This window comes from Microcoleus sp. FACHB-1515, assembly GCF_014696105.1.
Taxonomy (GTDB): Bacteria; Cyanobacteriota; Cyanobacteriia; order Elainellales; family Elainellaceae; genus JAAUTJ01.
The window spans coordinates 1-57,274 of record NZ_JACJPO010000037.1 but is presented as its reverse complement, the minus strand read 5'-3'; the positions used below and the strand labels follow the sequence as shown (position 1 = coordinate 57,274).

48 protein-coding genes and 2 CRISPR repeat arrays (1 of these 50 cut by a window edge) are annotated in these 57,274 nt (G+C 52.3%); of the genes, 17 read left to right on the top strand and 31 right to left on the bottom strand.

Translation table 11 applies throughout. The annotated features are described in order from the left end of the window. Window positions 1–857: the 3' portion of a YhcG family protein gene (locus tag H6F67_RS12440; protein WP_190766822.1), read on the top strand. The gene continues 211 nt to the left of window position 1, outside the view; 857 of the gene's 1,068 nt are visible here — the last part of the coding sequence; the start codon falls outside the window, past its left edge; its stop codon occupies window positions 855–857. A gap of 193 nt (window positions 858–1,050) precedes the next feature. On the opposite strand, the gene drmC is transcribed toward H6F67_RS12440, so the two are convergent. The 7 genes from drmC to H6F67_RS12405 all read right to left on the bottom strand — a co-directional run bounded on the left by drmC (window position 1,051) and on the right by H6F67_RS12405 (window position 15,964). After that, a complete protein-coding gene (gene drmC, locus H6F67_RS12435; protein WP_199304382.1) occupies window positions 1,051–1,848 on the bottom strand; it encodes a DISARM system phospholipase D-like protein DrmC in 798 nt (265 codons plus the stop codon). Further along, window positions 1,845–3,758: a DUF1998 domain-containing protein gene (gene drmB / locus H6F67_RS12430; protein ID WP_190766820.1), complete on the bottom strand. Its 1,914-nt coding sequence runs from the start codon at window positions 3,756–3,758 to the stop codon at window positions 1,845–1,847. Before drmB ends, drmC begins: the two co-directional genes overlap by 4 nt. Continuing rightward, a complete protein-coding gene (gene drmA / locus H6F67_RS12425; RefSeq protein WP_190766818.1) occupies window positions 3,755–7,135 on the bottom strand; it encodes a DISARM system helicase DrmA in 3,381 nt (1,126 codons plus the stop codon). Before drmA ends, drmB begins: the two co-directional genes overlap by 4 nt. Window positions 7,136–7,228: 93 nt before the next feature. Further along, window positions 7,229–11,248, bottom strand: a complete 4,020-nt coding sequence (locus H6F67_RS12420) for an Eco57I restriction-modification methylase domain-containing protein (RefSeq protein WP_190766816.1) — start codon at window positions 11,246–11,248, stop codon at window positions 7,229–7,231. An 8-nt stretch (window positions 11,249–11,256) separates the two neighbouring features. Beyond that, on the bottom strand, window positions 11,257–14,490 hold the full coding sequence (gene drmD / locus H6F67_RS12415) for a DISARM system SNF2-like helicase DrmD (protein ID WP_190766814.1): 3,234 nt from the start codon (window positions 14,488–14,490) through the stop codon (window positions 11,257–11,259). A gap of 264 nt (window positions 14,491–14,754) precedes the next feature. Next, the gene (locus H6F67_RS12410) at window positions 14,755–15,525 is read right to left on the bottom strand and encodes a Uma2 family endonuclease (protein ID WP_190766812.1); all 771 of its coding nucleotides are present in this window, start codon (window positions 15,523–15,525) and stop codon (window positions 14,755–14,757) included. Window positions 15,526–15,640: 115 nt separating this feature from the next. After that, window positions 15,641–15,964, bottom strand: a complete 324-nt coding sequence (locus H6F67_RS12405; protein WP_190766810.1) for a hypothetical protein — start codon at window positions 15,962–15,964, stop codon at window positions 15,641–15,643. A gap of 319 nt (window positions 15,965–16,283) precedes the next feature. Here H6F67_RS12405 and H6F67_RS12400 point away from each other — a divergent pair, with 319 nt between their 5' ends. Continuing rightward, entirely contained in the window at window positions 16,284–16,559 is a 276-nt protein-coding gene (locus H6F67_RS12400; protein ID WP_190766808.1) for a hypothetical protein, read from the top strand. Window positions 16,560–16,941: 382 nt separating this feature from the next. Here H6F67_RS12400 and H6F67_RS12395 read toward each other — a convergent pair whose 3' ends face one another. The 3 genes from H6F67_RS12395 to H6F67_RS12385 all read right to left on the bottom strand — a co-directional run bounded on the left by H6F67_RS12395 (window position 16,942) and on the right by H6F67_RS12385 (window position 18,794). Next, on the bottom strand, window positions 16,942–17,556 hold the full coding sequence (locus H6F67_RS12395) for a hypothetical protein (protein ID WP_190766806.1): 615 nt from the start codon (window positions 17,554–17,556) through the stop codon (window positions 16,942–16,944). Window positions 17,557–17,648: 92 nt separating this feature from the next. Next, window positions 17,649–18,557 carry a LysR family transcriptional regulator gene (locus H6F67_RS12390; RefSeq protein ID WP_190766804.1) on the bottom strand — a complete coding sequence of 303 codons (909 nt, stop codon included), beginning with the start codon at window positions 18,555–18,557 and terminating at the stop codon, window positions 17,649–17,651. Between the two features lie 39 nt (window positions 18,558–18,596). Beyond that, window positions 18,597–18,794, bottom strand: a complete 198-nt coding sequence (locus H6F67_RS12385; RefSeq protein WP_190766803.1) for a hypothetical protein — start codon at window positions 18,792–18,794, stop codon at window positions 18,597–18,599. 13 nt (window positions 18,795–18,807) lie between these two features. On the opposite strand from H6F67_RS12385, the gene H6F67_RS12380 reads away from it, so the two are divergent. The 4 genes from H6F67_RS12380 to H6F67_RS12365 all read left to right on the top strand — a co-directional run bounded on the left by H6F67_RS12380 (window position 18,808) and on the right by H6F67_RS12365 (window position 21,774). After that, window positions 18,808–19,428, top strand: coding sequence for a glutathione S-transferase family protein (locus H6F67_RS12380; protein WP_190766801.1), 621 nt, complete (start codon window positions 18,808–18,810; stop codon window positions 19,426–19,428). A gap of 72 nt (window positions 19,429–19,500) precedes the next feature. Further along, on the top strand, window positions 19,501–20,304 hold the full coding sequence (locus H6F67_RS12375; RefSeq protein ID WP_190766799.1) for an SDR family NAD(P)-dependent oxidoreductase: 804 nt from the start codon (window positions 19,501–19,503) through the stop codon (window positions 20,302–20,304). 9 nt (window positions 20,305–20,313) lie between these two features. Beyond that, window positions 20,314–21,222, top strand: a complete 909-nt coding sequence (locus H6F67_RS12370) for an alpha/beta fold hydrolase (protein WP_190766797.1) — start codon at window positions 20,314–20,316, stop codon at window positions 21,220–21,222. A 15-nt stretch (window positions 21,223–21,237) separates the two neighbouring features. Then, window positions 21,238–21,774: a VOC family protein gene (locus H6F67_RS12365; RefSeq protein WP_190766795.1), complete on the top strand. Its 537-nt coding sequence runs from the start codon at window positions 21,238–21,240 to the stop codon at window positions 21,772–21,774. Between the two features lie 99 nt (window positions 21,775–21,873). Here H6F67_RS12365 and H6F67_RS12360 read toward each other — a convergent pair whose 3' ends face one another. Continuing rightward, window positions 21,874–22,869: a tyrosine-type recombinase/integrase gene (locus H6F67_RS12360; RefSeq protein ID WP_190766793.1), complete on the bottom strand. Its 996-nt coding sequence runs from the start codon at window positions 22,867–22,869 to the stop codon at window positions 21,874–21,876. Window positions 22,870–22,882: 13 nt separating this feature from the next. Continuing rightward, on the bottom strand, window positions 22,883–23,761 hold the full coding sequence (locus H6F67_RS12355) for a Uma2 family endonuclease (protein ID WP_313926818.1): 879 nt from the start codon (window positions 23,759–23,761) through the stop codon (window positions 22,883–22,885). A gap of 33 nt (window positions 23,762–23,794) precedes the next feature. Here H6F67_RS12355 and H6F67_RS12350 point away from each other — a divergent pair, with 33 nt between their 5' ends. Then, a complete protein-coding gene (locus H6F67_RS12350; RefSeq protein WP_190766791.1) occupies window positions 23,795–24,154 on the top strand; it encodes an HNH endonuclease in 360 nt (119 codons plus the stop codon). A 95-nt stretch (window positions 24,155–24,249) separates the two neighbouring features. Here H6F67_RS12350 and H6F67_RS12345 read toward each other — a convergent pair whose 3' ends face one another. Further along, window positions 24,250–25,020 (bottom strand): Uma2 family endonuclease, encoded by a 771-nt coding sequence (locus H6F67_RS12345; RefSeq protein WP_190766789.1) that lies wholly within the window; start codon window positions 25,018–25,020, stop codon window positions 24,250–24,252. A 255-nt stretch (window positions 25,021–25,275) separates the two neighbouring features. Between H6F67_RS12345 and H6F67_RS12340 the strand changes: the two genes are divergently transcribed. The 3 genes from H6F67_RS12340 to H6F67_RS12330 are packed head-to-tail and all read left to right on the top strand — an operon-like array spanning window position 25,276 to window position 26,866. After that, window positions 25,276–25,665 (top strand): hypothetical protein, encoded by a 390-nt coding sequence (locus tag H6F67_RS12340; RefSeq protein ID WP_190766787.1) that lies wholly within the window; start codon window positions 25,276–25,278, stop codon window positions 25,663–25,665. A gap of 5 nt (window positions 25,666–25,670) precedes the next feature. Then, window positions 25,671–26,210 (top strand): hypothetical protein, encoded by a 540-nt coding sequence (locus H6F67_RS12335; protein WP_190766785.1) that lies wholly within the window; start codon window positions 25,671–25,673, stop codon window positions 26,208–26,210. After that, window positions 26,207–26,866, top strand: a complete 660-nt coding sequence (locus H6F67_RS12330) for a hypothetical protein (RefSeq protein WP_190766783.1) — start codon at window positions 26,207–26,209, stop codon at window positions 26,864–26,866. The genes H6F67_RS12335 and H6F67_RS12330 overlap by 4 nt, the downstream gene beginning before the upstream one ends. 42 nt (window positions 26,867–26,908) lie before the next feature. Here the strand turns inward: H6F67_RS12330 and H6F67_RS12325 are convergent, their stop codons facing one another. From H6F67_RS12325 to H6F67_RS12315, 3 genes are read right to left on the bottom strand one after another with little or no spacing between them, the layout of a single operon-like run. Continuing rightward, on the bottom strand, window positions 26,909–29,026 hold the full coding sequence (locus tag H6F67_RS12325; protein ID WP_190766781.1) for a WYL domain-containing protein: 2,118 nt from the start codon (window positions 29,024–29,026) through the stop codon (window positions 26,909–26,911). Between the two features lie 29 nt (window positions 29,027–29,055). After that, complete coding sequence (locus tag H6F67_RS12320) at window positions 29,056–30,837, bottom strand: hypothetical protein (protein WP_190766779.1); 1,782 nt, start codon at window positions 30,835–30,837, stop codon at window positions 29,056–29,058. 27 nt (window positions 30,838–30,864) lie between these two features. Further along, complete coding sequence (locus tag H6F67_RS12315) at window positions 30,865–32,421, bottom strand: RAMP superfamily CRISPR-associated protein (protein ID WP_242020612.1); 1,557 nt, start codon at window positions 32,419–32,421, stop codon at window positions 30,865–30,867. Between H6F67_RS12315 and H6F67_RS27695 the strand changes: the two genes are divergently transcribed. Beyond that, a complete protein-coding gene (locus H6F67_RS27695) occupies window positions 32,338–32,691 on the top strand; it encodes a hypothetical protein (RefSeq protein WP_242020616.1) in 354 nt (117 codons plus the stop codon). The two genes, H6F67_RS12315 and H6F67_RS27695, sit on opposite strands and share 84 nt — an antisense overlap. A gap of 38 nt (window positions 32,692–32,729) precedes the next feature. Here H6F67_RS27695 and H6F67_RS12310 read toward each other — a convergent pair whose 3' ends face one another. The 4 genes from H6F67_RS12310 to H6F67_RS12295 form a co-directional block, all read right to left on the bottom strand. Beyond that, the gene (locus H6F67_RS12310) at window positions 32,730–33,095 is read right to left on the bottom strand and encodes a hypothetical protein (protein WP_242020610.1); all 366 of its coding nucleotides are present in this window, start codon (window positions 33,093–33,095) and stop codon (window positions 32,730–32,732) included. A 68-nt stretch (window positions 33,096–33,163) separates the two neighbouring features. Then, complete coding sequence (cmr4, locus tag H6F67_RS12305; protein ID WP_190766775.1) at window positions 33,164–33,997, bottom strand: type III-B CRISPR module RAMP protein Cmr4; 834 nt, start codon at window positions 33,995–33,997, stop codon at window positions 33,164–33,166. A gap of 6 nt (window positions 33,998–34,003) precedes the next feature. After that, on the bottom strand, window positions 34,004–35,155 hold the full coding sequence (locus H6F67_RS12300; RefSeq protein ID WP_199304379.1) for a type III-B CRISPR module-associated Cmr3 family protein: 1,152 nt from the start codon (window positions 35,153–35,155) through the stop codon (window positions 34,004–34,006). Next, complete coding sequence (locus H6F67_RS12295; protein ID WP_190766773.1) at window positions 35,148–38,369, bottom strand: type III-B CRISPR-associated protein Cas10/Cmr2; 3,222 nt, start codon at window positions 38,367–38,369, stop codon at window positions 35,148–35,150. The genes H6F67_RS12300 and H6F67_RS12295 overlap by 8 nt, the downstream gene beginning before the upstream one ends. A gap of 460 nt (window positions 38,370–38,829) precedes the next feature. Continuing rightward, a CRISPR array of direct repeats spans window positions 38,830–41,205; the repeat unit is 34 nt; unit sequence TTTCCATTAGTTCAACTTCCGAAGAAGTTTCAAG. Between the two features lie 110 nt (window positions 41,206–41,315). On the opposite strand from H6F67_RS12295, the gene H6F67_RS12290 reads away from it, so the two are divergent. Continuing rightward, window positions 41,316–41,462, top strand: coding sequence for a hypothetical protein (locus H6F67_RS12290; RefSeq protein ID WP_190766772.1), 147 nt, complete (start codon window positions 41,316–41,318; stop codon window positions 41,460–41,462). Window positions 41,463–41,646: 184 nt separating this feature from the next. On the opposite strand, the gene H6F67_RS12285 is transcribed toward H6F67_RS12290, so the two are convergent. From H6F67_RS12285 to cas1, 6 genes are read right to left on the bottom strand one after another with little or no spacing between them, the layout of a single operon-like run. Then, entirely contained in the window at window positions 41,647–41,952 is a 306-nt protein-coding gene (locus tag H6F67_RS12285; RefSeq protein ID WP_190766770.1) for a type II toxin-antitoxin system RelE/ParE family toxin, read from the bottom strand. Continuing rightward, window positions 41,953–42,249, bottom strand: coding sequence for a type II toxin-antitoxin system ParD family antitoxin (locus H6F67_RS12280; protein WP_242020609.1), 297 nt, complete (start codon window positions 42,247–42,249; stop codon window positions 41,953–41,955). A gap of 13 nt (window positions 42,250–42,262) precedes the next feature. Next, a complete protein-coding gene (locus tag H6F67_RS12275) occupies window positions 42,263–42,766 on the bottom strand; it encodes a hypothetical protein (RefSeq protein WP_190766767.1) in 504 nt (167 codons plus the stop codon). A gap of 34 nt (window positions 42,767–42,800) precedes the next feature. Beyond that, window positions 42,801–43,205 carry a four helix bundle protein gene (locus tag H6F67_RS12270; RefSeq protein ID WP_190766765.1) on the bottom strand — a complete coding sequence of 135 codons (405 nt, stop codon included), beginning with the start codon at window positions 43,203–43,205 and terminating at the stop codon, window positions 42,801–42,803. A gap of 18 nt (window positions 43,206–43,223) precedes the next feature. After that, window positions 43,224–43,508 carry a CRISPR-associated endonuclease Cas2 gene (gene cas2, locus H6F67_RS12265; protein ID WP_190766763.1) on the bottom strand — a complete coding sequence of 95 codons (285 nt, stop codon included), beginning with the start codon at window positions 43,506–43,508 and terminating at the stop codon, window positions 43,224–43,226. Window positions 43,509–43,511: 3 nt separating this feature from the next. Next, window positions 43,512–45,506, bottom strand: a complete 1,995-nt coding sequence (gene cas1 / locus H6F67_RS12260; protein WP_190766761.1) for a CRISPR-associated endonuclease Cas1 — start codon at window positions 45,504–45,506, stop codon at window positions 43,512–43,514. A gap of 178 nt (window positions 45,507–45,684) precedes the next feature. On the opposite strand from cas1, the gene H6F67_RS12255 reads away from it, so the two are divergent. After that, complete coding sequence (locus tag H6F67_RS12255; protein WP_190766759.1) at window positions 45,685–47,109, top strand: AAA family ATPase; 1,425 nt, start codon at window positions 45,685–45,687, stop codon at window positions 47,107–47,109. After that, window positions 47,106–48,749: a tetratricopeptide repeat protein gene (locus tag H6F67_RS12250; protein WP_190766757.1), complete on the top strand. Its 1,644-nt coding sequence runs from the start codon at window positions 47,106–47,108 to the stop codon at window positions 48,747–48,749. The genes H6F67_RS12255 and H6F67_RS12250 overlap by 4 nt, the downstream gene beginning before the upstream one ends. 133 nt (window positions 48,750–48,882) lie before the next feature. Beyond that, window positions 48,883–49,707: direct repeats of the CRISPR family, unit length 35 nt; unit sequence GTTTCCATTAGTTCAACTTCCGAAGAAGTTTTGAG. A 325-nt stretch (window positions 49,708–50,032) separates the two neighbouring features. On the opposite strand, the gene H6F67_RS12245 is transcribed toward H6F67_RS12250, so the two are convergent. After that, window positions 50,033–50,176, bottom strand: coding sequence for a hypothetical protein (locus H6F67_RS12245; protein WP_190766755.1), 144 nt, complete (start codon window positions 50,174–50,176; stop codon window positions 50,033–50,035). Window positions 50,177–50,405: 229 nt separating this feature from the next. Here H6F67_RS12245 and H6F67_RS12240 point away from each other — a divergent pair, with 229 nt between their 5' ends. From H6F67_RS12240 to H6F67_RS12230, 3 genes are all read left to right on the top strand, one after another. After that, window positions 50,406–51,059, top strand: coding sequence for a hypothetical protein (locus H6F67_RS12240; RefSeq protein ID WP_190766753.1), 654 nt, complete (start codon window positions 50,406–50,408; stop codon window positions 51,057–51,059). A 195-nt stretch (window positions 51,060–51,254) separates the two neighbouring features. Continuing rightward, window positions 51,255–51,635, top strand: coding sequence for a hypothetical protein (locus H6F67_RS12235; RefSeq protein ID WP_190766752.1), 381 nt, complete (start codon window positions 51,255–51,257; stop codon window positions 51,633–51,635). A gap of 1,268 nt (window positions 51,636–52,903) precedes the next feature. Next, window positions 52,904–55,066, top strand: coding sequence for an ELWxxDGT repeat protein (locus tag H6F67_RS12230; RefSeq protein WP_190766750.1), 2,163 nt, complete (start codon window positions 52,904–52,906; stop codon window positions 55,064–55,066). A gap of 24 nt (window positions 55,067–55,090) precedes the next feature. On the opposite strand, the gene H6F67_RS12225 is transcribed toward H6F67_RS12230, so the two are convergent. The 4 genes from H6F67_RS12225 to H6F67_RS12205 form a co-directional block, all read right to left on the bottom strand. Continuing rightward, complete coding sequence (locus H6F67_RS12225; RefSeq protein ID WP_190766748.1) at window positions 55,091–55,285, bottom strand: hypothetical protein; 195 nt, start codon at window positions 55,283–55,285, stop codon at window positions 55,091–55,093. 385 nt (window positions 55,286–55,670) lie between these two features. Then, window positions 55,671–56,099, bottom strand: a complete 429-nt coding sequence (locus H6F67_RS12215; protein ID WP_190766746.1) for a hypothetical protein — start codon at window positions 56,097–56,099, stop codon at window positions 55,671–55,673. Beyond that, window positions 56,096–56,521, bottom strand: a complete 426-nt coding sequence (locus H6F67_RS12210) for a hypothetical protein (protein ID WP_190766744.1) — start codon at window positions 56,519–56,521, stop codon at window positions 56,096–56,098. Before H6F67_RS12210 ends, H6F67_RS12215 begins: the two co-directional genes overlap by 4 nt. Window positions 56,522–56,660: 139 nt before the next feature. Beyond that, the gene (locus H6F67_RS12205; RefSeq protein ID WP_190766742.1) at window positions 56,661–57,062 is read right to left on the bottom strand and encodes a hypothetical protein; all 402 of its coding nucleotides are present in this window, start codon (window positions 57,060–57,062) and stop codon (window positions 56,661–56,663) included. Window positions 57,063–57,274: the final 212 nt, after the last annotated feature.

Sequence of the window (57,274 nt, the reverse complement as noted above, 5' to 3'; positions counted from 1 at the left end):
GTTTGGAGTTTCCTGACATTGCTGGGTTCTCGCGCACCAACCTCCTCTATATGCGGGCGTTTGCGGAAGCTTATCCTGATGAGTCAATTGTCCACCAGCTTGGTGGACAAATTCCCTGGAAGCACAACTGCGCGATCATCGACAAGGTGAAAGACCCAGAGCAACGCATCTGGTACATCCAAAAGACGATCGAAAATAGCTGGAGTCGCAACGTTCTCATCCACCAGATTGACGGTGATCTCTACAGCCGTCAAGGTGGGGCACTCACAAATTTTGAGCAGACGCTTCCTGCGCCTCAGTCCGATTTAGCTCAGAGCTTGCTAAAGTCCGAGTACAATCTGGAATTTCTCAATCTGCGTGAAAAAGCACTTGAGCGCGATCTAGAGCGTGCCCTGCTTGAACACATGCAGAAGTTTTTGCTCGAACTGGGCGTGGGCTTCGCATTTGTGGGCAGTCAGTATCGGCTGGAGGTTGAAGGTGATGAGTTTTTTGTAGATCTGCTCTTCTACCACCTTGCCCTGAGTTGCTTCGTGGTCATCGAGCTAAAGACGACTGACTTCAAGCCTGAGTATTCTGGGCAAATCAACTTCTACGTCAATGTGATTGATGACAAACTACGTCGTTCAACAGACAACCCAACGATCGGAATCATCCTTTGTCGCTCCAAGAAGAAGTCGATCGTCGAATATGCCTTGCGTGGCATGAGTCAGCCGATTAGCGTTTCCACCTACCGCACGACAGCAATGCTGCCCGACGAGTTCAAGGCGAAATTGCCCTCGATCGAAGATTTGCAGCACGAGATTGAAGCGGTAGCAGCGATCGTTGAGGAAGTCGATCGCAAGGCAGATTCAGAGTGAGATGGAGAGCGAATCGCATCAACTTGGGCAAATAGTTCGGACGCCATTGTGCCAAACGCAACTTTGGGCAGCAAATCATCGGAATCGATTTGAGCGGTGATTGCTTCTAGCCCAGAGAACAAGCGCAGTTCTGGGACTGGAGCAAGAATGGCAAAGGCGTGAATTTTTTGCATCGCGATGTGTTTTGTTAAATCTAAAGTCCTGGTATTTTTTGCAGAATGTTTTGAGCGACCAGCATCTCAAACTGCGATCGAATCGCTCTAGCAGTGGGACGATTTGCAATCAAAACGCCCGCTTCGATGTTGCGCTGATGGGCGGCTTCTGTGAAATTGGCTGACGTAATCAGAACTTGCGCTTCATCAACAACGACACATTTGGCGTGGAGACAAGCGTTGCTCTGGGAAGACAGTTCCAGCGCTCTGGGATCGTGAAAGACTTCGGGCAGGCGCGATCCCGGCCAAACGTTTTTCCGAAAATTCTCCGCGAATTGCCGTAATAAAGTTACAGTCGGCGTTTTGTCGCTGTATTGGCGTTTAACGTTGAGAAACATTCGGACACTGAGGTCGGCATTTGCAGCCATTCGATCGGCCAGAGGGCGAAATATCTCGTGCCCTTTCGTACCCTGATCGACCGCAAAGCTAGAAATCAAAACGTTGTGCTGAGCGCTCTGAAACAGTTCGCGTACAACCACAGCAGTATCGCGGCTTTCGGTTCCCAACACTTCGGGGCCAGTCCACACCAAATCAAACAAATGCTGGTGAGCGATCGCCTGCTCTTGGGCTAACAGCTTGAGCATGTAGGCAATGTGGGTCGTGCTCATGCCTTGCTGACGGAGTTGATTAAGTTCTGCGGCGATCGCGGCGGCAAGTTTTTCTGGAGCGTAGCTGGTGAGAGAAAACGGGTGGATTGGGAACTTCAGCCACCTAGATTCCAAAGCGGTTGCCAGGTCAAGCAGCGCGAAACGGCTCAGGCTCAAAAATGGCGACATCATTGCAGCGCGTCCGGGAAGAATTCAGCACCGAATCGTTCCACTGTGCTGACGACTAGGGCGCGATCGAGCAGTTCGTTACGGCGTTCGCAAGAAGTTTCGGCAATCAGCAAGCAGCCGTGACAGGCCGCGCCATGCAGCAACCGATCTTCCTGTTCATCGCTGGGTTTGTGCTGAGCGCACACCGGATCGTTTGAACATAAGCGGCCATACTCCAGCGCTTTGCCCAAGTGATGCTCGATGCGTCTGCCCACTTCGACCAGTCCGCCCAATGTTCCTTCTGATCCTGACGTTCCAGTGTGAAGCAAAATGCCGTAGCCAATATCGTCGAAGGCGTAAATGCGTTCGCGAATGGCACTGGAGGCATAGCCGCAGTCGAGTGAGACAGCGGTAATCAACAGGTGAGAGAGTGAGTGCAGCATAATGTAGGCTGCGCCTGGAAATTTTGTTTTGTCGCGAGGAATGCCGCGGCTGTCCAGCCACTTGTAAAAGCCTTGCTCTAGTCGCTGGGATTGCGCTTTAACGCCTGGCCGATCGAGCCACTGCCCAATGGCTTCGAGTTTGAGGCTGATGAAAACGCCTTCGCCCAAATTTTCGATCGCAGGTACCCAGTTTGGTTCAAAGTCTAAACTGGCGCGGCGCAAGTTGATTGCCAGATCGTCAATTTCGCCTTCAATGTTGGGCATGGCTGCCTCAAATCGAGTAAAGCCAATCAGCGCAGAAACTTCGCGGAGGCGATGCACCAGGACGATTCGATCGATTGTCGATCGCCACTTAGGATCGAGCTTGTCCGGTTGGCGCGTGTAGCCTTGAAACGGTTTATCGGTTGGCGGTGCTTCTTTGCCCAGTTCGGGAGGACAGGCAAGTAAGGCTTCGAGTTCGACCTGCTTGATGCTTTTGTCAGGTGCGATCGAGCCGCTTTTGCGTCGCTGAATTTCTGCCCAAACTGCATCTGCACCAAACCTGACCAAGCTGGCGTACCTAGCTTTTTTGTGAAGGCTTTTTTGAATTTCATCTAAATCTTCAGCGCTGTCTAGCTCCCCAGTGTAGAAGCGATCGATCGCCTGCTTCAGTTCTGCATCTTGATCGGGCAGTGAGACGACGCTGAGAATCTGCGTGAAGTAGGCATTGCTGGCTGAACGAACCAGCAGGCGATTATATTCTTCGGTTTCTACAATCTCCCCTAAGCTGTTGATGTTGTGGCCTAGACAAAAGGTTTCTTTGCCTTTCGAGCCGAGCCAGGGGCGATGTCCCTGACATTTTCCAAGCACTTTGGAATCTTTCAGTTTGGCTTCTGAAAGCGGGCGGCGTTTTCTACAATTTGCATCACTACAGCGAACAAAGATTTGCTCAAAATCATTTCCAGATCCACCTTCATCTAACCAAAGTTGTCCGCGACAAGTAGACTGAGAATCGCGATGAACGAAAGTGTACCAGTCGATATCGCTGAGGTGGCCGTTGGTGCAGGCTTGAACGAATCGAACGGGGACGACTGGCGCTTTGTCGCCGTCAAACTTGACTAACCCGTTTGTGGCGGCTTTGACAGTACTCCAGGAAACGAGCGGACGAGTGCGGTAAGGTTTGCCATTGTCGAAGGTGCGATCGATCTGCACCAAAAACCAAGTTGGAAAGACAAACGCATCAATCCCGCTGACGGACGCTTGCGGATCGCTCGACTGCTGTGGGGGTGTGCGTAGTTCGATGTCTTGGGGATTGGGCAGTCCGAGACTCTTGGCAACTTTGTAGCGCAATCGATCTTCGCGCACCAGCAGGCGATCGCCCTTCCAGTAGGTTAATCCAGCAATCACAACCGATCGCTTCGGCAAATCAACCATCGATCCGGGGCCAAAGGTGGTGAGAACCTGGCTTTGACGCAGTTCACCGCTGGGCTTGGTTTTTCGTTTGTCGTTCATTCTTCGTCCTCGACGGTCATTCCGTATGGGTCGCGTACCCAGAGATTTACAGTGGCCTCGACATCGCGCAGGCTACGATGTGCCTTGAATTTTTCGTGTGGATGAGCGTTTGGGTCTAGGGCATCAACCAGCAGTGCGGGCGTCCCCTCAAGCTCTCTCGATTGGTATTGCAGCCGTTTATCGCGATCGGCAATTCGTTCCCAGGTGTCGATCAAGTCCAGCACTTGCGCTCGGATTTGCTGCCGTGATTGGGTGGAGTCTTCACTGTTTTGCTTTTGGAACTCGGCGCGATCGGCAATTGCCTCGATCACCGTTTCGATCGCCTGCCGCTGGCTGCGGACATAAGAAGCACCGATCGCCTCGGTCATTTCAGGAATCAGCAGTCGAGTCAGGCCGACGACGACGCCCGCTAAGCCGCGATCGAGGGCGCGGGATGAAAACGGCGTGACGCTGGTGGCTTCGACGGCGCGGTAGAAGCTGTTGTGCCAGCTTTGGAAGCGTTCGTAGTGCGATCGATCGCGGGGGCGGTGAATGTTGAGCAGGGTGACAACGAGGCCGGGTTTTGTCGCTTCTCGACCGACGCGACTGGTGGCCTGAATGTATTCGGCTGCGGTTTTGGGCTGTCCCAGGACGACCATCAAGCCGAGCCGCACGATGTCAAGACCAACGGAGATCATGTTGGTGGCAAGGGCGATGTCAACTTTTTCCTTTTCGTAGGCGGGCAGGGCTAAACGTCGCTTGGTGTTGGCAACTTTGCCAGTGCTGACGCGAGAGGTGAGTTCTTCGGGTTCGTCGTCAATTTTGCGATCGCGAAAAGCGCCGATCGATTCGCCATACCGTAAGCGCCGATCGCCGTATGTACTCAGTCGCGAACTCACTTCATCTTCCACAATCCGCCGACTGCCACCAAGTTCACGCAGCGAGTTGAAGTAGCCAAGCAGCGTCATGTAGGGATCAGCCGGATTATCTTTGTTGCGATCGCCGCCCTGCTCGATGTACTGCTTGTAGGCTGCGGCCATTAGCGCCAAATAGGTTCGCAGCAAAACGACTTTCAGGCTGCGGCCTTGAGCGGCAACGCCGAGGTAGAGTCGTCCGGGATCGTCGAAGTTCGTTGTGGCAAAGAAGGAATCGTGGCGATCGGGGCTGGGAGGCGGAAAGATGTGGACGTGGTTGCGCCCGAATAGAGCTTGAATCTGGTGGCTGGCTCGGCGCACGGTTGCCGTTGATGCGATGATTTTGGGGCGGATTTTGCGGTCTGTGGAAGAACAGAGGGTGTCGATCGCCGTCTCATACAGCCCGACCATCGTGCCCAGTGGCCCCGAAATTAAATGCAGTTCATCTTGAATGATCAGATCGGGTGGCGGCAGATAAGCACCGAGCGGCTTGCCTGCCTTTTTCTCGTCGGCAGGACTGTAGAAGCCTTCGCCGTCGTGGTAGTGAGTGACGCGCCCGAACAGTGCGCCTGTTTGTCCGATCCAAGGCAGGGCAGCAAACTTATCGACGGTGGCGATTATGAAGCAGGGCAGGCGACGGTAGATCGGTTCATCGACGGTAATAATAGGAAGCGGATTGCGGCTGCGGAAGTCGCAACCGCGATTGACGCAAATGATTCTGAGATTCTTTGGATCGTCTGAAGATGGATGGATCGAAAAGGAATTGACGGTGAATTTTTCGCCACACCAGGGACAGCGCTCTAAAGGGATGGGAGCGGGTCTGCTTTTGCTATCGCGCTTGAAAGCTTCAGTGCGGCTGAAAGCAGAATATTCGTCTTTATCGCCGCGCCTGCCCATTCGATTCGGTGTGGCGCTTTGACCGACCCACAGCCCAATTTCAAACGGCCAGTCACCCAGCTTGGCGGGGTCTTTTTGGCGTTCGAGTTCGAGAGCGCAGATCAGGCGGGCGGCTCGCTCTAGCTGATCGAGCGTTAGCAGGCGCAGGGTGTAGCGCATCAGAACGCTCAAGCCAGCCGATCGAATCCCCACATAACTCAACCGCCGCAGAACCAGCGTAAAAGCCGCCAGTCCCAAATAGGCTTCAGTTTTGCCGCCTCCGGTGGGGAAAAACAGCAAATCCACAACTTCGCGATCGCTGCAATTGGGCTGCGCGATGCTGACCAGATTCAGGAGAATAAAAGCAAGCTGGAACGGTCGCCACTGGGGAGGATCGAAGCTTTCGGGCGGGGCGTTGCGGTCTTGGCTAAGCTGGCGGCGACGGGCGATTGCCACGACGCGATTCGCGATCTGAAATGCCTCTAGCACGTTGGGATCGCTGAGTGCTTGCAGGCCGGATTCGATGCGATCGCAGGCAGTTTCGGCATTGTCGACCAGAACTTGGGCGGCGGCTTGCGCTTGCGGCGGATCGATCGACTGCGATCGCTGGGCGGCGATCCAGGTGCGGTATTCGGTGATGAGCGGGTCGAGCTTTTGCCGAATGGCGCTCGCATCGGTGGCATCGGCCAATGCTTCCATGCCAAGCTGCACGTTGGGAATGGCAGCAGCTTCGACTCTGGGGACGTTGGCAGTAGGAATCCAGGTCGTGCAAATTTCGGTGCAGCGGGATCGATCGACGCTATGAGCAAGGGCAGAAACGTTATGGCCGACGGCAAATTCGTAGTCGTGGCGATATTGCAGATTGGCGATCGCTTCGTCCCAATCGGTGCTGTCACCCCGCAGATCCGATCGCGGCACAAAGCCTTCAGCGCATCGAATTACAAGGCAGGTTTGAAAGGCAAAGGCTTTGTCTTTTTCTCCGGGCTGCTGGCGATAGTTGACCAAGAAAATTGAGGCGGATAGCGTTCCGACTGGAAAGCGCGAATCGAGGACGGGGCGACAGTTGACGACCAAGCTTAAGCCGCTGCTGTTGGGGATATCGATCGTAAAGGAATCTTCGATCGCCGTAATCGAAACGTTTAGCGTCACCGACTGGGGAATGCGCTGCCAGCCTTCGGGCTTGCGCTTCTTTGAGTCAGATTTGGAAGGTTCTGCTTCCGCTTCGGCGGATTCCTCCAGTTCGATCGCCACATAATCACCCCAGCTTGCCGTCACTTGCAGATCGATCGGATGACGATCGAGCAGAAAGCTTAGCCCCATTGAAGACGGAAAAAACGGCTTGCGGGCGGGAACGCCTTCGGGAGCTTGGCTGTCTTCGCTGGAATCGCTGCCTGCCACTTCGTCGGGAGTGTCGTCGGCATCATCGTCGCTGCGATCGTCTGGTTTCGTGCCAAACGGCGCTAAAAATCCGGTGAGATACCACTTGGAGGGCGGCTCGGTGAGAATTTCGGTTGCATAAGATCGATCGCTGGGTTTGGGGCCAACCAGATCGAGTTGCAGGGCATCTACGAGAGTCGATCGAATTTCGGCGGATGTGTTGGGCGGCATGGGCAAACGGTGTAGAAAGTTGAGGTCGCGATTAGCAAGGAAGCAAGTCGTCTAGTTGCAGTTGCAAATCGGACAGCAGGATCGAGGTGTAGGTCATGACCATCGCTCCCCATCAAAGTTCGCGGGTGAATGTTCGTCCGATTTGATCGAGGCGAGCAAATCAAGCTGTTGAGACGGTTCGGCTTCCTGTAAAACAACTGCGGTTCGCTGCTTTTTCGGTTTGCTTATCAAGCTTTCCTGCTGCGATCGCTGCAAATTCAGCTTCAGCAGTCGCGCCAGCACTTCGTCGTGAACGTCTTCCGGCCAGCGATAGCGCCAGGGTTTTTTGCGCTTGCTGCTGCCTTCGGGGTCTTCGTCTTCGTAATCGAGCAGAAATTCGCACTTCGTCGGAATATCGTGCCAACCGTAGGCATCCAAGACAGCCCGATCGATCTGCTCGTGCAGCGATCGCAGTTGCAAAATGTCGGGGTCGATTTCGTCGGGGTCATGAAAGCGATTGTAGGTCTCGGTTAATCCTTGATCGTTGCGAACCATCAGATCGGCGCGAAATTCGTAGTAAGTTTTGCCGATCGATTCAAGGGTGCGATCGAGTTCCCAGTCTTCAGGAAAGGGAAACGTTTCAAAGCAATCTGAGTTTGAGTAGTTCAAATCATCTTTCATAGTTGATGAAAAGAACCATGCCCAAATTCCATGAATGTTACTTTGTAGAATTGCAAAGCTAGAATAACTGTCTAAAGGAAATACTGCTAGCTTGTGAGAATAAACTATTTTGCTTGGCAGAAAGGCAAACGATAAATGTTTGCCAATAATGCCGCAGACTAACACTCGATCGCACTGGGCGATTGCTCTAAACAATGCTGGCGTGTATCTTCCCCAAAGCCACCATTTTTCTTTTCTACGTTTCGCATCTGCATTACCACCTAATCGATCTCGTTCCGGTTTAACCTTTTCTTCTACGATCGCCATCAAATCAGGATATTTTCTTGCCTCATCTTCTTTCATCTCGCCAAAATTGATGACGTAGCGGTGATGGGCGTGAGTCGGGCTGCTGTTAACTTCTTCGCCGCCGATGTAGGGAAAGATGCGATCGGCGTTGCGCGGATCTTTGGCGATCAGTTCGTGCATTTGGGCGATCGAAGTGGCGTTAGGATTTGTATCGTCAAAGGTGAAACCCATTCCTAAAACAATACTGCCCTGAAAGCTTTTGTTGGCATTGGCGCGGAGGGCGATCGGGTTTTCATGTCCGCCATCGTGGAAGAGAAAAGCAGTGATTTTTTCGAGCGATCGACCATTCAAAATTTTGATACCCGAATAATTGCCTTTGAAAATGTTTACGACACTGACCACGACTGCGGCTAATCCCGGCCATTTCACTCGCTTTTGAGCGTGATAGATTGTGCCGCCGTTTTGACAAATAAATCGAAGTCCCGTACTGCGAGTGTCGCCCTGCGCGATCGTATTGGTGGCAATCAAACCAAGTGCGCCGCCTTTGCGAAGCAGCGTGAACGATCGCCGGAAAAAATGCGCCACCAGATCGGCGTTGCCGTGTGCTTCGGGATGCACGATTTTCAGCCAGTCTAAATAGCCTTCCACATTGCCGTTGATCGTCGTATTTTTTCCGGCAAATGGCGGATTTCCGACGATCGCATCAAAACCCGGATTGAGGCGATCGAACACTTCGGGAAACTCTAGCTCCCAGCAAAACGGCAAGACGGTTTTTGCTCCGGTGGTTAGTGGTGAAACGATCGCCGCAATGTCCGTTTCGCTCACCAGTCCTTTTTCATAACCGATCAGCTTGCCGCCAAATTCTTCGCGATGGTGCTGCCGCTGCTTGGCATTGGTTCCTGCAAAGAATGAGGCGATCGCCACCTGAGCCGTCAGACGGGCAGGCGCTAGCGCATGGTTGACATCTTGCAAGAGAGCTTGCTTGCGATCGGCTTCGTCGTCCGTGCGCGTATCCGCCGTTTGAATTTCCTGCCGAAACGCCAACGCTTTCGCCGCCGACTGCCGCATCAGCCGCTTGTGGTCTTCAAAAAACGTCGGCTCATAAGCCGCACTCGCCCCAAAGCTGCCAATTTCTGATCGCGTCAGCCCAACCAGCGAATCGCCACATTTGAGCGCATGATCCAAAAACGTAAACGGCAAATCTTTCGCCAATGTCACCAGCCACAGCGACAGCCGCGCCAAATTCACCGCAAACGGATTTTTATCCACGCCATACAAACACCGCTGCGCCACCAATCGCCGCGCCACAACGACATCTTCCACCGCTTCCAGCAAATTGTCCGGCTTACCGTGATAGTTCCATGCCTCGACCAGTCGATCGCCCAACTGCCGACAAGCCTCGACCAAAAACGCCGCCGACCCCATCGCCAAATCGCACACCTTCAGATCAAGTAGCTGTGCGGGCGTGGGATGAGTGCCAAGCTGCATCAGCACAGGTTCCAGCGTCTTCTCGACGATCGGCTGCGTCAGCTTGCGCGGCGTATAGTGCGACCCCGATCGCCTGCGTTCCTCGGTCGGCTGAAGGTAAAGCGAACCGGGAGGAAGCACATTGCGAGTTCGATGGGAAATTTTCGCGCTCAAGGCCGCCACGACTGTGGGAATATGCGTCGCGGCCTTGAGTTCCTTTGCAGCCTTGGCCGATAGCTCACAGTTGGCCGACTCCTTCAGCAGCTTGGCACGATCGATCGGCTTGGCCTCTAGCAGGGCTTGCAGGTCGATTACGATCGTCGTCGTTACTTTCGAGCCTTTCGGCCTGCTGGAAATGCCGATCGAGAAATGCCGCGAAATCTCAACTTCGTAGCCCATGATCGCTTCATAAACTGAGCCGATTTGCTCCACGTCCAGCGATCGGTACGACAGCCGTTCGCCATCCAAAATCAGCAGCTTATCGAGCATTCGATAAATCACGCCGTCAGAAATTCGCGGAGCTTCCAGCCTGCCCGCTGTGGCATAGTGCGAATCGATCGATCGCCCTTCCAGATACGGATACTCATCCGGATTAAACAGTTGTCCCCGCCGCGCCGGAAGATACTCGGCATTCGCGCCACCCCCGTCATACACCAGCCGAAATAAGCTCAGCAGTGCTGCCCAAGCACCGTAGCGCTGATCGATCGTGTCCGGATAGTTGCCCGCATCTTCGCGCAGCTTTTCATACAGCCCGGAAACCGCATAGTGACGCTGATACACCTCGTCATCCGGCATCAAGCCTTCATCTTCGGCATACAGCAAAAACACGAGCCGCATCAGCGTCGTAATTAATCCGCCATAGATGTGTTGCGGATCGATCGCCGCCAGTTCGCGCAGCAGTTTTCCGTTCACAGCCGCATCTGCCGCCTGAAAACCGCGCAGCAGTTCCCACAGCGCATCCAACACTTGCCCCGACAGCTTCGTTGACACTTCCGCCTGATAGCTGCGACTCTCTTCCAGCAGTGGCCTTAAGCGCTGCGAGTCCGGCACGTTGAACAGGCGATCGTCACCCAACAGCAGATCGATCGCGCCCAAAATCGATCGCCCCGGCACTTCCGTCATCGCCTGAATCGGAAAGGTGAGATGCCCGGACGATTCCCCGCTCGGCGCATACACCAGCCGAATTTCTGTCCCGTTCACCAGCAGTCCCGCAAACACTCCAGTTTCCCGCAGCAGTCGCTCAAACTTCGCCTGAATGCTTGCCTTCCAGCCGTGCCCCGCCTCCGCAGCCGGATCATCTTCATCAAACGGCAATCCCAACTTCACTTCTTGAATCAGCAGAATCCACTGATCGCTATCCGGGTCGCATACCGCATAACTCGGCTTCAGCAGTTCCCCATAGCTCGGCAGTGCCACCGTCAGCGACTCCGGCAGGGCTTCTAGTCCAACCAGATCGCCGTCCCGCCAGCCCAGCACCGATCGCGCAAACGTGGAAAATTCGACCCACGCGACCTTTTCTTTATGGCGAGGCAGAGTGTCGATCGAAACGATCACTTGCAACCGCTCTTGCAAATCGACCAGCTTGCCGCGATCGATCACCGCCTGCGCCTTAATCAAGGCTGGAGGCGACACCACCAAGCCCACAGGCTGAAGCAGTCCCAACCATTCTTTGTGTCTGAGGATATCTATATCCGCTGCCATCTCACGCCTCAACTTGACACAGGCCACAGGTAAACAATGCCCACAGGCTCGACACGGGGAGTTTTCACTCGGTAGATTTGCTCAATTCGGGCAGGTTCGCTCAAGATATCCGCTTCCAGTTCAGCGATTCGAGTTTCCCAGTGCCGTCGATCGAGATCGATCTGTCGCCGCTCTTCGGCATTGAATTCATTGAGTAAAGAAAGCTGCTGCGTGTCATACTGCCGCGACTGCTTGAGGATGCGATCGCGCTGTTCTTGCAGCAAGCTTTGCATTTCTGCCGCTTCCTGCTTGCCGCGCTGTTCGAGTTTGCGCTTGGCGCGATCGGTCAGTTCTGAAGCCCGCCGCTCCAGATGCGGCAGCAAATCCTCGACATCGCGAGCCGTATGCGCTTTGAGGCGATCGACCAAGGCGGGCGACATTTCTCGCAAACGCGGATGTGCCAGCGAATCTTCTAGAATCTGCATCACATCTTTTTTCTCACCTTCACTGAGCGGACGCAATCGCCCTTTGCCTCTCGCTGTCGGGTCGATCCATTCCGCCGCGACCGAGACAATTTCATCATGCAGACGTGAGGCGCGATCGCCATACAGCGACAGCCTGCCCAAAATGATCACACGTGGAATTGGGTCATCCGTGCGGCAAACGCAGGCGCGGCTCAGTTCGTCATGCAAAAATCCTTGCGAGAGAAATCGTCCCAGGAGCCGCTGCACGATGCGATGCTCTAGATGCAGATGTACAACCTGCCCATCCAAAGAACCCGGATCGCGAAACACAACCGGACGAATCGGCGCTTCCTTACGCCACTCCCAAAGCTTCTGATTTTTGGGACGTGGCGATCGCAACGTATCGAGTGTCGTCGCCCAAGTCGGATCGGCTCCCGCCTGCTGATCGATCGCGGGGATCGTCCACTCGCTGCGCTCCCCATCATCAACCGCTTTGGCTGCATCGATCGGCTTGAGCGGTTCCGCGCCCATAATCTGCAAGGCCACCGAGAGCGTATCGCGAAAATGGCGATCGTCCAGCCCCAGCCACAGCTTCGAGTCTTTCAGCATTGTTTCCAGTTCGATCTGCTGCTGTCGCAGTTTATCTTGCCGCAGCCGAATCGCCTCTAACTCTTCTCGAATCGCCCTGCCCTGCTGTCTGTCTTCCTCATCGGCGCGATCGGCGGTGTCGATCGCAGTGGAAAGCTGCTGCGCTTCCGCCTGCCGAATGCCACCATCCAGCAGTTTGCTCACATTCTTCTCCAGCACGGGCGACAAACTGCCCAATTCTTCTTGAATTCGCTGAGTTTTCTGCACCAGCACATCCAAGACGCGATCTTCCACTCGCTGAGTCAGCACAAAGTAATGACAGCGAACTTCTTTCGATCGCTGAAGCTTGCGATCGATCCGCCCGTTGCGCTGCTCCATCCGACTCGGATTCCAAGGCACATCGAAGTGAAACAGATCGGCGCAGTGATTTTGCAAATTCACGCCTTCTCTCGCCGCATCCGTCGCAATCAAAATTCTCAGCGGATGTTGAGCAGGATCGGCATTAAATGCCTGCTTAATAAACTCCCGACGCTCCTCACCCATGCCGCCATGAAAGCTGTCGATGCGATCGAACTCGCGATCCGAGTTAGCAGCGATCGCGCCAAGCTGCTGTTCTAAATAACGCTTCGTGTCAGTGTATTCGGTGAAAATTAGCACCCGTCGATCGCGCCACTTCGCGCCCGCCGCGCCCAAATCAGGACAAAGATTTTGCCGTATCCACTCCGTCAGCTTTTGCACTTTACTATCGGGTAGATGCCGCGCCTGCTCTGCAATCTGAGTCATTCGATCGAGCAGATCCAACTCCTGCTGCGAAATTGTTCCACTCGCCCAAGTTGCTTTTTCCATCTGAGCGGCTTCTTCATGCAGCACTTCGTCTTCATCCAAATCGGCGCGATCGTCATCTGCCCCGATCGAGGCTTGCAGGAGGGCAAAATTCTTGTGACTTGAAAATTGCTGTTCCGCCTGCCGCTCAATTGCCCGACGATGCACTCTCAGCGTCCGGGCAAACGCTTCGATCGAAGAGAGCAATCGCTTTTGCAGCGAGGTTTGCACCAGCATCGCCGTTCTTTGAGTCGATTTCGGCGCACTCTTCAACCGCTCCTCCTGACAGGCGCGATACTGCTGAAGTAGCTGAGCTAGCTTCAGTTCTGGCACATCTTCGGGCAGATGATCGATCGCGATCGGCACAATTTTCCGACACGGAAATTCAGCATGATGAATCTCGCGTAAATCACTTTTGAGCCGCCGCACCATGACGGCATCCAACAGCTTTTTGCTGCGAACCGGAACGCCCCGACAAAACCGCTGCGGATCTAAGATTTCCAGCAGGGCGGCGAAGCTGTTGGAATGTCCATTATGTGGCGTGGCGGATAGAAATAGCTTGTGTTCAAATCGATCGGCCAGATCGCGGACGGTGCTGGTAAGTTGCGAATCGATAGCATACCGCGCCCCGCCAGAGGGAGCCGCATTGTGCGCTTCATCTAAAATCAGCATCGCCCCCGGTGAAAAATCTTGCAGCCAGTCGCGCAACGGAGCTGCATACGCTTCATCTCGCAGCAGGGCATGAGAAATGATAAATCGCGTGTGAGTTTTCCAGGGGTTGATGTTGTAGCCACGCTCTCGCCGCTTTGCCGCTACGAAGTCGCGATCGAACACGATAAACGTTAGCCCAAATCGACCTTCCATCTCATCCTGCCACTGCCGCACAACTGAGGGCGGACAAGAAATCACGACTCGCTTGATCTTTTGCCGCATCAGCATTTCGCGCAGAATCAGTCCCGCCTCGATCGTCTTGCCCAGTCCCACATCATCGGCAATAAACAAATTCACACGCGGCATCTTGAGCGCTTTGCGGAGCGGCTCTAGCTGATACGCTTTCACCTCAATTCCCGCTCGGTAGGGCGCTTGAAATAATTTCGGATCGGTAGAAGTGACACAGTTCCAGCGCAAAGCGTGCAGATAAGCCGAAAACTGACGCGGCTGGTCAAACCCGCGATTGGCAACTGATTCCCAAGACGACGCTTGCAGAATTTGAGCATCAATTTCCCGTTCCCAAAAGACTTCTAGCACCTCGCCTTGGGCATCGTCTTCCAAGCAGGCCAGCCGCACCTTCGTATCCCCGATCGACGCAGGCAGGATCACGTCTTCAACAAGGTACTGGCGCGATCGCACTCGAATAATTTTCCCAGGCTCAAGCAGCACGGATGACATCGCGGTTCCTTTATACACCTTTATCTATGACGGATAACACGGAGTTCCAGCAGTCGATTTGAGAAATCTTCTTTATTACTTCACCAATTCAGCGTTTATGTAACCCATCCGCGCAAATTAATTAACATGACTAAGAAAACTGCATCATTACGGCCCCTAAAGCAGCACGGGCACAGCCTCAGCAAAAACTGCAAGCCCTTCATAAGGCTTACTCGATCGCGACGACTACTTTGCCGAAAGAATGAGTTGTTTTGCTAGATGGCGCTAAATTAAATCTGGGTTAACTCCCAGTTCCCGTAACCGCTCCGCTAGCCTTGCTGCTTTTGCTTCTGCCGCGATCGCTCGTTCACTGCCCATCAGCAGCAAATTTCCCTGTAAATCCCAAAAGCGCAGCCAAAGCTGGTCTTGATTTTGATACGCCCCTTGCCACACACCAATTTCAACTTCCATTGGCAAGATGGGGTAGTGGCCGCGATCGTTCGCCACCATGCGTTGATACTGCCCGCCCACCAATTCGTACATCTCTAGTTCGCCACTGTTAACGAAGAAGATGCCGTAGTAGGGCGATCGGACAATCCGCTCATACACCCAGAACTTCCCAGGTCGAGTGGTTCCACTGTCCTCAGAGTAGGAAAGTGGCGTTTTATCACGCTCTTCACTGCCATCGCCAGAAGCAAACTCTAGAACGATCGTAGGCGCAATAAACTCTCGCCACAACACATACGATCGCCGGATCTCGCCTTTGAGTCTGGGTGGCACATTCGGCACATAGAACCAATCCGGTGCTTCCGCACCTTTTTCAGGTGGCTCTGTTTCGCGCCAGTAGATGCCGCAGTCTTGCCCGATCGCATACTGCCCATCGGGATGAAGTCGCTCCAGCGTTGCTCCGATCGAGTCCGTCAAAATCAGCGACTGAGGATGCTCCTGAAAATTCTTCACAAACGAACCGTCCGACTCTGGTAGCTGCGTGTGGTCGGGAAACTGGGGTGGCAACTCTGGGGGAGCCGATCGAGTTTGAGCCAAGGCTTCACTCATGCCATTCCACTGATAAGCTTGGCTTTCAGCATAACGCAAACGTTTACTTCAAAAGCTTGAACAGAGTATTGTGTGGCGATCGTGAATAGTTCGCTCAATATCCTTAACTTGCTGTCTATTCTCCTGCGGGTAGTTCAACAAGTATGGATGTTTGCCGATCGATCAGTGTTTGCAGCATCGAAAGCTGTTGTTCCAATTCAGCGATCGCCTCCCGCCGCTGGATTCTGGCTCTCCAGTCGCGGTACTTTTCGCTGCCAGCCTTGCCCAAGTGCTGATTCTTGTACTGGGGATTCTTGCTGCTGAGTTTGTAGTAGAGGTATTCACCCTTTGGTGCAGGACTGATCCAGACGTTGAGCGGAGCCACACTGCCAGAGTTGCGGATGGATTGGATCTTTTGAAGCAGGTGATCGCGCTCGGCTTCTAGGTGGGGGCTAGTCATTTTGTTCTATCGATTTGTAACTCGATCGCCAGAATAAGAGTAGATTGTTCTGTCGATTCAAAGCTTAATCGACAGAACAGAATGTTGCTCGATTCAGGCTTTGTAAAACCTCTCCTTGAATTGGTGATGCACCTGCACGGCTGGTTATTCTGATTCCGTAAGTCTTGTCGGTGAGTTGCATCTCTTGACTGCCAAGCTTTCCCTGCCTACCGGCAGGTAGGCAAGAGTCTTTGTCAGATTGACAGAACTTGCAGCCCGAACGCCCAATGACCAAATACAATTTTTGTGGTGAGCTAATGTACTATTCGCCCCAAGTGCCATGACGACCGCTCAGCAAATTGGATATTGGCTGGACCGAGATGAACTGCTGCGAATTCGCGATCGCAAACTGCTGACGAGCGATCGGGACTACCTATTCTTTGCCTTGCAGATTGATTACCCGGGCAAGCTAAATCCGAGTGTGGATGTCACAGCGTTTTGCGATCGCTGGGATTTGAGCATTGGTAACTTCTACAAGGCATTAGGGGATTTGAAGAATAAAGGTGTGGTCATGGACATCACGAATCAACTGGATTTGCAGATCCAGCAGGAGTAGTTGATGCAGCATCTCACTACGCGGCTTGATTTTTAGTTTTATTGAACTTATTCAAGAGCCTTCCAACCCGAGGAGCGGGAGACTAGTGCTAAATTCTGTCGATTTAAACCTCAAGCGACAGAACAACCTTGAACTAATTTTCTGTCGATTCAAGGTTCAACTCGACAGAAAACCTATTTCTGCACGGTAAACCCTTCAACCGTGCAGAAACCTCGCAAAGTTTGTGCTGCCTTCGCCACGGTTGATCGCCAAAAAGCAGCATCTCCCGAAGTGTGTCAGTGGTACGATCGCATCAGGTGGTCATCGCGGCTGCGTCAGAATTTTTGCATGGCTCAAGCAAACACCGGACAGAAATTTGCCCAATCCCTGCAAGCCGCTGATTTTAGTCCCACCAATAGCGCAAAACGGGCAAGGCGCGATCGTCCTCATCGCCAACCAGTCTGGCTGCGGCTTCACCCGCGTACACCTGCACGTCATCGGCCTGCCACTCCTGACCAAAATTCACCAGCTCAAACACGTGTTCATCATCAGCCGATAGGATGTAGAGCGTATCGCAATTATGACGCTCCTCCAGCAGGGGCAGAAACCTGAGGTAGCCCCTGCGCCAGAGTCGAGGATGCTGCTCGCGGGTCATCGTTTCAATGTCTGGCAGTAGGGCAAAGCCGTGCCAGAGCTGCGGGTTTTCGTAGAGATCGCTCGCGACTTGATAGGGATCGAACGAGTTAAAGCCGCTGTTGAGCATTAGGGCGACCCACAGTTGTTGCGGCGTGCAATCGCCCACTGGCAAATCGGCAGGCAGGGGCGATCGAGGATGGCTGTAGTCATGCGATCGAAAGCCAGGAATGGAGTAGTGAATTTGGCTCATCTGAATTTGCAGTTGCCGGATCTGGCTTGAGCAGAAAATCGTCTTTGAGTGTGCGGGTGCACTGACTGCGGGGGTGCGGACAAGCTGCTTGCAAAGCTGGATGCAGCGGGTACTCCGGTAAGGGCTGAGCATCTAACGACAGCGTGATCCTCATGTTCTCAGGCGGGAGCGCCACAAACTCCGCGAGCTTCTGTGCAGCATCAGTGTCGCGCTGAAGGTTATTTTCAAACATCGCTGTCCCCATTCAACGATGTTGAAACTGAACGGACAATCTCTAAAAACGCTGGCAGCGTGACAGACGCATCGCCTTCTCTCCAAGCGATCGCCAGTGATACTTCGGGTGAGGCAGGCTGCAACTCTCGGTACACCACGCCCGATCGCTGAAACTGTTTCGCAGCACCGGAAACAACTGCCACGCCTAAGCCTGCTGCCACCAAACCTAACAATACCTGCATCTCGCTAACTTCCTGCACAACACGAGGACTGAAGCTCGATCGACGGCATAAAGCAATCACCTGGTCATACCAGCCACAACCTGTATTCCGCTGTCCTAAAATGAACGCTTGATCGGCGAGCGATCGTACCTTCACCTTTGCCTGTGCAGCCAAAGGATGCGCCTCCGGTAAAGCTAAAACCAGGGGTTCCTCCAGCACCGTTTCAACGATTAAACCTTCTGCTTGTTGCAGCGGCGGAACAACAAATCCGACTTGAATTTCTCCTTTATGCAGTGCCTCTACCTGTTGATCTGTTGTCAGTCCCACCACGATTAACTCCACATCTGGAAATTGCTCACGATAGTTTTTCAGCGAGGTAGGAATGATGTCATAGGCGGAAGATCCTTCAAACGCAACCGTTAACCGACCCACTTCACCCCGCCCCGCCCGTTGAGCAGTCTGGATACTTCGCTCAACTTGTCCCAAGATGTGACGGGCTTCCTCAACAAACACTCCCCCAACCTCAGTGAGTTCCACACGGCGACTATTACGCTCAAACAGTTGAACGCCCAACTCCTGCTCAAGCTGTCGAATTTGGCGCGTAAGTGGTGGTTGCGCCATATTGAGCCGTCGCGCTGCCTGACTAAAGCTGAGTTCTTCTGCCACTGCCAGAAAATAGTGTAGCTGCCGCAACTCCATGATTGAATTGAAGCGATCGATACTTTAAGAGTATTGCTGCTAAACGAAATTGGTATCGCACTGCGGCGGATCTATACCTTTAGGGTAGTACTGCGGCTGTATCGAATCATTCAAGATTAAGCGTGGAATGAAGCCGCAATATTTCGAGCAAGATGGCACTTCATAAGCGCGGCTGGTATTGGCAATCTCACGCGATCGAATGAACAGCGAATGAACAGCGATCGACTGATTCACCATTTTTCTTCAAAGCATGATCAAACTATTCTACGCTCCGGGAACTTGTGCGCTTGCGCCCCACATTGTTCTGGAATGGATTGGCGAACCTTACGACCTGCAAAAGGTCAAGCCCAGCGACCCAGACTATCTACAACTGAACCCGCTAGGACAAGTGCCTGCCCTGATCGACGGTGACAGTGGCGTGATGAATCAAGCCGATGCCCTGCTGAAATATCTGGCGCATAAATATCCTGATGCCAAGCTGGGCGACGACGGCACATTGCAAGATGTCTACGAACTCGATCGCTGGCTGGCATTTCTCACAGGCGACGTGCATCCTGCGTTCTTTCCCTTTTTTGCACCGCAGCGATACGCGATCGATGAGCGCAAGGAAACTCAGCAAGCTGTCAAAGAAAAGTCCTACAAGCTGATCGATCGCGTCTTCAAGCATTTGGATGCCTATCTGGACGGGAAAGAACACCTGGTCGGGAATCGTCGCACGATCGCTGATGCCTATGCCTTTGCCATGATTCGCTGGGGAAACGCGCTGCCCGATCGCTTGGCGGACTATCCCAACCTGTCCCGCTTCTATCAAATACTGCGTGAAGACGAAGGTGTGCAGCGAACAATGACGCAGCAAGGAATCGATCAATGAGTGAAAAAATCGATTTTCTAATCGTTGCTAACAAACGAATCAATGAAGCTCAATTTATGGTCATCAACTCTTATGGATTTAAAACTGACAGGAAAACGCGCTTTAGTCACAGGATCGAGTGCCGGAACCGGAGCATCGATCGCCAAAACACTGGCGCGTGAAGGAGCCTACGTGATTGTGCACGGGCGCGATCGAGACCGCACCGAAGCGATCGCTGCCGAGATTCGATCGGAAGGTGGTAAATCAGCCGTCGTGTTTGGGGAGTTGAATTCTGTAGACGGGGCACAGCAAATCGCTCAAGATGCACGAGCGGCGTTTGGTGAAGTTGATATTTTGATCAACAACGCTGGACTGATCGGACATTACGAAACCTGGGATGATGCGACTGCTGAGGACTGGGCGCAGATGTATGACGGCGTTGTCCTCGTCATCGTTCGGTTGGTCAACGCCCTCAGACCACATCTTGAATCGTTGGGCTGGGGACGGATTATCAACATCGCCAGTGCCCAATCAATTCAACCGTTTGCGATGATGCCGGACTATGCGGCGGCCAAATGTGCGCTGCTCAATCTCACCAAAAGTTTATCGAAGCGATTCGATCGCACAGGCGTCACCGTCAACGTCATCAGTCCGGGAATCATTGTCACCGATCGCATTCGTCAGCGCATGACCGAAGCCGCCCAGCAAGAAGGTCGCAGCACTGAATGGTCAGAGATTGAGCAATATGTTCTGACACATGAATTGGATAACCCAACGGGACGGCTGGCAAGCCCCGAAGATGTCGCCAACTTAATCGCCTTTCTTAGTAGCCCCTTGGCAGACTACATCAACGGAACGAATATTCGGATTGATGGTGGCAGCATTCTCACGATTTAACCGATTCCTATGAATTCCATTCCACTGGACGATCGCTTCTCGCATCACACCACCGCAGTCAACGACGTGAACTTGCACTATGTCATCGGCGGACAAGGCGAGCCTGTTTTGCTTTGGCACGGCTTCCTTGAAACCTGGTATTGCTGGCGAAAAATTATGCCTGCTCTGGTCGAGCAATACACGGTGATTGCCCCGGATATGCGTGGCTATGGCGACTCAGATAAGCCGACGAGCGGGTATGATGCGCGATCGCTCTGCAAAGACTTCCATCAACTGGTTCAACAATTAGGCTTTGAGAAAATCCATCTGGTCGCCCACGATATGGGTGCACCGCCTGCCCTGCTGTATGCCAGCGACTACCCGAATGAAGTGATGAGTTTGACGTACCTCGAAGAACCTGTGCTGCTCAACGCACACCTGGAGCAAATTTTCAAGTTCTCACCGCAATCGACCCAGAAGGGTGGCCTGTGGTGGTGGACATTCTTCCTTGCACCCGATCTGCCAGAAACGCTGATTGCTGGGCAGGAGCGGGCGTTTTTGACCTACTTCTACAACACCTATTGCAACGACCCCAGCGCGATCGAGCCAGAAGCGATCGAGGAATATCTTCGCACTTTCGCCACGCCTGATGGCATTCGCGGTGCATTAGGCGTCTACCGATCGATTTTTGCATCAATCGAGCAGACAGAACCACTGGTGCAACATCCCATTCGAGTTCCGGTTTTGGCGCTTGGGGGCGAAACGGTGACGGGAGAAAAGGTAAAAACGATGATGGCTGCGGTTGCGACTAATGTTCGAGGGGGAAGTGTCGATCGCTGTGGACATTTCATTCCCGATGAGCGTCCCGATTATCTCATCGAGCAACTGTTAACGTTCTTCCAAGACGTAGCGCAGCGTTCCGAATCAGCCTTAACATGAGGGAGGAGTATGACAATGGAATCTGGATTTAAGGGCGGTATTCCAACTGCTAGAAATATTGACCATGCAGGCTACACCGTTCCAGATCTCGATCAAGCGATCGACTTTTTCATCACAGTTCTGGGCTGTGAACTGCTCTATCAAGCCGGACCTTACGGTGAACCAGAACCCAATTGGATGCAGACTCATCTGGGAGCAAGTCCTGGAGAAGTTCGACTGGCACTGCTGCGTTGCGGTCCGGTGAACAACATTGAGCTAGTCGAATTTAAAGCTTTAGAGCAAACGACGACTCCGCCGCGAGTGAGCGATGCAGGTGGGCGGCATCTCGCTTTTTATGTGGATGATATGGATGCTGCGATTGCGTATCTCAAGGCACAGCGCGATGTCAAGGTGCTGGAGTCGATCGTTCACGCCGTGGATGAAAGCGAAGAAGCTGGGATCACTTCGACCTACTTTATTACGCCTTGGGGGATGCACATGGAATTGATTAATCGCCCTGACCATGCACCCTACGAACAACGGACTTCAGCCCGCATATTTGGTTCTGTCTAGTTTTACGTCAGGTGAAATTGTTCAACGTAGGCGATATCACTGAGTGCAATTGCTACTTTTTGAAGCTGGCTAGCTATCCAATACTTCTTGATGTGGTCACTACTGGTTGTCGTCATCGCTTTCGCCGATCGCCCTAAGATAAGCATCCGCCGCCGCCTGCTTAAACACGCCCTTGGTGTAGCGCTCGAAGACGCGATCGCTCTTAATTCCCATTAACTCCTTGCCATACAGCGGGTCAACGCCGCGCCGAGTCACCTCTGTCCCAAACGAGTGGCGGAATCGATGTGGATGGATGCCCTTCACCCCAGCGATCGCCCCCAGCCTCTTGACCATCTTGTGCAACCCCTGATAGCCCAACCGTTGCCCGCTGTGCTTCGGGTCTTGGCACAAAAACATGGCACTCTCCGGCACTGGCTCAAACACCCCACCCTGAATCGATCGCCACGCCAAATACGCCTCCAAATGCTGCCTCGCTTCCCGATTCAACGGCACCTGACTGACGTTCTGCCCCTTCGATCGATGCACAATCAAAATCTTGCCATTCCAGCTTTCCACGTTCAGCGCTGATGCCTCAGATGCCCGCAGGCCGTGACTCAAAACGGCGATGATGGCACGATCGCGCACCCGTGTCTTCTCCTCCAACTCCAGCACCGCCCACAACTCGCCCAAATCCTCCGCATCAATATGGGCGGCCTGCGGCTCCTCTTGGCGTTCCAGGTCGATCGCATCGGTGGGCAAGGGCTGATTCATCGGGTAGCCATTGCTGCGGCGCAGCCAACCGTAGAACGATCGCAACGTATTGAGCGCGTGATTCACCGAAGCAGGCTTCAGCCCCTTACCTTTCAACTCCCGCCGATACTTGCCGATGTCGCTGGGCGTCACGTCGAGCCAAGAGCGATCGCACCAAACCGCAAACCGCTGAAGCTGACCTCGGTAAGTGCGCTGCGTGTTCTCCGCCTTGCCCGTCTGCCTGAGAAACTCTTCGATCTGCCAGTCGCGCAGATCCGGCGGTTTGGATGGCAACTCCTCCGATCGCCCACCCTCAAACGGCACAATTATGATCGGCAAAACTGGATCAACAGAGGAAGACGACATGGGCGATCACCCCCTACTCACTCAGCAACTCATCTGGGTCAATGCCACGCGCCCGCAAGCGTTCCATCATTTGCTCCCCCTTCTCTTCCGGCAGCAACACCAGATGACCTGCCGCATCAAAGAAACGCAACCAGGCACAACTACCCTCCGATGGTTCGCGATCGACCACCCCTGACCACAGCCCCAGCCACAACTGCAACGTCTCACACCACAGCCAGCCCTGCTCATTCGGCTGCAACGGCTGATAGCCCTGCCCCAGATGCAAGCGCCAGCCCTGCAACGACTGCGGATCAAACGGGTCAAAGACGAAATAGTCCGGCGTCTTGAACACGCGCTCATACAGCCGCTTCTTTTGCCCGCGATCCACCGTTTCGGTACTTTCTGAGAGCAACTCGACAATCATATCGGGATACTGGCCTTCCTCTTCCCAGGTGATCCACGCCTTGCGATCGCGTTTGCCATCAACATCGAGGGCAACAAAGAAGTCAGGGCCACGAAAATCACGATTCATCGCCTGAGTGCGGCTGTAGTAGACAAACATATTGCCGCCCACATAGAAGTCCGATCGATCGCGCAGTGCCTGATGAGCCGAACGAATCAGTAGATTCATCGCAACGCGGTGGCGTGGGCTTTCCAACGGAACTCCATCGTCAAAGACTAAATCAGTGGGTGGCGTCGGCGGCACTGGCTCGATCGCCATCGACGCAAGCGGTTGAGTTGTCGTGACTTCTATCGACACAGCTTCCTCCAGCATCGGCAACGCCAGCGATCGCAATAGGTTGATTGTACTGCGTCTACTCGATCGCCCCTTTGCTGATATCGACAGAGCAGTACGATCGACTCTTGCCCGACCAAACGCGATCGCCCCGCCATTGTTTTTACAAGGCACCATAGAAGCAGACACTTCAAGAATGCCGCAACGCCAATGGATATTCAGATGTTTGGTCGGCGATCGTCCAAAGCCAAACTCAAAGTGATGATCAAGCAGCGGTTTGGTGGAACCTGCGCCTACTGTGGCCGTACACCGCGCGTGTTGACCTTGGATCACATCGTGGCGCGATCGCAAGGCGGACAAGATGTGCGATCGAACTTGGCCGCCGTCTGTCAGCGCTGCAACCTGAGCAAAGGGAGTCTTCCATTGTGGGCATGGTGGCAAGCCTCGGCAAGCTGGAGCGAAGATCGTGCCCGTCGGTTGTCCGCCACCGTCTTGGTATGCAAGATTAAGCAGTGCGCCGAACTGGATTTTGAAGACGAACTCAACCCAGTTCTGTTATCGATATCGTGATAGGCAAGTCTGTCTCCTGATGGGTGAGATGCCGTTCCTGCAAGCTTTGCGGCCAGCAAAGCTGATTCGGTACGAACCGCCGTCCCCCACACCCTTCAGCCTAACACTTCGTCCGGATCGATACCTCTCGCTCGTAGTTGTTCGCGCACTCGATCGCGTTCTTGAATGAGTTGGGCTTCGGCTTGCTCAGCCCGCGATCGCGCCTGCTCTTCCGGCAGCAAAATCAGACTGCCCTGAGCATCATAAAACCTGAGCCATTCGCAAGTGCCCGTCGGCGGTTCACGCTGCACACTGCCTGTCCAAGTGCCCAGCCACAGTCCAAGCGCTTCACACCACAACTGCCCTTGTGCATTCGGCTCAAGCGCCTGATAGCGCTGATTGGTCAAGTGCCAGCCCTCAAACGCTGATGGCTCGAACGGGTCGAACACATAGTAGTCCGCCGTCCGAAACACGCGCTCATACAGATCCTTTTTGGTTGTTCGATCGACCTGTGCCGTACTCGGCGACAACAACTCAACAATCACATCCGGGTAGCGGCCATCTTCCTCCCACGTCACCCACCCCTGCCGCTCTTTTGTGCCATCGACCTCAAGCGCGACAAAAAAGTCAGGGCCACGAAAATCACGATTCATCGCTTGATTGCGGCTGTAGTAGACAAACATGTTGCCGCCCACAAACGAGTTGGGTCGATCGCCCAGTGCCGCGATCGCCGAGGCAATCAGCACATTCATGGCAATGCGGTGACGAGCGCTTTCCAACGGTTCTCCATCATCGAAAATCAAATCAGTCGGGGGCGTGGGATGTTCCCAATCGCGATCGATCGCCCGCTGTGTGGTCGATCGACCCGCCGCGCTTTCCATCGACATGGCTTCCTCCAGCAACATCCACGATCGCCCTAGGTAAATTGTAGGGCGTTTACTCGATCGCCCCCTTGCCACAGATATAGATAATTTCACTTATCTCTATCAGAATATTCTCAGAATAATAAGGGTAAGTGGGCGATCGCGATCGAATTTTGCTTTATGATAGGGAGGTTGCGATTGACTAGAACTGCCTGATTGCAGGCTGTTTGCTCGATGCCCATCCACCTGATTCGATCGCAAGCTGTTGGGAGTCGAAGCATGATGAAGAATCTGGACGATCGCAAAGACAGCTACCTGAAGCTCGATCGATCGCGGCAGTTGGGGAATTTGGCATCGGAACTGGCGCGTATCAGGAGTAATTTGCGTGAAGGCGATGTGGTCGGGGCGCAGGTGGCGATCGCCAGCCTGGAGATGTGCCAGTATTTTACGGAGTGGACAATCACGACGCTCAACCTACTTCACAACGAGTCGGATCTGGTACTGGCTGAAGAACTGCTAAGGCTCGGTCGGCAGGTGACGGGTTGGAAGCATCACTGGCAATCGGTGTGGCAAGATGCAGGTGAGCGATCGCGGGTGGCGGCAATCGTTGAGCAGTGGCGCGGTCAGATGCTGGAGCGATCCGGCTTGTTGCAGCCGGAACAGGGTTAGCACTCATGGGACGGCGCAGTTGCGAGAAATGTTGGGCATGTAGTTTGTTGACGACGATCGAGGCACGCAAGCTGCATGATGCGGCTGAGGGCGGCGCTGGCTGCTGGAATGACAGTGTGTGCCATAGTCGGCGATCGTACTACCGCAAGGGCAGGGGCGATCGAGTGCGGCGGCAGCCGCAGATGGCAGAAATTGTTGTGCCGATTCCGATCGTGTCGTTTGTCGTGTTGCACACGTATGTCGAAAAGCCGCGTCAGCCGAATGATGAAGTGATCATTCATGCCATGTGTGCGGAACTGTGGCGAGGGGACAAGCCGATCGCCTTGACGCAGCCGCAACACGTGTTTGGGCTGCCGCCCCGTATGGTCAAGGAATATGCTCGGCAATTGCTTGATGCGTTGTATCAGCAGTATGGCAATGAGAAGCGATCGGGTTTTGAGCGCTATGCGCGTGAAGAACAGCATTCCATCTCGCAGTGTCCGATTCGGCCTTGCTCGTATCATGCTGACCATTTGCGATCGAGCGTGCTGGAGGGCAGTCGATGAACGGTTGGCAGCTTGAGTTATGGGACGAGTTGCGATCGGCGCAGATGATGCCGGAGCAGGTGGATGTGGTGGCGCTGCTTGACGCGATGGATGCGGCGATCGATCAAATGCCAGAGGCCGATCGCCTTCAAGTGGCGGGTGAGGCGTTGCTGCAAGTGGCCGAGTTGTGTGCCGTGCGAGCAGAAGTGCTGATGACCGAGTGGGAAGAAGTGTATCGCGACCCGATCGTCGATCGCGGTTTCTTCTCGGACATGGTGCGGCAGACGATGAGCGTCGATTTAACCGAGTTGATGGAACCTGCAAGCCCTCGACAGCAGCGAACGAAATCGATCGCAAAGCTAGAGGGATCGATCGCGGCTCCCGTCGAGAAGACGGCAGTGCTGACGATGATTGAGCAGCTAGAAACCGAGACCGCCCAGCAACAAGTGTTGGACGTGACGCATTCGGAGGATGTGACGGGCTGGGTGAAGGCGATCGCCTTAAGCCTACAAGCGACATCTGCATCAACCGTGTCGTTGACCGAATTGTCAGAGCGCTTAGGGATGCCTCAGATTGAAGTGTGGTTGGGTGTATTGTTGGGCGGCTTTGAGTTGGAGCAGTGTGGGGAGTTTTATCACGCGCCGATTTGGGTGGGGCGATCGCAAAGAAGCGCTTGATGCAGACTTCGATTAGAAAGACTTGCAGGCGTTGCCACTTTGTCAACTCCGGTTTGATTCGGACGAAGCTCGATCGTTGACGTACAGATCTGCGATCGATTGTCCGCGATCGGCAATTTCTGCTGTTAAAAACTTGGGCGAAACGACCTTGACGCTGCTGCCAAACCCAGTAATCCAGGTTCTTAGATCAACGCTTTCTTTGAGCGTCCACACAGGCAGTTTTGCCTTGAGTCGATGTGGATAGTTGGGATCATTTGACGGTTTGAGCTTAAAGATTTGCTCACGCTCCTGTCTGCTCATGGGAGTCAGTCGCGGCGACATCTGTAAGCTGGCAAAGCGATCGTTGCCCTCACTGACAAACTTAAATATCTTCGTGTCAAACCAAAGCTCTAGCAGATCGATCACCGATTTTTGCACCTTGGCATCTGAACTGAGTAAAGCACTTTGCTGAGACGGATTTCGACCTAGATATACACCGTATCCAGCTATCTGTAACTGCTCTAGCCGCTGTCGCAATTTCAATTGAGTTTTACGGTTGAATGAATGTCGTTGAAACGCACCGCTGTTTGGTTCTAAGGTCAATCGATCGAGGCGATAGTATTCCAAAAGCTGATTGTCTTGACGCTCATAGCCCAGATACCAAGCGATGTTGTAATAAACAATTTGCAGCGGTAACACTTCATAGGCTGCTGTTTTGTCAGCGTCTTGCTCAAACTCAGCCGCCTGACTCAAATGCCGAATCCAGACGGTTTGTCCCATTTGAATGGCCGCCTCTAGCTGCGCTAGGTTGCGTTCATGTGCCAACGATGCCGATGACAGTAACTCCGGTGCAACGATCTTTTGAGTCAACACCTGCCGAATCGAATACATCTCATGCGGCTCCAGGTTGAGATAGGGTAATCGATCGCGAAAGGTTTCGTAAGCTTTGAGCGCAACCGGATCGGATAGATGCTTGGCCTGAGATTCCAACCCGTAATAAACGCGCAACAGTTCCGGCGCAGACAAAATTCCAGTTCCCACAAAATAGCCATCTCGCATTGGTTTGGTCGCCATAATGCCGTAGGGTTTAAGTGCGGTTTCAACGTCTTTTCGCAAATTGTTTTGCAGCTTTGAATCTTCCTGCTTTGATTGTTCAGGCACAATTCCCTGCTGTTTGAGTCCGTCAATTAAATTCGATCGCACGTTCTTTTGACTTTGATAAAGTTGCGGGTGGTGTGCCAAAAACCGAATCAACTGCATCAAGCGATCGAATGGAACCCAATCTGAATAGCGGTGTGGAAACAGCCGCGAATTTGCGATCGCTTTCACAGGCTCAAATCGCAGCGGCGCATTCGAGAAGGGAGCATTGACAAACCCGTTAATTTGTAACCAATTTAGATTGCGGGCGATCGCCTGTCGATCGGCGTAAACCTCACCCCGCTGGTGGGCAATCACTGCGGCAATTTCAGCTTCAGCACTGTCAAACGCTGACGAACCTGCTATTCGCTGAAGCCAGATGGGATGATGATGCTGCCAGTTACCCAAACCAGGAAACTGCATCAGCACAGAAATCAGATACATCAGTCGTTCAAACGCCAGCAGATCAGAATAGGGATGGAGTTGATACTGACTCATCCGATTCTGCTGATAGCAAATTGACTTGTCCAGTTTGGCAATGATGTCGGCGATCGTCTCAAAATCAAACTGTCCATCCCGGAGGGGAACAGAATTGACGACAGCAAAGCCCTCCCCCGCCTCTGGTGAAAACGCTTTGAGTGCCGCTGCAAACTGCTCAATCACGCTGTCTGGCACCGCTCGATCGCGAACTAAATTGCAGGCTTTGCAGGTTTCGAGCGACGTGGTGAACTGCCATGCCATCCAGTCGATTGGGCAATCTGCGAGTTTCTGCAAAAAACCAAGCCGCCATGCTCGCTTCACGTTGGTCGCATCGTAAATCACTGATTTTTCCTGGGCGATCGCCTCTCTGATCTGCTCGATCGCTTGAGCTTCGATCGCTGCCCAACTCCCCTGAATTGCCTCGTTTCCAAATAGCTGCTCACGAATCGCATCCGTCGAAACCCAAACTGTGTGAGGAAATCGATCGATCCACTGTCGTGCCAGTGTTGATTTGCCACAGCCCGGTAGCCCGATTAGAAAATGGCACAGAGTATTTGAAGACATTGATCTTGCCATTGGAAAGAAGCTGAAAACTATAAAAGATCCTGGGCGCAGAGAGATTGGATTGACTGAGTGACAGCGCTGTAAAGATAGCGATCGTCAGTCAAACTCGTAAATTTCTGGATCAATGGTTTTTCCAACCCAATTAATGGGCTGACTACAATTTGACTGAGTGTAGGAAGAATCTCTTCCGGCGGGCAAATTTTTGTATTAGGCAGTCCGCGAATTACGGCTTTGTGACGAGAAGTTTCCTCCTGATAAAGCGTTACCATTGCCTCTCTAGAAACTCCTTTAGCCATGTGAATCAGGTCATTCCGCAGAGCGACCCAGAAATCCAATTGGGTTAGAAACTGATGAACTGCTTCCCACTCCTGTAAATTCTGCGGCTGCTGCGCCTGCGAGAAAAGTGCCTCTGCCAAATTGCGCTTGCTATAGCGTCCAGTTAGTTTGTAGGGAGCTTTTTTCCCGTCTCTTAGATTTCTCTCAAAGTTAATAAAATTAGTGTTGTCCTTGCTCCGATTGTCTTTGGGATCAAACCAGCTTCTCTCTCGCTGCGCGAAGTCTTGCCAGAAGCGCCCATCCCACAGTCTCTTCGCTCTATCAACATCGAGCCTCCATTGAGAATCAACAATTGGTTGACCGCTCAACGATCGCCTGATGATTGTTTCTAGCGCAAATTCGCAGCATGAACCGAGACGAGGTAGGAAATTTGCGATCTGGTCGAGTTCCCAAAAAATGCGACATTGCGTAAATAGATTTAGCGTTGTGAGTGGAGAATTCTGCTGCTTATATTGTGATGTGAGCGTCTGAACTTCTTTCAGATGGCGATACTTTTCCGATAGCCGCTTCGCGGCTCCAGCGTCTAAATTAAACTGATGTTTCGCAAACGTAGTGAGCTGAATCATTTGCTCTACTCGATCGCTGCTCTGCTTCAGGCTGTCGAGATCAACAACTTGATGAGTCTTCAGAAACTTCAACACCTCCTGCCAGTCTTCGAGCAGCGCGATCGCACCCGCAAAATCCCACCGCTTTAGTAACCGCTCAACTGCCTGGTACTTCTGAATTCGGGTGTAGCGCCATAACGAGATGCGATCGCATTTTGATGGCTTACCGTGCAGAACATCAGAAATCACCAGCCTTGGTTCCAAAGAAATCTGGTATTGAGAGCCAACGGCGTTCGCCTGGACTCGCAGAGCCGTCTGCATTTGAGGGGTTCCCCCTTTGATGCTGAGCAGCAACTCTTCGTTAGCCGGTCTGTCTTTGAAGAAATCATAGTAGCGACTGAGGAGTTTATCCTGGTCGATCGCTTTAAACTCAATTGCAACTCCGCAGATTGCTAAAAGCGGGCGTCCCTCCCGTTCTAACCTTGTTTTCAGCCACTGCTGGATTAGCTCAAACAGATAAACTGTATCGCTTAGGCGTTTATCGGCTTCTTCGTCTAGCTGGTTTGTGATGAATAGATGCACTTCGGTGAGCGGAAACTGAAGGGCAGCTTCGATAACTCCCCACAAACGACCAGGTAGAATGCGATCGTGCCAGATGTCCGGTTCTGTCGTATAAGCCGCCAGTAGCCTCTGAGTCAGGTCACGAAAGGGAACAGACCATTTAGGGTCTCCTGAATCTTGAAATCCTAACTCTCTATAGAGGCTCTGAATTTCGCGTCTTCGATTTTTCACCCAGACAGCAGCCTCAGGACTATCCTCCTCTGGCTCAACGATGTTCGGCTCGCTGCGATCGAAGCCGATCGGAATGTAGTAGTCACCGATCTTGACCGAAATATCTGAGGTGCCAATGTTCGCAACTAGGATTGCCATTGTAGTGTGGGGCGTGGTTGGAGTGAGTTAGAGAGGCCAAAGTCGATGAGACGTCGATCTTTGAACTCTGGTAAGGTAATTTTTTCTAGGATTATCATTTGCCTTAAAGACTGTCACCACTTGATAGTCACCAAGATCCGCAATCCAAACGGGAGACGGTTTGACGGTCGGAGTGGTGCCGCCACAGAGATCGGGATCATATTTTCCTCGAACTTTGAAGTCTTGATGATGCAAAACCGCCAGGGCATAGGGTTTGTCAAAATCCTCTTTCCCAGAACAGACAACAATTCTTGCAGTGCTATCGATCGCTTCTACGGGTTGAGCTACTGTTCTGGGTCTGGCTGGATCGATTGCCTTACCTGATAGCTGGTTGAGTGCGTGATAGAAAGCTCTTAATCGGGTTTGAAACAGAGTTTTGAATTCTGCAATGGACTCTGGAATCTTCCAGAAGGCATCATCGCTTTCTGCAATCAGCGTTGAACCTCTCCACCAGGGCGCGTGCTTTCTAGTGCTGCGAGAGTAACAGGGGCGTCTTGCCCCTTGCCCAACCCCGCCTAGATGAAACATTAACCAGGTGAGGTTCCTGGCTAGATTCTGCACAGCCTCAGCCTTCGCCGCAGCCGTCTCTGACGATAGGCTCAGCCTCAGCCTGCCGCTCTGTTCACCGCAGCGATCATTTTTCTGTGTGGCTTCAGGCTGAACAATTCTGTCATCTAAGACTTCCACTCGCAGATAGCCGCGCTTCTGGGGATCGATCGAGCCAAAAATTTCTGCCTCTAAAGACCTCACTGCTTCAATGCTCAGCACACCCATTGCAAAAGTGCGAAACCAATAACGCAGCATTGACTTGAAAGCGGTAGCCCTGACTTCGGCATCGGGTTTGCCCCGCATCTGCCATTGCCCTCTTTCGCTTTGCTTCCACGGGGTAAACTGTTGCCGCCCATGAATGAGCTGTCCTTCCAAGGTGAAGTCAACTTCCAGCAGGCTCGATCGCGCGGTGTTTGCACCATGAGCTTGCAGCGTGCCATAGCCCGTATTTACCTGCGATCCAATACCTTCAGCAAGTCCAGCAATCAACCATGCTTTAACCTGCTGCAAAATCGCGGGTGTGCAGCCTGTTCCGGCTCGAATTCCCATTAAAAAAGTCGCTTTTCGCAGCGAGAAATACAAATTAGGGTTAGGTTTGTAATTGATCTGGTTGTCTTGCCAAGACCAGATATTGTTAGCAATATCAACAGCCAGTCCGCCCCCTCGGTCTGATTTCTCTGGCATCGGGTAAGCATCTAGAAAAATTACTTTGCCGATGCGATCGCCTGCTGCTGCCTCCAAAGATCCAAAGAAAGGGGCGATTCTGGCTTCTGCGGCTTTCCAAGAAAGCTGCTCAGTCTGCATAAAGTGGCGAATTGCTTGAGTTCGAGCCACTCCCCGTAAAGTGCTGGAAGGAATGTAGGGCATCCCCACCGCATCAAAAGCGGGTAACAAAATGCTTTCGGGTCCGCGATGTCCGCCGACGCGAATGCGCCACGGGCAAGAAACCTCCAAACAGTTTTCGGCACCTGCAATCAGTCGAGTCCGCCGATTCATTTCTCGCAGACGAACCTGGTAGTTGGCTTGCTGTTCGGCAATTTGCAGAATCTCTACCTTACTTTCATCTTTGTACTGACTGTCAGCGGAGCGCATCCAGCGCAAATATTCGACAAAGCTGGCGGTGGGATCCTGGGGAGGTTCCTCTGTCAACCAGGGAGAAGCTCCGGGTGGGCGCGAATTGCCGCCGCCCCGTTGATTGCCATCCTGCTGATTTTGCCTGCCCTGATTGGGTCGAGCAAACGCTTTGTTGTTTCCTGTATTCCCTGACTGTCCGGGTCTTTTCGGGCGATCAAATACCATAATTCTCATCCTTTAATGTCAGGGTAGACAGCCGTTGCCCAGAAGCTAAATTCTTGAGACAGCACGAGTCCTAATCCTGTCAGTCCCAGGTATTCGTCTGCTCCCAGATCTATCAAGGTTTGCAGTCCTGTGGGTTGGTTGAGGTTTCTAGTGCCCGAAATTTCTTCTAAGCATTGGAAAAAAGCGATTACCACCTGTTTTTTGCCTTCCTGCTCACTCAAAGCAGTTTCCTCAGCTTTGAGCCGCAGCAGCCCCCAGGTTGCCAGGTAAGTGTATAGCTCAACCGCCTGATTTTTCTGCTGTTTGAGTCGCTCTCGATCGCCTCCACTCGCTCTTAAGCTCCGGAGTGCCTCGTAGACACTTTTTCCCATTGTTCTTGGGTCAAAGGGAATCGGCTGATTTTCTGTGTTGGGAGCAGGCTCTGATCGTCTGTTGGGGTTCATACTGCTACCTCTTGCTGATTTGCTACCGTCATCCACTGCTGTACAAAACCTCGACCCAAACTTTCTTGACCGCCAACCTGCAACAGAGTGTTGTGTTGCAGCACCGACCGTAAGGCAGGCAGGTGACTAGTCGCCCCAGATTGACTGGTCGCCCCGATCGGAAAGTACATTACTGTGTCGGGCGGGATCGCCTCTTCGTAGCGAAAACCACCCTCTACCGTCTTGTGTTCATCCAGCTTGACTTTGACTTGCCGCCATAGGCTCATCTGCACCAGCGTTGCACAGTGCTGATCGGGTAAGACCATCACTCGTTCGATCGATCGAGTCGCGTCGTTTGAAGGAATAAAGTTTTTCCAGTCTTGCCAGGCACTTAAGCTGCTGGCTGGCAAAATGGCATCTTTGAGGTAGACCGGAGAATCTTTTCCCGTAGAACCTGCCTTCTTGAGATTGGTACTGTATGGAGCAGGAATCTGTAGGTTGCGACCCTGTAGGCGGCTCCATCGGTGCAGCAGCATGGGCGCAGTAATCCAGACAACTCCGTGGCTGAGAGAAGGAACCGGCAACCACAGAATTGACCCATCTCCAACCCAAAGTGCGCCTTGAGTGAGATTGGCATCTCCGCCAGTCGTGACATCCTCGATCGTGTTTCCCCACAGTTGCTTACACTGTTCTGCCGGGGTGATAGCCCGCAGCTTGCCTCGAATTGTGCTGGAAGGAATGTAGGGAAGGTTGGTATGCGATTCTCTGGCAATGCCCAGCAGATTGCCTTCCTGTGAAGTGCCGCCTGTGTGCAGCGGAGAAAGTAAATAAAGATAAACCAAATTAAACATAGTGAGTTAACTCCCAATGCAGTTCCAGAGCAGAGTGCCGTAGCCGAGCGTGTCAAACGTTTCCAGCCACCTAGAGGGACGATCGATCAGCGAGGGCAGCAGCTTTCCCGCCTCAACAGGGGGGTGTTTGAAGCGGTAGACCGTGCCGGGCGGCACAAAAGCCCGCTGCGGCGTAAACCCGATCGCGGCAGTGACATCTGTGAGTCGCTGCAAAACCGAGATGCCGCCCCAGAGAATTGGGCGATCGGTGGCGCAACCCTGAAGCTGCTCTGCCCACAGTCCTGGATAGGGGGCATAGAGATCTGAACCCGTCGTGACTTCGGCTAAGCCTGGAGTCAGCAGGTATGCGGTATCGCTCTCCTGCTGCGGCTGTTTGAACTTCTGAAGATCGGTCCAGACTGACGGCACAGGGCAGGACTGGACGATCGCCCGATGCCCTTCGCCGCCCAGCCGTACTGCCGCCGGAGTGGGAATTGCGCCGCTAAAGCCTGCAATCAGCTTCCAGCCGGGTTTGAGGCGCACAGCGACCTCGGTGAAATAGCCGTCTTGATCTTTCACCTGACGGGTTCCAGCCTGCATCTGGATGTGGGGCAACACCTGCACCGTCCAGGGATTGTCACAGAGATCGGTGTGACTCAACCTGCTTAAGCTGCCTTGCAGATAGTCTACGAGGCGATCGGCGTTCATCCAGGGTTGTAGCCTACCGTAGCCATGTTCTGCTGAAGCAGGCGGCAGCATTGGAGTCAAACTAGCAGCAAAATGAGCAGCGTCAAAGCCGACGAACTGCATCTCCTCCTGCGCTAAATCGATCGGACAGAGCCGCGCTACAGCGGTTGACGCAGTCTGAGGCTCATCATCTAGGAGACGGGGGAACTGGGACAGCAAATCTTTGGGAGTGGGCAGCCACAGAGTTTGTGTGCCGTCTGAAGCTTCGTGTAGCAGGAACGGTCCTAGAAAACTGAGGTCGCGATCGGTGCGCTGGTCTATCCGCTGGGGCAAAGCCGATCGCAGCCCTTGAAACACGGTGATGGGCGGAGGGGGAAATTGACCTTTTGCCCAGGAGCCATCGCCGGGATTAAAAGGCTTGGCTTCGCGAATCAAAACCAGATCGAGCAGTTCAATTTCGTACCAGTGCAGTTCGGACGGTGAATTATCCATGTTTTGCGCCCGCAAGTGGCGAAGTGGGTGCAGCGGGAGTCGTCCAGCTTCGTTCTTGCTGTCGTCGGCTGATCCAAAAGGCAGCAAATCGCAACAGGCTGGCTAAATCTTCGGGGCGAGTGCCCAGCGATCGACGGGCTTCGGCTTCGGCGGCGATCGCGCTCAGGTGGGGCTGCTGGCTCAGTAGAGCTTTCTGGCTATGGATAACCGTCCAAGCCCAAATTTCCCACTGATCGAGCCAGTCAAGCAGGCGATCGCGCACCCGATCCGGCAGTTCCAAATCGCGGCTGTTGAGAATGACGGTTGCCGCTGTCCGAAACAGGTGCAGATCGGGCGTAATTTGGCAGCGCGGCGGCAGTTCGCTCGCCAATCGATACAGCACGGGCGCTAAATCGATTGGGTCGGCAGCGGTGTCCAGAAGCTGGGTGAAGCCTTCGAGCAAATGTCCTTTGAGGTGCGATTCCAGGACGTTGCCCGATCCGTAGACGACGCGGAAACACAGCCCGTCTTTTGCCGGAATGATGACTTCGGGTGCATTGGATTCGCCGTGCGCTCTGCTGATCGAGCCGCCCAGCAGCTTTTTCGCCCGCTCTTTTTCTGCCTCCCACAGCAGTTCCAGAACGGTGGGCAGGGGAACGCTTTTATGAGCAATCACCACGCCAAGGCTCATGGTGGCGTCTTTGCCCATTGTGAACAGCGATCGATCGCCCATGATCGCCTGCACATTGGGATCAATGGCTTTCCAGTAGCCGCCGTCCGCTTCAAATTCTCCAGCCGGATCAGCACTGCCCGACCAGGCGGCTCGCAGCGACAGCAGGAAATTGGGTAAATCCGCCAGCGGTAAGGCCACCATTACATCATCGCCGCCGCTGTAGATGACGCGCCCGCAGCAGCGCTCTTCGGTTAGATAGGGCACCAGCCGATTGGAAAAATCCAGCAGGGCGCGATTGAGACCGACGTGCGTACCGGGACCCATTCGCTTTTGGGTTTGCAGCAGGTCTGTCCAGTGCGTGTCATTTAAGATGGTGCGATCGACCCAATCAGTTTCCAGATAATCGCCATAGGGCTTCAGCCGATTGCCGTTGACATAGCTTCCCATGCCGTCGCCATCGCCGAGCACCAGCACCCACCAGTCGGAGGGGCTGCTATCGCCAAAGTGAAGCTGTTGATGCGCGTTGGTGACGGCTTGGCGCAGGGCGATCGTTTGGTCAGCATCAAGCTGCAAATCGTCGGCTAGCCATTTGCTAGAAAACATGACACCGTTGTAGCGGACGTTTCGATCGCCTTGGGCAATGGCGCAATCGACCTGATCGATCTGGAAGGGGCGGCGCGTCAGTTGACAGAATTTGCGGTACTGAGATTTCAAAGCACCCCGCTTAAAGGCAAGCGAGAGCCTGTGCCAAAACGCTTTGACGCGATCGGGGTGGTCGTGGGCAAAGCGGGCAGCGGCGATCGAACTCAGGTTGGGAAAGCGAATCAGGTTATCAAAGTCGCGCAGGTCAAGGCCGCCATCGGGGGCAGTGTAGACGGTGCGATCGATGTCGGGGGCTTCGAGCAGATCGGGGACTTCCACTTCAGCGATGCCCAGTGCTGCGGCGATGCCGCCGTATTTCCACGCCATGCGCTTGGTGAGTTCGATCGCATTCAGCCGCTCTGAGCCGTTGAATAAGCCGGGATAGACCCGCGCCATCAGTTGCCAAAACAGCTTGAGTGAATCGTTCGCCACGCCGCAGCCGTTGCGGAAGCGATCGCGGTAGAGCAAGCGGGGATGCAGGGCGCTGTACAGTCCTGAAATGCTCGATCGCTCACCGGGAGCGGCTGGAATTTGCCAGTTGCGCGTATTTTTAACGGCCTGAATCAGTTGTCCCAGTCGCGCCTGATAGCTGCCCCACCAACTGCCGACATTAAAGGTGTGATAGAGGCTAGATTCAGCAGCGGTGGGCAGAGCATCGCGGGGATTGGCGATCGCGGTTTGGGCAGCAATCCAGGAAGTGAGCGGCTCAGATTCCGGCTGGGACAGGTTGCCGATCGTCAGGGCTTGTTGGGGATGGCCGAGGGGAACCGCGACGGCGTAGGTTTCCCAAGTGTGATCGATTTGGGCATCCCAGAGTGCGTTCCATTCCCAGCATCCGGGCTGCTGATACTGCTTCAGTTCAATCGCTAATGCTTCAGCCGCTTCGGGGTTGAGATCGCGGCTCAGGTCAGCCCATGTGCGATCGAACTGGCTGTCGAGAAAGTCGCGCACTTCTGATTTGACGGTTTCTTTGACCATCGTGGCGATCGTTTGCCAGTGCCCCTGAAGCGTGGCTTTGAGTGTGGCAACGAGTCGATCGGCAGCTTCACGATTGGGAGCGAGGAGGGTGATTGTGTTGGGAAACCCCGCAATGTTAATCGTGCTGAGGCGGCGATCGGCAGAAGCACCATCAAGCGCAACCGTGCGATCGTCGTAGAAGCGATCGACAACGGTAATGTTTGCGCTGATGTCTGGGTAGGTTTGGGCGATCAGGGCATCGATAATTTCTTGACTCCAGAGTGAGGGCGTGATGATGGCATCTGCCCCGTAGAGTTGAGCGGCTTCCCAGCAAAGGATGGCGCTGAGGTAGTGCAGCAGATAGGAACCTGCCCAGAAGTCGAGAAACTTGCGCGAGGCTTTGATGAATTCCTGAATGGGCGAGAAGGTGAACAGCACGAGGTAGGGGCGATCGGGTTCGCCGCCTTGCCAGTCGGGTGGAAACAGTGCGCCAGTTAGGGCAGAAACGGCGCTGTTGTGGCTGTGTAGGGCAGTGTCGGGCAGGACTCGATCGGCAGGCGTCAGCAGCGATCGCCCCGACGATTCGGGCACAAATCGCCAACACCAGGTGAATAGCTGCTGCATTCGGGCTTCTGGTTCTAGGGCGGCGATCGAGTGCCAAACCGCGTTGATTGTGTCGATCAGTTGAGCTTGATCGGGGTTGGGCTGTGGCTTGTTTGTGGCATTTTCAAGCTTTTGGCCGCTGATGGGGTGATGAATCTCGAAAGCTTGGCTGGAAGGAGGCGCAGCACCGAGATTAATTCGATCGGCGGTGCTGGCTAATTCACTGGCGAGTTTTCCTTGCGTCTCCCACCACTGCTGGAGTGCTTCGAGGCAGTCCTCAAAGCAGTCGAGCCGATCGAAGAAGCGAGAACCGTGGCTTTCGTGGAGGAGCGCATAGAGCTTGCGGCTGTAGTAGTCCATAAAGTACCAGAGGTGGCGATCGATGGATTCAGTTTAGAAAAGGCGGGTTGAAATATTCCTTAATCTCGTGCGAATGACTAAAGGCGAGCATATCAGGAATCATTCGAGGTGACGAAATACACCAGATTTTCTTTAGATCCGTGAGCAGCCAAAGCAAATAACGAGGGCGATCGCTGACACCGCTCGATCGATTCGTGACAGTTTACTGTTAGTTTTGCTACCAAAATGTGGGTCTGTCGATTTGACTGGGACAATCGCGTCTGCCCTATCGATCGCCCTTCCAGCAACGGAGACTTGCCATCAGAAAAAAAATAACCGCTGGAGTGATTAACTAGCGCTTGCCACTCCAGCGGTTCACTTTTCAATTTGCTGCTATCCGATCTACGGAATGCTTCAATCACCCCAAGTTTCAAAGAATCTCATAAGAGTCGATTCTTAGGGGCGATCGAAATCAAAACGGAACTCCATTAGTTCAACTTCCGAAGAAGTTTCAAGCTTGCTTGGTGGGAACTGTCAACGGCACCCCTGGTTTCCATTAGTTCAACTTCCGAAGAAGTTTCAAGACGGAAACGTGCAAGGCGCATCCGATCCCGACACCGTTTCCATTAGTTCAACTTCCGAAGAAGTTTCAAGTATCCCCGAAGGCTGCGTGTCGGTACCTCCTACGGTGTTTCCATTAGTTCAACTTCCGAAGAAGTTTCAAGCCTTGGACGGTTGATTCCTGCCCAAAACAGGCAATAGTTTCCATTAGTTCAACTTCCGAAGAAGTTTCAAGTGATCCCCGGATCAGTGGCACCAGGAACGAGCGGGCGTTTCCATTAGTTCAACTTCCGAAGAAGTTTCAAGCCGAAAGCCAAGGTTAGTCGCTTTTCAACATTACAGGTTTCCATTAGTTCAACTTCCGAAGAAGTTTCAAGGGCACTTACTATGACCACGATGCCGGCACTCTATCAAATGGTTTCCATTAGTTCAACTTCCGAAGAAGTTTCAAGGATTACCAAATCGCCACCGCAGCCACTGAATCTCGTTTCCATTAGTTCAACTTCCGAAGAAGTTTCAAGAAATGCACCTGTTGTTTGACGAATAATCAGCAGCCTAGTTTCCATTAGTTCAACTTCCGAAGAAGTTTCAAGCTTCTCGTGCTGCACTGTTGGGAATCAACCCTCCTGGTTTCCATTAGTTCAACTTCCGAAGAAGTTTCAAGAAGCAGGTATTTTCAATCTTCCTTAGAGAAGATTGTTTCCATTAGTTCAACTTCCGAAGAAGTTTCAAGCAGTCCGCTTCCGCACTCGAAATGCTGAAGCAGCAGGTTTCCATTAGTTCAACTTCCGAAGAAGTTTCAAGCTGAGCAATGATGGTTTCACAAATGCCATCAATCCTGGTTTCCATTAGTTCAACTTCCGAAGAAGTTTCAAGCTCGCTACAAAAAGCGAAGTCCCAGATTACGAAACTTTCCATTAGTTCAACTTCCGAAGAAGTTTCAAGCAATGCCTCGGGTTCACGGTTCCAACACAAGCGATTGTGACTTTCCATTAGTTCAACTTCCGAAGAAGTTTCAAGTTTCATGTCTTATTCCAAAGTTGCTCGCTTGGCTGGTCTTTCCATTAGTTCAACTTCCGAAGAAGTTTCAAGTTTAGAAACTCTCCCGCCCCCGCGGTCGAAATCTACCACTTTCCATTAGTTCAACTTCCGAAGAAGTTTCAAGAACCGCGGAAGATGCGAGGCCGACTGTGCATGGAACCTTTCCATTAGTTCAACTTCCGAAGAAGTTTCAAGAACTCCAAGTCCTAATGATAGTGCCTGAAGACCCTCTCCTTTCCATTAGTTCAACTTCCGAAGAAGTTTCAAGCTTTGAACGGATTATTGCTCGGAGGTACTTTAATGCCTTTCCATTAGTTCAACTTCCGAAGAAGTTTCAAGCGTTGATGGCGTTTTGACGAGTGCCGCTGCAATGTTTCCATTAGTTCAACTTCCGAAGAAGTTTCAAGTGGTGACATTTCTGTCATCGCTCAATTAGAGGGAATGTTTCCATTAGTTCAACTTCCGAAGAAGTTTCAAGTTTGAGGCTGTGGTTGACCAAGAAATTGGCAACCAAGCGTTTCCATTAGTTCAACTTCCGAAGAAGTTTCAAGGTAGGGGGTTTGGGGGTTGGGTTGCCGACACCCGGTTTCCATTAGTTCAACTTCCGAAGAAGTTTCAAGCAGGTGTATAAGTTGCCTGAAGTTAAAGTCGTAATGTTTCCATTAGTTCAACTTCCGAAGAAGTTTCAAGGGTTGAGCAGGAGCTATTTTGCCCTGCCACTGGTGGTTTCCATTAGTTCAACTTCCGAAGAAGTTTCAAGTTTTTGCACGCCTTCGTGCAAGCAGCTCTCGACCTCGTTTCCATTAGTTCAACTTCCGAAGAAGTTTCAAGGGGCGAGACGTATTCGAGTTCAAAGGAACTCGATTGGGTTTCCATTAGTTCAACTTCCGAAGAAGTTTCAAGATGCCTTCACGTGTTGATGACTCAGACAATCAACTGGTTTCCATTAGTTCAACTTCCGAAGAAGTTTCAAGAATCGTTGGAGTCTGCGATGAACACGATGCATCGTTTCCATTAGTTCAACTTCCGAAGAAGTTTCAAGCCCTCAACAGCCTGAGGTTGTGGAAGACATCCAAGTTTCCATTAGTTCAACTTCCGAAGAAGTTTCAAGAGCTTCTCTACACAGGATGTGCTGGTAGCAGCACAGCAAGTTTCCATTAGTTCAACTTCCGAAGAAGTTTCAAGACGGCGACGAGTACGTTTGCCCCTCGGACTACCGAGTTTCCATTAGTTCAACTTCCGAAGAAGTTTCAAGGGTTGGCTCCTAGAAGCCTTGCTCTGAGGGCATTCTACACCCATGTTTTCAAGGGGGTCAACCACTGCCCGCCACAATTGATAAATTTTCGCAATAAGACCTCTGGAAAAATGGCTGAAACCCGCTCCCAGCAAGGCATTCAAGGGGGTCAACGACAGAATCAGTCTTTCAGCCATCTCGATCACCCCCTTGAAACACCCGCCAAACGCCGTTTTTTGCCTCAGTTCAACCACATTCCAAAGGCCATTCACCGCTAACGCATGATAACCCAGAGAGCCGATCGCCCCACACAGCAAAAAGCAGCCGATCGATCGACTGCTCCAAGTTTGGGTGTGTGAAAGTTTTGTGAGAAGCGATCGGCTTTTAGAAAAAGTCGATGGTTCGATCGTCCAAATGCTGACCGGGTGGAAGTGAGTGCGTTGCGATCGCTTTCACGTTGGCTTAATCCTGCGACTCCTCAGAGAACAATGCCTCCAAATCACGATAGCCGCTGACGATTCGGGCAATTTCGACTCCACCCTCACTTTCCCGATAAAGGATCAAATAGACCTGAAACGGCAAACTCCGAAGACCAAAGGATAACTCATCTCGGCTCCGACCCATTTTTGGAAATTGCGCCAGTCGTTCAAATCGCTGAGTGATCTCGTCGAGAAAAGCGTCTGCGGCGGTTGGATTGCGATCGAAAAGATAGTCGTTGATTGCCGTCAGGTCAGTCAAGGCTTGAGCAGATAGAAAATAATCCGCCATCTAGGATTGAACTGCTTTGCGCGTCTGATTTCTCTCCCGCAACTGAGCAATTGCGGCTCTCCCCTCAAATTGTTCTCCCCGATCTAACTGTTCGACTCCAATCAAAACCGCTTGACGCAGTTCCTCAAAGCGCCCCTGATACAGGCGATCGCGCTCATCCAGCAAGCGAAGCCCCGCCTCGATCACCTCCAGCGCAGAAGAAAACCTGCCGCTTTCAACTTGAGCTTGAATGAACTGCTCCAGATTCGGGGTGAGTGATACATCCATTGCAGTCGGCTCCTCTGTTGACTTTCCCATTTTAGCCTTTGATTCAAACGCGGTTCTTCCGCCGGACTAACGGATTGTAGTCCTCATGCGACAGCACCTTCAGCGGCAGCAGGCGATCGCCCTCCATTCGGCACAGCAGGCGATAGCGGTAGGACACAGGAATCCTGACAATGGTGCGATCGCCCCGCAGCCGTCGCCCTCGCAGTTGCCAGTATCCTCCGCCTTCATCCAGAGCCGCCAAAATTCCTCTGGCTTTCAGGACGATCAATCGGGGCAAGCGCCGTAGATCGATCGAGTCAGTCGCAAAACTCAGCTTCCAGGCTTGTTTTTCTGCTGTGGCTTTGGTTTGACTGGGCGATCGCACAATTGGAAATGAGCGAACTGACTTAGCAGCGATCGCCTCAGCAAGACGAGACTCGATCGACGCACAGCCGATTGCTGCACGATCGATCGACGCGCAACTGTTCGACGCGCAAAGATGACACCACTGACCAAATCCTCGATGTCCGCAGGTAAATCGCTTGCGGTGCTTTCGACTGCGCCCCATCTCTTGTTCCTCCCGATTTCGATCGCGCCGCCGATCACGCTTCATCTTGTTTTGTTCTGCCGATTACCCAGGCATCTGCCTGTTCAATCAATCGCGCCAACGCCGCCAAAATCTCGACATAGCGCTGAAACAATTCCTGTCCCTCTTCTCGATCCAGGTAGCCACACCGGACGGCAAATTCAATCCAGGTTTGCGTTTCTGCTGCTTCGGCTTCCGCCTCGTTCAGCTTGGCGACAAACGCTTTTCTGAATCGCCGCTTTTGCCATGCCTCCGCGATCGAAGCACAGACTGAGCGAGACGATCGCACCATTTGGCGGCGCAGCAGTTCCCATTCTTCTTCGGGAAACGCTTGCGAACTTTGGAAAATTTGCATCGCGCTGGCAAACGCTACCTGATACACCTGCAACTCTCGATGCTGCTCAATAAATCCTCGATTCATCACTTTGTCTCCCAATGGTCAAACAATAAACGCGGCATCATCTACCTGCCGTTCTGGTTGCGTTCCCAAAATCATCACCTTGCGCCGACAGTGCGCCGACAGCGGATAGAACCTCACTTGGTCTTCCTGCGACTTGAGGATTTTCAGCAGCCGCTTTTGGACAAACTCAAGCTGATCGGTCGTCAACACGCACTCAAACACCGACTGCTGCACCCGCATTCCATACCCTTCCAGCAGGTGAGCGATCTTGTTGCGACGGCGATCGCCCACCACGTCATAGCAAACCAAATAAAACGCAGACATCCGCTACCGCTCCCACTTCATTGGGCGATAAACTTCCCGCTCTCCCATCAAGCAGGCGACATACTCCCACACTTGAAGCTCCAAACAGCGACGATAGCTCACCTTGTAGCCCGTATGCGGATGCGTCACCGACTGCTGCAACTTTTCCTCCCAGTGTTTGAGAAACTTCTTCAGCGCATCCGGGTAGAGATAGACCCCGCCCCGCTCGTCCGGTGGCGTGAAATCCTCGATCGTGAAAATGTCCGAATTGATCAAATACGCCACAAGCGAATCGACCATGAACGCCCGAAATTCCTCGACTAGATCGCACACCAGCGAAGGGCGATTCTTCTGCGGCAGGTGCAAATTGCCAAAGTGCGTGTGCAGTCCCGCCGCTTCCACCATCGAGTGCATATTTTGTGACAGCAGCGTATAGCCCAGACTCAGTAAGCTATTCACCGGATCAGTCGGCGGGCGACGAGTGCGTTTTTCAAACTCAAACTTGCCCTTGAGCAGCGTGGCGAATGCCTGGAAATACAGATGCGCCGCTTGCCCCTCATAGCCCAGCATCGACTCGATCGACTCTGCTTCGGGCAGCTTCTGCATCAAATCTGCCAGCCCTGCGATCGCCGTCTTTGCCGTCTCGGTCGGACGTTTACGATGCAGTCGCTGCAAGACGACGCGGCTGTTGTGCAGCTTTCCCAAAATAATGCTCTGCGCCTGGTTGAACCGAAAGTCGGGATCGAGCGATCGCTGCACCTGCTGCGTCAAATACTCGATTTGCGCCTGTCCCTCAGTTTCCAGCCTGCCAAAATATCTGCCGTTGCTTGCCAAATACAAAATTGGCACTCGTCGCCGCAGCGCCAAGCTCACCGCCCCATGCGAAACGTTGCAGCAGCCAAACAGCACGACATGGCTAACCTGATTGATCGGCACACTGCACTTCAATTCCTGCTGATGAAACACCTGAAACTGCTGATGCTGTACGCGCAGATACGCGCCTTGATCGGTCACATATAAAGTCGTCATCGGGTCACTCCAATAGGTATCTGGGGGTGTCGTGGGTTTTCGATCGGTGGATTTCACAATGCCGCAGGCTTTGGGCGGCCCATAGCTGACGCGAATTGGCTTGGCTGGCTTTTTGTCTGGGCTGGCGCGGGCGGGCTGGGGCGACGCTCTGCGAGCCGGCAAAGCCGAACGCACTTGCCCCGCACAAAACTGATGTCCCAAAAACGTGAATTCTTGATCGGGAGCCAGAATCTTCGTCTTCTCCTCGTTCAGCGTCAAAAAGCAGTCCTCCAGCCAATCGCCTATTAGCGCCAGAACGCGATTAGCCTCTATCCACCCGCCACACACCGCCACGCAGTCATCTCCATAGCGCGTGAGGTGAATGCCAGCCTCAAGGCAGCGGCGATCGAATTCGCAAAGGTAGAGATTTGCCAGCGCCCCTGACAAAATGCCGCCCTGTAACACGCCCTGATTGAGTCGGCAGTAGTGTCCTTGGAGAACCACGCCAGATTTAAGCTGCTGTTCAACCAGTCGCATCAGCACAGGTTCAACCTGAAGCTGTTCAAGCTGCGTCAGCAGCAGCGGCCAAGCCAGATGATCAAAAAACTGCCGAATATCCGCCTTCACAGTCCAGGTTGGCTGATGCCGATAGCGCTCCATCACCTGCCTAACTGCGGTGTAGACCGAATATCCCGGTCGATAGGCATGACAGCATTCCGCAAAGCTTGCCTCCAGTGCCGGATAAATCGCTTGCAGCAAGTAGCGCTGCACAATGCGATCGCGCACTGTGCCAATGCCAATCAGCCGCTGACCGCCACTTTTCTTCGGCAGATAAAATCCTTTGGCAGGACTGGCCGCATAGTGTTCGCGCTGAAGCTGGCGATGCAGGAGCTGGATTTGTTCTGGGGCAACACCCGAAAATAGATCAAGGGTGATGCCGTCCACGCCAGCCGCACGGCTACCTCGCTGCACCAGAGTCCAAGCTGCATTCAGATGTTCAGTGTGAATCATGCCTTCGCTCCGTTTGAGAAAGAATCAGTGCTGTCTTGCTGTGAATTCATCCTCTCAATCGGGTTTCTGCGCTCATACCTGTGTGGGTCGATCGCGACCTGAGTTCGTGCCTGAGTTCACGTCTGCCTTCAGGTAAAAAATCACTATAAAATCTGAGATAGCGAGGTTAAGCGTCACCATGCCCCGATCGATTCACGTTCATCCTGACTACCGAATCGACGTGGCGACCGCCCTTGAGCGCAACGGATTTTTGACGCAGGGAGATCTGGCGGCTCATTTAGAAATTGCCCTCTGCACCGTCAGCAATTTTTGTCGGGGAGTCAATGTTTCGATCGCCAAGTTTGAAGCAATCTGTGAAGCGTTAGCGCTCGACAAAAAGCAAATTATTCAGCCGAAATCAGTTCAAAATTTAGTTGACCCCTCACTGCCCTTAGCGAGTACCGCCACCGATCCGATCGAGTTCTTCGCCTACGATCGAGCTTGGGTCGGTCGATCGACTCTAATTTCTGGTCTGTCGGATCGGCTGCAAAAAAGCTGCCGCCTTCTCTTTCTCACAGGGATGGCTGGAATTGGCAAAACAGCACTGGCCGAGCGTTTGATGATTGAGTTTCAGGATCGATCGCTGCTGCGGGAGAATTTTGACAATCAGGAACAGGCGATCGATTTTGGTAGCGTGGCGGCTCGTCTGCTCGAAAAATGTGGGCAGATCGTTACACCAGACGATCGCCAGGATGTTCGGCAACTTACCGCTCGGCTTGTCCACTATTTGCAAAACAATCGCTGTTTGCTGGCGATCGATTCGCTAGAAGAAGTTTTGCAAGGCGACGAGCAGGAAGGCTGGAGCCAGTTCAAAGATGAAGGGTTTCTGCTGTTCTTTCAGCAAGTGCTGGCCTCTGATCAGTGCCAGAGCCGAATCATCGTGACTTCTCAAGAACTCCCCGTTCAACTGCTGGAGTTTGGCACACGCTATCAGAATTTTTGGTTCAATCAGCCGCTAACTGGGCTTTCTGAGGCAGAACAGATCGCCCTGTTTGAACAGACCGGATTGGATGCGAGTCCCACAGTGGAGGGCAGTTCCTATCTGCTGCGAATCGGGAGAGCCTATGAAGGGCATCCGCTTGCCCTGCGGGTGATTGTGGGAGAGATTGGCAGTCGTCCCTTTTATGGCAATGTTTTGGCCTACTGGAATCGGTATGGCAGCGAAGTTGAAGAAGTTGAGCGGGCGATCGCAGCAGCGCAGGCGGGAGAACGAATTGGCGCAGACGACAAATGGCGGCTCGATCGATTCACCGCTGCCCTGCGTCGAAACGTTCAAAAGCGTCTGGAGCAAACGTTTGAACGGCTTAGGCATGATGCAAAATATGCCTACTTGCTGCTTTGCGAGGCTTCAGTGTACCGCTGTGCCGTGCCCGAAGACTGGTGGCTGAGTCATTTGGATTACTGGGACTGTCCGATCGCGGTTCAACAGGCGGCGCTGGACGGACTGAAAGACCGCTTTTTGGTTGAGGCGGTGGTGGAGCAAGATCAGTATTTGCTCAGGCAGCACAATTTGATTCGCAGCGTCTCACTCAGTCATCTGAAAAAGCTGGATCTGCTCGAATGAATACCACTCAGATCAACACCGCCGTTCCTCCGGCTGAAGCAGTTTTGGCCGCTTTGCAACTGGAGCCGCGATCGATCCGATTCATCCAGTCTCGATGGCAGCGCAGCCTCTATCAAGCCATTCTAAATTGGCTAACTCGCTATCACCCCAATGCCGACAGTTCAAATCTTGAACAAGTGCGGGGACTGATCGAAAGTTTTCAAAATCTCTGTGAGCTTGAAGCTTGGGAGCAGGCCAGCAGGCTATTACGAATTCAACTCAATACGCCAACAGGTGAGGAACTGGACGATCAGCTACAGACCTGGGGATATTACACACAGCTTGTTGAGCTTTACCCAAAACTACTGGGCAAGCTGGATCAACAGTGGGATGCTCAAATCCTGAATGGGTTGGGGATTGCCTGCAACAGTTTAGGGCAGTATCCAGCGGCTCTCAGCTATCATCAACAGCAGCGATCGATCGCACTTCAGCTTAATTTACGGGCGATCGAAGCGAGGGCGTTGGGCAACCTGGGCATCACCTATCACTGTCTGGGCGAGTTTGACCAAGCCCTTGATCTTTACACGCAGCAGCTCGATATTGCGAAGTCGCTTGGCAAGCCTGAAATGTTAAGTCGTGCGATCGGCGGGTTAGCTTCTAGCTACTATCGGCAAGGAGAGCATTCCAAGGCGATCGAGTGCTATCAGCTTCAGCTTGAATTGGTTCAGGAATACAATGACCCGATTTTAGAGGCGAAAATTCAAAGCAATTTGGGCAACGTTTACTATGCTCAAGGCAAAATTGACGAAGCTTTTCGTGCCTATCAGTTTTGGTTAGAAACAGCACAAAGCATTGGCGATCGCGCTGGGGAAGGTCGCGCTTATGGAAATTTGGGCAACATTTATCAGGCTCAAAACAACTTCTCTCAAGCTCTAGAATTTTATTTGAAAGACTTTGCGATCGCTCAGGAGATTGGCGATCGAATGGGTGCAGCACACGCGCTCGGCAACATCACAACCGCTTATGCTTCGCTCAAAAACTTTCCGCAAGCCACAGAATCGGCTCAGCAGCAGCTTCAAATCACGCAAGAACTGGGCGATCGCGTTCATGAGAAAATCGCTTTCACCCACTTGGGCAACATCTACGCACTACAGAACTACTATCTGTTTGCGATCGAATCTTACAAAAGTGCTTTGTCGATCGCCAAAGATTTGAACGATTCGGCATCGCTCACGGATTTGCATGACAAGCTGGGCTATTTGTACTTGAAACAGCAAAATTGGCCGCAGTCGATCGATCAGTACCTTGCAGCGCGAAACCTGGCTGCAAAGATGCAAGATTTTGAGGCTGAAAGCAAGGCTTTGAATAATTTGGGAAGCATTCATCTCACCTTAGAGCAGCATTCAACGGCGATCGACTATTTCTATCAGGCGCTCAGCATTCGGCAGCAAATTGGTGACAAACCTGGACAGGCAAAGCTGTGGTTTATTTTAGGAAAAGTGTTTAAGGAACAAAATCAAATTCAAGAATCGATCGCGGCTTTTCGCTCTGCTCAAAAGCTGTTTGAAGAAATGGGACAGCATGATTTAGTTGAGCGCTGTGATGCTGTTCTTGACAGCTTGGCTACGCAGTTAGGTCAAAGCAATCGAGAACTAGATTGACAAAACTTTCTAAGAAATTGAGCGATCGATGCCTGAGATCAAGCTAAGCAAAACTCAACATAACTGCTGAGGCGAAAGCTCTTTCCAAGCAGCCTCAGAAAGAGCTTTCGCTAGTTCACATTGCATCGATCGCGTTTCCATTAGTTCAACTTCCAAAGAAGTTTTGAGTGCTCTGGAACTGCGACAACTGTGGATACGAGGCGATGTTTCCATTAGTTCAACTTCCGAAGAAGTTTTGAGGGCATTGGAGACGTCTTCAAAGGAGGTGCAGGAGTTTCCATTAGTTCAACTTCCGAAGAAGTTTTGAGCACCACCGCCGCCGCTGTTCGCGCCTTGCTTGCAAAGCAGGGTTTCCATTAGTTCAACTTCCGAAGAAGTTTTGAGCAACTCCACAGGTGGGGCGGTCGTCAACACTGGCGGGTTTCCATTAGTTCAACTTCCGAAGAAGTTTTGAGTTCTTGCACTTGGTTTGGTTTTTATTGGGCAGCCAAAGTTTCCATTAGTTCAACTTCCGAAGAAGTTTTGAGTGCTCAATCCAGGGCAGCTTTACAAAATGGGAGCAGGTTTCCATTAGTTCAACTTCCGAAGAAGTTTTGAGCATGGCAATGAAAATTGCCAGTGCTGCCCAGCCAACCGGTTTCCATTAGTTCAACTTCCGAAGAAGTTTTGAGAATCGAAGTGGGCAACGCGTGGACAACACAAGGCGTTTCCATTAGTTCAACTTCCGAAGAAGTTTTGAGTTTGGGTTTAAAAAATAGCTGCACCAGCCAATGCGTCGTTTCCATTAGTTCAACTTCCGAAGAAGTTTTGAGGTTGCATTTGGAAGTGTTCAGCCAAATGCCACTGGTTTCCATTAGTTCAACTTCCGAAGAAGTTTTGAGTGGTTGCCAAGCAAGCCATTGCGGCTTGCGTGTGGCGTTGTTGTTTCCATTAGTTCAACTTCCGAAGAAGTTTTGAGGGTCGGCTCCTGAAAGCCTTGCTCTGAGGGCATTCTACACCCATGTTTTCAAGGGGGTCAACCACCACCCGCCACAATTGATAAATCTTCGCAATAAGACCTCTGGAAAAATGGCTGAAACCTGCTTCCAGCAAGGCGTTCAAGGGGGTCAACGATAGAATCAGTCTTTCAGCCATCTCGATCACCCCCTTGAAAACGCAACCAAATTTACTGCACCCACGCATGATAACCCGGAGACGATCGCCTCACCGCCTCCAGTAATTGTGCCCGCCGCCAACCGCCGCCCAATTCGAGCGCGATGTAATGCAGATCTCAAACCTGAATTTCAATACCCGATCGTGTGAATCGATCGGGTGCTGAAGTAACGTTCGATCGATTTGCTCACTGCCAAAACAGCAAACTGACGATCGCCGCTGGTGTGCGATCGCTTTGCAATTCCTTTGAAGTGCGATCGATTGGTCATTCGCACCAAACACCTCGCATCCACCAAAACACAGCCCTACAGTAAACCTATGAAGCAAGCAACCCAGCGTTGCCCTTCCAACTCCGGTCACTCATTCAGCGGACAACCTGGGCAAAAGGTGAACACTACTACCCCAGAAAACGCACTTTCAGCAAACAGTAGCTCTTGACACCATTGCGTCCCGATTCGAGATTTCTGCTGTCAACCGTTCACTCAAACCGAAAGGATTTCGATCATGCAAAACGCTAATTCCGGTAACAATCATCAGCGCTTCGGTTCTGCTTCTGGCTTTGCGATCGCCAGAAAGCCACTAATCAAATGGGTGGGTACATTATCGAGTGTGGCGATCGTCTCTTGCCTGAACGTCTACCCCAGCCTTGCCATGATCGAAGCCGCTGGGCAAGCAGCCACGCCAACCCCACCCCGTCAAACCGAACCCCTGATGATGGCTGGTCTTTTTGGCGATATTCTAAACACGATCGAGGATGCCGCAGACATTGTAAATACGGTCACAGGAACAGTGAATACGGTCACGACAATCGTCGAGCAGGAAAACCGCAGACAGGAACTCGAAGAAGCTCGGCGGGCGGCAAGTGAGCGCGATCGCCTAGAGGCAGAACGGCGGCAGCAATATTTTGAAAGCCTCTCTCCCGAAGAGCAACAGGCTTACATCGCTCAACAACAAGCAATGCAGGCGCAGCGGGACGAAGCCGCCAGCCTCTTTCTGCTGGGAGTGGCCGCCCTGATGTTTGGCGGATCGTCAGGCGCAGCAACCGATGAATCGGCAAACGATATCTGCTACGTCTTCAATTCTGATGGCTCACCCTCCTATTCAGCGAGGAGAAGTGAACTTTCTAACTTTGATGGAGTCGAGTGTAGCCCGAATTAAGAGATGGTTCAGGCTCCACAAAAGCTATCCGAATGCCCGATTTCTAACAGTTAGATCGCTCAACTGAAGCCGGAAAAGGGGTGGTTGACGGCCGCCCCAATCTCCAGAAAACTGACGGATTTCGATCGCACCACATCGCCCAGTTCCATCTGTCAAATTCACCCTCAAAGATGGGTTTTAGCCCATCAAAACATCATGAACTACAAGCAATTCGCTCGTCAAATTTCCCTCGCTTGCTGTGCAGCTTTTCTAATTGAAGGCGTGAATCCGCAAGCAGCAAAAGCTGAATGGGTTCCCTCTCTGTATGCTGGACAATCTGCTTCGGCAAGCTGGACTCTTGGCCCAGGCAATTACACGCTTCAAGCCAGTACCTTTTTGAATTTGGGTGACATCAATGTTGAGATCTATGACCCGACAGGTCGAATGTTTGCAAGAGGCACTCAACTTGGAGGCGAGGTGATTAACTTCAGCGTTCCCCAAGGAGCAGGAGGAACCTTTCAAGTGAGATACAACATGAATCTTTGCGCCAACCCAATGGGTGCTTGCGCGGTGGAGATTAGGATGCGCCGGAGATAATCAGTTGCTCCTCTCAACCAAAGATTGGGTTCCAATTCTGCTCACGTAACGGGTTGGGATTGGGGCACAAGCACTGACACCATAAGTGATTGATAATCTACCCTCAAGAGATTAAACTTCACCTGATTACTTCCATGCTGAAAGTCAAATTCGTTTGAGTCGAATGAGTTTTATGTTATCTTCTTTTGCAGTTTTCTTCTTGTTTTTCCCTCATTCAATTGCGACGATTGCTCTTAGCTCAAACTCTGTTGAAGCTAAGATCCATGCTGCTTCTTTCAAGTATCAACCGCCCGACTACGGTATTCCCGATCGGCGAATTGGCGGTGGAACTCGCTAACGATCAAAATGCCTAACGATTCGCTTTCCAGTTCAAATAAGCAGTGCTCTATTCGGCGATTGCATCTTTTTTAACAATTTGCTTAGCAGTGCTTAACATATAGAGTCGTGAGTGTGATTATGTTTGAGCGGTTAGCTTCAAATCTTTCATCAATTCCGCTTTCCGTTTCCCACGCTTTTGCAAAGGATTCAAACCCTGACATTGCTTTCCCCTGCTTACGAGGCAACAGGCGCACCCAGACGATCGATCTCGGCGAACAATGTACCGCTCGCGATGACTGTGTAGCGTAGGGCGATCGCCCCGGATGGATCCGCGATCGTCCCCGCTTGCCACTGATTGCAGATTGTTGCTCTGCACACCCCAAAGCTGAACAAATACGGAAAGATTCGGCCTAAGCTCTCTGGAAAGCGTATAGTGCGGAAAGATTCGGCCTAAGCTCCCAACTTGGAGTGTTAGGTGAAAACTTTCCGCCTGATAATTTGTTAGCCAGCTTGGTTTGTGGGCGTGGGCACAACTTTCCCACGTTATCTATCATCGCATACCATTCAAAGTCTCAAGCTCGCTTGTGAAGGATAGTATCAACTCTTTGTTCGACAAAGTTAGCTCAATTACTTTATGTCAACTGCTCCGCTTGCCTGTCCTACCTGTAACTCCACTCGTACTGTCCAGAAAGGCAAAATCCATAACGGTAAACAGAACGTTAAATGTCGTGAATGCGGTAGACAGTTTGTGAAAAACATCAGAACAAAATCATTGGCTAGGTAAGCACAACGCTAATTGACAAACTGCTGCTGGAGAAGATTTCCTTAGCTGGAATTGCCAGAGTTGTGGGTGTTTCAGAACCCTGGCTTCAAAGTTATGTCAATGAAAAATATCAGAACATGCCTCGTCCAAGTCAATGCCAATTATTTGTACTTCAAGGAGTTTCATCATGACTGCATCACCTCAATTAGTTAAGGACATCTTCCCTGGATCAGGAGGTTCCTCCCCAGAGGGTCTTGCGGTCTTCAACAACAAGCTGTATTTCAGCGCCCGTGAAAGTGGCGCTGGATACGAATTGTGGGTGACGGATGGTACGACGGCGGGGACGCAATTGGTCAAAGACATCAATCCGGGTGTCGGTAGTTCTTACCCAAACGGCTTTTTTGCTTTCAACGGCAAGCTGTTTTTCACGGCGGATGATGGCAGCACTGGTGAAGAACTGTGGGTGACAGATGGCACAATTGCGGGGACACAACTGGTCAAAGATATTCGACCTGGCTCTGGTTCTTCGTTAGATTTTATTTACTACCCACCAAACTTTACTGTTTTCAACGGCAGGCTGTTTTTTACTGCGAATGACGGCATCAATGGGCGGGAACTGTGGAGTACCGATGGCACGACTGCCGGGACGCAACTGTTCAAGGATATCTCTCCAGGCATCATCGGTTCTACCCCAACAGGTATGACTGTCTTCAATGGCAATCTGATTTTCGCCGCAGAGGATAGAATCAGTTTTAGAGAACTGTGGATTTCCGATGGCACGGCGGCGGGGACGCAACTCCTAAAAGATATTGTCACTGGTTTTAGTTCTTCTCCAGATAATTTCACCATCTTCGGTAATAGGCTGTTCTTCACTGCTTTTGACAACAACGGTAGAGAACTATGGGTGACGGATGGCACGGCGGTGGGAACTCAATTGTTCAAAGATATTAATCCGGGAGGTTACAATTCTTCTCCACAAAGTTTAACCGTCGTCAATGACAAGTTATTCTTCAACGCCTCAGATGGGTATGGAGACGACTTGTGGGTTTCGGATGGCACGGCGGCGGGAACTCAATTGACTAAAAAAATCTATACAAACCCTAACAGGAACAGTCCAAAGAGTTTAACTGCTTTCAATGGCAAGTTGTTTTTCACCATCGGAGATTCTGCCTATGGGAGTAATGGGATTGAAGTCTGGTTCAGTGATGGCACGGCGGCGGGGACTCAACTTCTGAAGAAAATTGCACTGCGTGATTCTAGCAGCAGCCCAACGGAGCTTGCTGTCTTCAATGGCAAACTATTCATCAGCGCTGGGCGAGAACTGTGGGAGAGTGATGGCACAACAGCAGGGACTCAACAGCTTCCAGACATCTTCTCTAGATACTCTCTCGACGGTCCGAAAGACTTCACTATCCTGGGGGATCAGTTGCTGTTCACTGCTACTACCTTCACGAGTGGCAGCAGAATTGGAACTGGGACAGAGCTATGGAAGATTGATGCCACAACGCCGAGCTTGACGATCGCCTCCACCAACGCCACCCAACTCGAAGGCAACACGGGCACAACGCCCTTTACCTTCACCATCACGCGATCGGGCAACCTCAGCGCCGCCAGTTCCGTCAGTTATGAGGTCGCAGGCAGTGGAACCAATCCAGCGGACGCGATCAACTTTGGCGGTACATTCCCTACCGGGATTGTGGATTTTGCCGCCAGCCAAACCAGCGCCCTCCTCACCATTAATGTTACTGGCGACCTCACGATCGAACCCGATGAAGAATTCACCGTCATCTTGAGTAATCCAGCGAATGGCACGATTGCCACTGCCACTGCCACAGGCATCATTCGCAACGACGATAGCGCTATCACCCACTTAACAGGCACTAATGGAAGTGATAACCTCACTGGAGGTACGGGTGATGATGTACTGACTGGATTAGGAGGAAACGACATCCTGAACGGTGGAGCAGGGCAAGATCGTTTGATTGGTGGGATGGGCAAGGATACTCTTACTGGCGGAGCGGATGCAGATCAGTTTGTGTTTGATATTGGGCGAAGTTTCAGTCGATCTCTAATGGGTGTTGACGTGATTACTGATTTTCAGCGTCCTGACAAAATTGTTCTCGATCGAACAACCTTTACAGTTCTCAGGGGGAATCGTCCCAGTTTTCAGTCTGTTAAAACTGTTGCCCAAGCCGGAAGTAGTAGAGCGTTGATTACCTATGTTCGTTCTACAGGGGCGCTATTCTACAATCAAAATGGCAGAGCATCGGGGTTTGGTCAAGGTGGGCAGTTTGCAGATTTCAAAAACGGTTTGAATCTGGGAGCATCAGATTTTATTGTTCAAGCGTAATAGACCTGCTTTGAAAATCTCAACCTAGCCGGACGGATTGGTGACAGGCAGCGGGACAAGTTGAACTTGGTAGCTCAACGCTTCAACTCGCTTTTGCAATTGCTTGAGGCGCTGTTGCTTGGTCTGTTGGCCGGTCGGAGTGGCTTGACGATCGCGATACGGTTGACACTGCTTGAGCATGTGGTAGACCGCAATCAACAGGCGATGGGCAACCGCCAAAATCGCGCGCTTGTGTCCCCGTCGAGCCGCGATGCAACGATAAACCGTAGCAAAATGTCGAGTCTCAAATTGGTTCTTTGCAGCTTTTGGTAATTCGACCGAGGCTTCCCTCCAATGCCGTAATCCTCAGCTTGCTAGCAGGAAGCGACGACGCAGCAAATCAATCCCGGCTCGTCCATACATTTGCCGTCTGAGCATTTTCAAGCGATTGACTTGTCCTTCTGTCAAATGTCAAGCATTTAGGGTTCTTTCAAGGATTTGGTGAAGCAGTGACGACTTGGGAGAATGCGATGGATGCCAACTGTCACTCCTAACTCCCACTCGGTCAGCATCAAACGAAATTCGCCCAGTATCTAATCGCGCAGTTGCGCGAGTGATTCCATTTCTACTGGGTCTTGCAGGAACGCCCAAACTGAGTGCCCCAATCGCGGCCTACGCCGATGTCGCCACCATATTCTTCTTCAATGCGGAGCGCCTCACACCACCGAGCTTCATCTCGAAACAGCTTGAGTGGTTCTCGAATGGGTGCGGTGTTCGCATTCGCGTCCGGTGGTGTTGCGATCGGGTCTTGGGAGTCTTGTGGTGAATTTGGGGTCATATCACGGTCTCCACAATCATCAGAATAATTGGATGCAGTTAACGGCTTGTTTGGGTCGATTGCGCCTTGCCAGAACAGATGCGTGTCAAGTTTGCGATCAACTTCAAGATTTTGACACGCATCAGATTGAGAAACTCGATCGCATGGGCAAGGCTTTTCGCTAAGCAGGGCGATCGCCCCGCCTGCGGCAAGTTCTGCCAAGATGGTGCTTGTCAAGCTGAGGAAACAGGAACAAAGCCCAGTTCTGCGGCCTTGGCCGGACTCAGCGTTTGGTAGCAGCAAAAATTAACGTCTGATTGTAAACGACACAACTCACCAAGTTCCCCGGTCAACTTGCACGTGTGCCGTGATTGCATCCGAGCCGCTTCGATAAGTAATTCCACAGCAGGAATCTTGAGTCGCGTGTAGAAGCGCAACTCGCCAAACTTCTGCTTGACCTGTACTGCCATCAGCTCAGCAGCTTCTCGGTGTTGCTGGCAATACAGTTCAATCTGCTCAGACAACTCCCACAGCAGCAAGAACCAGCCATCGCCGCAGGCAAAGCCATACGACATCAAATTCTCGGTCACGGGCAAATACCATCCACGATACAGGCGATCGAAGCGATCGAACAATTGCTGAGTGTGTTCAGGGTTCATGAATTTGGAAATTTAGATTCAGGTTTGAAGCTGGAGTTGAAGTGGTCATCGATCAAGGGTGCGATCGACCAGAGCTAAGTCCCACGACCGCATCTAGAGCCGGATCAAGCACCGCGATAGGCGATCGATGCTCATTTTGTTACGGCTCACTCAACTGAGTGGAAGTGTCATCTTCGACATCATCCAGGTGGTCTGAGCGATCGAGCTGATAAAGCTGAATCAGCATCGTTTCGTACCTGCCCTCGTCGTATAAGCATCGCAACTCCTGAAAATACTCCAGCATATTGGGAAGCGAGGGAATGTCGCCGGATGCGAAACAGGACTCTAATACTTTCAAGTGAACGCGACAAGAATACTTTTGTTCAGCGTGGATTTGTGCAATCAACCAGGATTGAATCTGCACGGCGCGATCGAATGCCAGCCATTCATGCTCCAACAACCAGCGGTTGATCAAGATGCCCCGACCCCAGAATCGGCAGACCCATGACGCACGCCTAGAAACCCAGAACAACGGTTTGAAGATTGGGAAATTTAGCTTCATGGTTTGTTCCTCGGTCTAGAAATCCACTTGGGGGCGATCGCACCTTGGCAGAACTGATGCGTGTCAGTTTCGCCGTTGAGTTCAAAATGTTGACACGCAGGATATGTCAATCTTTTTGTGTCAAGGGTAAAAGTTAGAGGGGAAACCTGCCTTCAAACTCGATCGCAAATCGATTGAGTGCAGGCTTCCAGTCTCGAATCGGCATCGTCCAT

What these genes read in the sequence shown, in the direction of transcription:
- drmC (WP_199304382.1), bottom strand. Translation starts at nt 1,848, where the DNA reads ATGATGTCGCCATTTTTGAGCCTGAGCCGTTTCGCGCTGCTTGACCTG.
- drmB (WP_190766820.1), bottom strand. Translation starts at nt 3,758, where the DNA reads ATGAACGACAAACGAAAAACCAAGCCCAGCGGTGAACTGCGTCAAAGC.
- drmA (WP_190766818.1), bottom strand. Translation starts at nt 7,135, where the DNA reads ATGCCGCCCAACACATCCGCCGAAATTCGATCGACTCTCGTAGATGCC.
- H6F67_RS12420 (WP_190766816.1), bottom strand. Translation starts at nt 11,248, where the DNA reads ATGGCAGCGGATATAGATATCCTCAGACACAAAGAATGGTTGGGACTG.
- drmD (WP_190766814.1), bottom strand. Translation starts at nt 14,490, where the DNA reads ATGTCATCCGTGCTGCTTGAGCCTGGGAAAATTATTCGAGTGCGATCG.
- H6F67_RS12410 (WP_190766812.1), bottom strand. Translation starts at nt 15,525, where the DNA reads ATGAGTGAAGCCTTGGCTCAAACTCGATCGGCTCCCCCAGAGTTGCCA.
- H6F67_RS12405 (WP_190766810.1), bottom strand. Translation starts at nt 15,964, where the DNA reads ATGACTAGCCCCCACCTAGAAGCCGAGCGCGATCACCTGCTTCAAAAG.
- H6F67_RS12400 (WP_190766808.1), top strand. Translation starts at nt 16,284, where the DNA reads ATGACGACCGCTCAGCAAATTGGATATTGGCTGGACCGAGATGAACTG.
- H6F67_RS12395 (WP_190766806.1), bottom strand. Translation starts at nt 17,556, where the DNA reads ATGCTCAGCCCTTACCGGAGTACCCGCTGCATCCAGCTTTGCAAGCAG.
- H6F67_RS12390 (WP_190766804.1), bottom strand. Translation starts at nt 18,557, where the DNA reads ATGGAGTTGCGGCAGCTACACTATTTTCTGGCAGTGGCAGAAGAACTC.
- H6F67_RS12385 (WP_190766803.1), bottom strand. Translation starts at nt 18,794, where the DNA reads ATGGTGAATCAGTCGATCGCTGTTCATTCGCTGTTCATTCGATCGCGT.
- H6F67_RS12380 (WP_190766801.1), top strand. Translation starts at nt 18,808, where the DNA reads ATGATCAAACTATTCTACGCTCCGGGAACTTGTGCGCTTGCGCCCCAC.
- H6F67_RS12375 (WP_190766799.1), top strand. Translation starts at nt 19,501, where the DNA reads ATGGATTTAAAACTGACAGGAAAACGCGCTTTAGTCACAGGATCGAGT.
- H6F67_RS12370 (WP_190766797.1), top strand. Translation starts at nt 20,314, where the DNA reads ATGAATTCCATTCCACTGGACGATCGCTTCTCGCATCACACCACCGCA.
- H6F67_RS12365 (WP_190766795.1), top strand. Translation starts at nt 21,238, where the DNA reads ATGGAATCTGGATTTAAGGGCGGTATTCCAACTGCTAGAAATATTGAC.
- H6F67_RS12360 (WP_190766793.1), bottom strand. Translation starts at nt 22,869, where the DNA reads ATGTCGTCTTCCTCTGTTGATCCAGTTTTGCCGATCATAATTGTGCCG.
- H6F67_RS12355 (WP_313926818.1), bottom strand. Translation starts at nt 23,761, where the DNA reads ATGGTGCCTTGTAAAAACAATGGCGGGGCGATCGCGTTTGGTCGGGCA.
- H6F67_RS12350 (WP_190766791.1), top strand. Translation starts at nt 23,795, where the DNA reads ATGGATATTCAGATGTTTGGTCGGCGATCGTCCAAAGCCAAACTCAAA.
- H6F67_RS12345 (WP_190766789.1), bottom strand. Translation starts at nt 25,020, where the DNA reads ATGTCGATGGAAAGCGCGGCGGGTCGATCGACCACACAGCGGGCGATC.
- H6F67_RS12340 (WP_190766787.1), top strand. Translation starts at nt 25,276, where the DNA reads ATGATGAAGAATCTGGACGATCGCAAAGACAGCTACCTGAAGCTCGAT.
- H6F67_RS12335 (WP_190766785.1), top strand. Translation starts at nt 25,671, where the DNA reads ATGGGACGGCGCAGTTGCGAGAAATGTTGGGCATGTAGTTTGTTGACG.
- H6F67_RS12330 (WP_190766783.1), top strand. Translation starts at nt 26,207, where the DNA reads ATGAACGGTTGGCAGCTTGAGTTATGGGACGAGTTGCGATCGGCGCAG.
- H6F67_RS12325 (WP_190766781.1), bottom strand. Translation starts at nt 29,026, where the DNA reads ATGTCTTCAAATACTCTGTGCCATTTTCTAATCGGGCTACCGGGCTGT.
- H6F67_RS12320 (WP_190766779.1), bottom strand. Translation starts at nt 30,837, where the DNA reads ATGGCAATCCTAGTTGCGAACATTGGCACCTCAGATATTTCGGTCAAG.
- H6F67_RS27695 (WP_242020616.1), top strand. Translation starts at nt 32,338, where the DNA reads ATGTCCGCCGACGCGAATGCGCCACGGGCAAGAAACCTCCAAACAGTT.
- H6F67_RS12315 (WP_242020612.1), bottom strand. Translation starts at nt 32,421, where the DNA reads ATGAATCGGCGGACTCGACTGATTGCAGGTGCCGAAAACTGTTTGGAG.
- H6F67_RS12310 (WP_242020610.1), bottom strand. Translation starts at nt 33,095, where the DNA reads ATGGGAAAAAGTGTCTACGAGGCACTCCGGAGCTTAAGAGCGAGTGGA.
- cmr4 (WP_190766775.1), bottom strand. Translation starts at nt 33,997, where the DNA reads ATGTTTAATTTGGTTTATCTTTATTTACTTTCTCCGCTGCACACAGGC.
- H6F67_RS12300 (WP_199304379.1), bottom strand. Translation starts at nt 35,155, where the DNA reads ATGGATAATTCACCGTCCGAACTGCACTGGTACGAAATTGAACTGCTC.
- H6F67_RS12295 (WP_190766773.1), bottom strand. Translation starts at nt 38,369, where the DNA reads ATGGACTACTACAGCCGCAAGCTCTATGCGCTCCTCCACGAAAGCCAC.
- H6F67_RS12290 (WP_190766772.1), top strand. Translation starts at nt 41,316, where the DNA reads ATGGCTGAAACCCGCTCCCAGCAAGGCATTCAAGGGGGTCAACGACAG.
- H6F67_RS12285 (WP_190766770.1), bottom strand. Translation starts at nt 41,952, where the DNA reads ATGGCGGATTATTTTCTATCTGCTCAAGCCTTGACTGACCTGACGGCA.
- H6F67_RS12280 (WP_242020609.1), bottom strand. Translation starts at nt 42,249, where the DNA reads ATGGGAAAGTCAACAGAGGAGCCGACTGCAATGGATGTATCACTCACC.
- H6F67_RS12275 (WP_190766767.1), bottom strand. Translation starts at nt 42,766, where the DNA reads ATGGGGCGCAGTCGAAAGCACCGCAAGCGATTTACCTGCGGACATCGA.
- H6F67_RS12270 (WP_190766765.1), bottom strand. Translation starts at nt 43,205, where the DNA reads ATGAATCGAGGATTTATTGAGCAGCATCGAGAGTTGCAGGTGTATCAG.
- cas2 (WP_190766763.1), bottom strand. Translation starts at nt 43,508, where the DNA reads ATGTCTGCGTTTTATTTGGTTTGCTATGACGTGGTGGGCGATCGCCGT.
- cas1 (WP_190766761.1), bottom strand. Translation starts at nt 45,506, where the DNA reads ATGATTCACACTGAACATCTGAATGCAGCTTGGACTCTGGTGCAGCGA.
- H6F67_RS12255 (WP_190766759.1), top strand. Translation starts at nt 45,685, where the DNA reads ATGCCCCGATCGATTCACGTTCATCCTGACTACCGAATCGACGTGGCG.
- H6F67_RS12250 (WP_190766757.1), top strand. Translation starts at nt 47,106, where the DNA reads ATGAATACCACTCAGATCAACACCGCCGTTCCTCCGGCTGAAGCAGTT.
- H6F67_RS12240 (WP_190766753.1), top strand. Translation starts at nt 50,406, where the DNA reads ATGCAAAACGCTAATTCCGGTAACAATCATCAGCGCTTCGGTTCTGCT.
- H6F67_RS12235 (WP_190766752.1), top strand. Translation starts at nt 51,255, where the DNA reads ATGAACTACAAGCAATTCGCTCGTCAAATTTCCCTCGCTTGCTGTGCA.
- H6F67_RS12230 (WP_190766750.1), top strand. Translation starts at nt 52,904, where the DNA reads ATGACTGCATCACCTCAATTAGTTAAGGACATCTTCCCTGGATCAGGA.
- H6F67_RS12210 (WP_190766744.1), bottom strand. Translation starts at nt 56,521, where the DNA reads ATGAACCCTGAACACACTCAGCAATTGTTCGATCGCTTCGATCGCCTG.
- H6F67_RS12205 (WP_190766742.1), bottom strand. Translation starts at nt 57,062, where the DNA reads ATGAAGCTAAATTTCCCAATCTTCAAACCGTTGTTCTGGGTTTCTAGG.